The organism is Caulobacter sp. Root1455 (assembly GCF_001426905.1).
In the GTDB taxonomy this organism is placed as follows: domain Bacteria; phylum Pseudomonadota; class Alphaproteobacteria; order Caulobacterales; family Caulobacteraceae; genus Caulobacter.
This window is the reverse complement of record NZ_LMFQ01000024.1, coordinates 723,717-781,387: the sequence shown is the minus strand read 5'-3', so window position 1 is coordinate 781,387 and position 57,671 is coordinate 723,717. Positions and strand designations below refer to the sequence as shown.

Sequence of the window (57,671 nt, the reverse complement as noted above, 5' to 3'; positions counted from 1 at the left end):
CTCGACCAGCACGACGTCGCGGTCGGGCTGGACGCGGGTCTCCACCGTCACCGGCTGGCCGTCATAGACGAAGCGGCTGGTCAGGGCGCCGGTCCACAGGTCCAACGCCTGGCGGGTCTGGGACAGGTCGGCGAAGACGGCCGGCTTGCCCTGGGCGTCGCGCAGGTCCAGGGCGATGCGGCCCAGCGAGAAATGATGCGGGTTCTCGCGCAGCCAGGCGTCGGCCGGATTGGGCTTTTCCAGCCCGCCCTTCATCCAGGCATAGGGCTGGCGGCCGCGTCCGGGCACATCCACCGGCGTCAGGCCGTCGGCCTCGGTGTAGCCCTTGGGGTTGGGGAAGCTGTGCCACGACCACTGGGCCATGGTCAGCAGCGGAGCCAGGGGCGAGTACGGCTTGGGAAAGGTCTGCAGGCCGGTGATGTCGGCGGTGAAGGCCAACTGGCCGTTGCCGACCATCATCGGCGCGTGCGGATCGACGGCGGTCAGGGTCGGGTCGTGGCGCGAGACCAGGGCATGGCGGTCGATCGGCTGGGCCAGGGCCAGGCCGGGAGCGACGGCCAGGGCAAGGCCAATCGCGGCCAACGGGGCGGCCAGGGCGGCGAGGCGGATCATGGCGTCACCGCCTTGACCGTCACCCCGTCGAAGTCGGCGACGCCCTGCTTCGCCCCGCTCTGTTTAGATGGGACCGGGTCGCCGTAGGTGAACAGGGCGGGGCGGGCGCCCTTCCACCAGCTGAAGCGCAGCGGGGCGGGGCCGCCGAGGGCGACGAAGCTCTTGCCGTCATCGAGGCTGTAGCTGTAGCGCGCGGTCTGGTCGGCGACCTCGACCCGTAGGTCCAGGGCCTTGGCCGGCAGGGTCGGCCCGGCGGTCTCCACGGCGGCCGACGAGAAGGTCACGCGCGAGACGCCGCCCTTCCGCGCCACGCCGATCCAGCTGATCCCCTGGCCGAACATCGCCAGGCCCGCGCGCTGCCCGTCGACCAGGCCGCCGGCGTCCAGGCGCGCGGTGATGACGGCGTGCTCGCTCTGCAGCACCTGGGTCAGGGTGTTGCGGGCCGAGACCAGGTTCGGCGCGGGGCCTGCCGTCAGGCGCAGGAAGCCGGGGCGCTGGGTCAGGCTCCAGCGACGGTCGTCGGGATTGTGGTTCCACTCCCACTGCGGTCCGAGCGCCTTCCCGGAGAAGGTGTCGGAGGTCTGGGGCTGGACCGGCGGGAAGCTTCCGCCGACATCGGGCGCCGCGTGCTCGGCCACCGGCTGGCCGGCGGTCTCGTCGGGCCCGGCGCCGGGGATCGGCTCGCCCATCACCGGCCAGTCGTCCTTCCAGGACACCGGCTGCAGGTGGACGATCCGGCCATAGGCGCCGGCGCTGTTGAAATGGACGAACCAGCCCTGGCCGGAGGGGGTCTCGACCCAGCCGCCCTGGTGCGGGCCCTTCCAGGCGGTCTTGCCGGGCGCAAGCACCACGCGGTGTTCGTAGGGGCCCCAGATGTCGCGCGACCGCAGCACCGCCTGCGGGCCGGTCTCGACCCCGCCGATCGGCGCGAAGATGTAGTACCAGCCGTTTCGCTTGTAGAGCTTGGGGCCCTCCAGCACGGGCAGGGTCTTGGCGTCCTCGACGATGACCTTGCCGTCGTCGAGCACCGACTTGCCGTCGGGCGCCATGCGGTGCAGCACCAGCGGTCCGGCCCCGACCTTGCCGTGGATCAGATAGGCCTGGCCGTCGTCGTCCCAGAACGGGCAGGGGTCTTCGAGACCGGCCCGCGCGATCACCGCGACCGGCTTGCTCCACGGCCCCTCGGGCCTGGCGGCCGTCGACATGAAGATCCCCTCGTTGGGCGTGGGGAAGTAGACGTAGAACAGCCCGCCGTGGTGACGGATCGCCGGGGCCCAGACGCCGCCGGCGTAGCGCTGACCGACCGTGCGCTGGTCGCGCGGCATCCGCGCGCCGGTGTCGTCGGTGGGGACCGGGCCGGGCAGGTCGTATTCCGGCGCGAAGGTCAGCCTGGGCAGCACGTGGCCCAGGATCGTCCAGTGGACCAGGTCCTTGGATGTCAGGACCGGCAGGCCCGGCGAGAAATGGAAGCTGGAGGCCACCATGTAATAGTCGGTCCCGACGCGGATCACGTCCGGGTCCGAATAGTCGGCGTGCAGGATCGGGTTGCGATAGGTCGCGGCGGGCGGCGCGGCCAGCACCGACCCGGCCGCCGCCACGGCCAGCGCCAGGGCCGAAAATCCCGTCAGTCCCAGCTGTTTCACGCGCATCGCACAGGCCTTGTCAAAAGCGGTCGAACTCGGAAGGCGTTCGGGCGCGCGCAGGGCGGGGAAGGACCGCCGAACGCGCGCGCCCGGGCCTGGAGGAAGCGTCGAGCGGTGCGGGGTGATCACGCCCGCCGCCGCTCGAACAGAAACACACGCTTCCCCAAGACATCTCTAGAAAATCACGTCTCTAGAACTTCAGCTTGCCGCCCAGGAAGAAGGTGGTTCCCAGCACGTCATAGGTGGCCGCGTAGGTGTTGGCCGACGGCGACGAGCTGCCCAGGACCGGAGGGTCCCGGTCGGCGATGTTGTTGACCCCGCCGTACACCTGGACGTTCTCGACGATGTCGTAGGTGAACGACATGTCGAAGTAGTTCTGGGCCGGAAGCTTCGGGTTGGTCAGGGTGGACAGGGCCGGAACGGTCCCGCCCGCGCGCTTGGGCAGGATGTACTTGTCGGTCGTGACCTCGCCAATAAAGCGGTGACGCAGGTTCAGGGTCAGCGGTCCAGTCCGCCAGATCACCCGGGTCCCGCCCTTCCATTCGGGGATCGGCTGGCCGCAGGTCGGGCCGTAGGCGCCCGCGCAGTAGTTCTTGATGTTCGGGAAGGCCTGGACGGGCGTCGAGGTGAACTCGTCGGTCCAGGTCCACTCCGTGCCGATCTCGAAGCGGCCGTCGTCGCTCAGGTGCGGGATGCCGAAGCCGGCGCTGAACCGGTAGTTGGCCACGAAGTCCACGCCGGCCGTCTTCAGGCCGCCGGTGTTGGCGTTGGTGATCGTCGCGTAATAGGGCGGCGCGATCTCGCCGGTGACCGGGTTGCGCTTGATCGCCTGGCAGAACTCGCTCGAGGCGTTCTGGACGATGTTGTAGCAGAGGTTGAGCGTGTTGTTCAGACCGCCGCCCAAGGCCGAGATCGCGCCGTCCAGGTCGATGTTGAAGTAGTCGACGCTGATGGCCAGGCCGGGAACGGCCCGGGGGGTGATCACCGCGCCGAACGTGTAGGTGTCCGACTTTTCGATGCCGACGTTCGGGTTGCCGCCCTGCAGGTTGCCGATGATGGTGTTGGACTGCACGCCGGGCGTGAAGACCGCGGCGGTTGGGACGCCGGTGGCGACGCAGATCGCGCGGACCGCGGCGGTCTGCTGGGCGACCGGGGCGCGGCTCGAGCACGGATCGGTCGCCGCGTCGAAGCTCTGGGCCAAGCCGCCGTACAGCTCACCGACGTTCGGCGCGCGGATGGCGTGCTGGAACTGGCCGCGGAAGTTGACGTCCGAGGTCACCTGCCAGGCGCCGCCGACCGAATAGGTCCAGACCCCGCCGACGCCCTTCAGATTGTAGTCGGAATAGCGGAAGGCGCCGTTGGCGCTGAGGTTCTTGACGAACGGCAGGTCGGCCAGGATCGGCACGCGGGCCTCGCCGTAGATTTCCTTGACGATGGTGCTGCCGCCGGTCGGCAGGCCGGGATTGAAGCCGACCACGTCGCCCGAGCGCAGGAACTCGTCCGGGGTGTAGCGGGCCGCGTTGTAGCGCCACTCCGTACCGGCCGAGAAGTCGACCGGGCCGGCCGGCAGACTGAAGAGCTCGCCCGACAGCCCAGCCGAGGCGACCTGCTGTTCGGCCTCGGTGATGTTGGTGGCCGCGATCGAGATCGCGGTGACGCCGGCGGGCGAGATGTTCTCGCCGAAGACGTTGAGCACCGGCGCCGCGCCGCCGACCGAGAGCAGGGCGGCCTGGAAGCGGCTGCGCGAGGCGTTGCCTTCCTGGTGGTCGGTCTCCGAGGTTCGGGCATAGGTGTAGTAGGCGTCGTAGCTGAGGTTGCGCAGGAAGTTGTCGGAGACGCTGCCCAGGTCGCCGCGCAGGCCCGCCGCCACGCGCCAGACGTTGCGTTCGGCGTTGTTGCGGCGCAGGCCGATCTCGCGAAGGCGACGCCCGACATTGATCACGGCCAGGCCGTCGCCGGCCACGGTGGTCCGCGTCGCGGTGCCGGTGGTCACCGTCGTGGTCCCGGTCTCCTTCAGGTCCATCTGACGCAGAACTTCCTGCATCGAGGCCGAGAGGTAGGGGTTGTTGGTGTTGAACAGGAACGGGCCGTTGATGTTGGTCGGCGCCAGCTGCATGTCGACGACGTTGTTGCTGAAGTGGCCTTCCAGGTAGCCGGTGACCCGGCTGTTGAAGTCGTAATGGCTGAAGGCGTTCATCATCCAGCGCTTCTGCGGGATGATCAGATAGTTGTCCGGGCCCAGGTTGAAATCGTCCTGCGGGGTGAGGGCGGGACGGACCGTGGTGCCAGCGGTGTTGAAGGTGAAGCCGCGCGAGCCCATCGAACCCAGGCCCGCGGCGATCAGCGCCGCGTCCAGGCCCGGGGTCGAGCCCGCGCCGCCGACGGCCGGCACGCCGGTGAAGCGGCCGTTGGGAATGTCGCCGCTGCCGCCGGCGATCAGGCCCATGCGGCCGCCGGCCGCAGCGCAGGTCGAGCCGCCCGGAACGGCCAGAGGCACGCCGGCCTTGCTCTTGCTGAACGAGGCGGAGGTCACGCAGCCGTCGGACAGGGAGTCATAGGTCCAGTGTCCGCGCATCCCGCGCGAGATGGCGCCGCGATCCAGATAGTTGATCGAGACGACCGCGTTGCCGCGGCCCTCGGCGAAGTTGCCGCCGACCGTCAGGTCCAGATTGTAGGTCGGGGTGGTGGTGTGGCTGTCCCAGTTGGTCTGGCCGTTGATCTCGACCCCTTCGAAGTCGTCGCGCATGATGAAGTTGACGACGCCGGTAATGGCGTCCGAGCCGTAGACCGCCGAGGAGCCGCCGGTCACCACTTCAGTCTGCTTGATCAGCGAGACGGGGATCGTGTTGATGTCGGTGGTCTGGTCGGCGCCGGCGATGGCGAACCGCCGGCCGTTGACCAGCACCAGGTTCCGCTGGGCGCCGAAGCCGCGCAGATTGAGCGTGGCCGTGCCGCCAGGCACGGTGTTGGCCGTCTGACCGTTGTTCTGCGAGCCCACGAATTGCGGATTGGTCCCCAGCAACTGCTCGGCGTTGACCGTGCCGGACAGCTTGAATTCCTCGGCGCTCACGACCGCCACCGGCGTCGGGGCGCTGAAGCCGCGCGAGGCCAGGCGCGAGCCGGTCACCACCACGGTCTCGACCGTTGAAGCCTCGTTGCCGGACGGCGCCGGCGATGTGTTTTGTGCTTGTGCCAGCGCTGGCACAAGCAGCAAAGCCGCGGCCAGGACGGCGGGCGAAGCCGCGCCGAAGTAGTGCTTGGTGTTCATGTCGTTCCCTCCTGAGGCGGCTCTTTGGGCCGCTCGCTTGCGCTTGGTAGAAAGATGTGGGGTTAGAAATTCTGGCTCACCGTCCCGTCGAAGCGACGGTCTTCGAGCCAGCGGCCGCCGAAGCTCCGGAAGCCCGTGACCTGGTCCAGCGCGAAGTTGGACGGGGCCTTGGGCAAACGGAGTCGGAAGAGGTCGATGTCTTGGACGTCCCGCATCCAGAAGGCCGGCCGGGCGTCGGCGGCCTCGGTCACGATCTCGATGTTGCTCATCTCGATGTTGCGGGCGTGGCGGATGAAGAAGCCGGTGGCGGGCAGGTCGCCGAACATGTCCGGATCCGGATAGGCCTTGTCGGCCTCGGGCGGCTGTCGCTTGGCCAGCTCGGCCGAACCGCCGCCCGACTGGTGGAAGTAGACGTCGCTGATCTTGACGTCCTCGACCGGATGGCCGGCCACGCCGGCGATGATCGAGGGCTGCGGGGTCGCGCCGTGGCTGACGATGTTCTGGATCGTGATGCGCCGCAGCTTGCCGACCGCGGCCCCGGCCGGCCCCCGCATGCGGCTGCCCAGGCGCAGGAACAGCGGCGGAAAGCCCAGGCCGCGCATGGTGATGTTGCTGATGGCGATGTCTTCGGTCAGCGCCCCGTCCATCGTCTCCAGCGCGATGCCGTAGCAGTGGTCGAACACGCAGTTGGTGATGGTCACGTTCTTGAAGCCGCCGTTCGACTCCGTGCCCAGCTTGATCCGGCCATAGCCGTGGAACCCCGGCGGCATCGTCTTCCACGTGCCGTCGATCACCGAGCCCATCTCGTAATTGCCGGTGAGCAGGCAGTCGGAGATCGTCAGGTTCTCGGTCGGCCGCGCATAACCCAAGGCAAACGAGCTTTTGGGGCAGATGCCGTCGTCCCACGGCGAGTTGATCGTGCAGTTGGTGACCCGCACGTTGCGGCAGCAGTCGATGTCCAGCCCGTCGCGGTTGGTGTCGACGATCAGACTGTCGATAATCAGATTGTCGACGCCGGTGGCCAGCAGGGCGAACCAGCCGCCTTGCAGGATCTTGAAGTCCCGCAGCAGCACGTTGCGGCAGTTCTTCAGGGCGATGGCCTTGTCGCCGACGCCGGGACCGCTGACGTCCGGCGGATCGTCGGGGAAGCGGTGGCCGCGGGTCAGGCCCTTGCCCCAGATCAGGCCGGCGCCGACGATGGCGATGTCGTGCAGGCCTTCGCCGAAGATCAGGCTGTTGGTCCAATGGCTGTGGCCGTAGTCCTGATAGGCGTTGCCGGCGCCGGGACCGGGATCGTCGTAGCCGTTCGGCGCCACGCCGGTCGGCGCGGCGGCCAGGATCACGGCCCCGGCCTCGAGGTGCAGGATGATGTTGCTCTTCAGGCGCAGGGTGTAGCAGGCGTAGGTCCCGGGCGGGACGTAGACCGTGCCGCCGCCCCGCGACGCGACGTGGTCGATGGCCTTGTTGATGGCGGGGGAGTCGATGGCCGCGCCGTCGCCGACGGCGCCGAAATCGCGGACGTTGAACCAGTGATCGGTCGGGTTGGAGGGCCTGGGCTGGGCGCCGGCGGAACCGGCGGCGGAAAGCGTCGAAACGCCGGCCAAACCCGCGAGCACCAGCCCTCTTCGATCCAGTCTCATCCCGCGCGCGCCCCTTATTGAACCTGTCTGACGCAGGTCCGTTGCGGGCAGGAAACATTCGGCGACCAGGGGTGTCAAATGTTTTTGGTACCGGTAGCATTCAATTTGCCAGCGCTGGCACGACAGATGCTAGCGCTGGCAACGCTGTCATACTCGCGCTATGTCATATGGTGGGAAACGGGAGTGTTCGGGTGGTCCAGGGCGAATTCGGCGCGGCGCTTTCGGTGACGATCGACGATGTGGCCCAGGCGGCGGGCGTTTCGATTCGCACGGTGTCGCGGGTGCTCAACAAGGCGCCCAATGTCGGCGATCAGACGCGCAAGACGGTCCTGGAGACCATCGACAAGCTCGGCTACAGCCCCAGCATCCGCGCGCGGGCCCTGGCCTCGGGGCGCTCGTTCCTGATCGCCGTGGTGCAGGACGATCCCAACGCCCACGTGATCAGCGCCCTGCAGCGCGGCATCGTCGAGACCTGTTCGCGGCACGGCTACGAACTGGTGGTCCACCCGGTGCGGTTCGGCGATCCCGAGATCGCCGCCGACGTGGAGAGCTTCGTGCGGCGCTCGCGGGTGGACGGCCTGATCGTCCTGCCGCCGACCTCCGAGATCGCCGCGATCCCCGCGCGCCTGACCCAGCTGGGCGTGCCGTCGGTGGGCATCGCCTCGGTGTCGCTGCCCGAATATCCCAGCATGCTGGTCAGCGACGAGCGGGGCGCGACCTTCGAACTCGGCCGGCGCCTGGTCGAGCTGGGGCATCGCCGGATCGCCCTGATCGAAGGCCCGCCCCACTTCCGTTCGGCGCAGGAGCGCAGGGCCGGCTTCCTGGCGGCGCTGCCCGAGCCGATGCCGGAACACTATCGCCAGAAGGGCGACTACGGCTTCGAGAGCGGCCTGGCCGCCGCCGAGGCGCTGCTCTCTCTCGACCAGCCGCCGACCGCGATCTTCGCCTGCAACGACATCATGGCCGCGGCCGTGCTCAAGGTGGCCCGCGAGCGCGACGTGCGGGTGCCGGGCCAGCTGTCGGTGGCCGGGTTCGACGACAGCGACATCGCCTCGATGGTCACCCCGGCCCTGACGACGATCCGTCGGCCGCTGACCGACATGGCCAGGCTGGCGACCGAGACCCTGCTGGCCATGATCGACGACCCGAACGGCGCCCAGCCGCACAAGTCGATCACCCTGAGCCTGATCCAGCGCCAGTCGGTGGCCCCGCCAGAGAAAACTTAGAACCGCATCTCCAGCCCCAGACGGAACTCCCGGCCGGTGTGGTGCTGGTAGTTGGCCAGGTCGCTGGTGTCGGAGAACTGGCGATGGGCCGTGTTCAGCAGGTTGCCGCCCGCCGCCGTCACCCACCATCCGCGCGCGACCCTATAGCGGGCCGAGAGGTCCAGGTTGGTGTAGGCGTTGACGCCGTCCACGTCGGCGCCGGTCGGGGCGGGGATGGCGGTCAGGTAGCGGCCGCGATGCGACAGGGTGGCGCGCAGATCCAGGCCGTTGCGGCGATAGGCCGTCGTGATCGTTCCCACGATGCGCGGCGAGCCCAGGCTGTCGTGGGCGATGAACGGTTCCCCCTGCAGGTTCCAGAACCGCATGCGCGCGCGGGTGTAGGTCAGGCCGGCGCGAACGTTCCAGCCGCGCAGGGCCGGCGTGGCCAGGTCGAGCGGAGCCTGAAGCGCCAGCTCCAGCCCGTCCAGATGGCCGCCGCCGCGATCGGTCCGGGTCAGGAACTGCCAGATCGGCAGGTCGGGCGCGCAGCCCGGCAGACGGCCGCACGCCGTCAGCGCCACGCTGTCGGGCAGGCCGAACGGATTGTCGGAAAACACCGTCGGCGCGGTGGTGGTGATCTGGACGCTGGAGCGGATGGTCTTGTGGAAGAGCGCCGCCGAGAAGACCGCTCCCGGCGCGAAGTACCATTCGACGGCGGTGTCCAGGGTGTCGGCGCGCGCGGGGCGCAGGAACGGATCGCCGGCCGAAGCCGCCCGCAGGCCTCCCGTCGAGACGGTGACCCCGGGCCGCAGGCTGCGCAGATCCGGCCGCGTCATCACCCGCGCGGCGGCGAACCGCAGCAACAGGTCGTCGCGCGGTTCGACGGCCAGGTTGAACGAGGGCAGCAGGTCGTCGTACGCCCGCGACGCCGAGATCGGCGCCACGAAGCCCGGCGCGTTCACGTCGGTGGTGAAGCCCTGGGACGCCTGGCGGGTGTGGGCGTAGCGCAGGCCGAGATCGCCGCGCGGCGACCAGGCCGTGGACGCCGAGAAGGCCGCCTGCAGATAGGCTGAGCTGTCGTGTTCCTCGACCGCGTAGTTGAGGCCCAGAAGCGGTTCGGGGCCCAGGTCCAGCGTCTCGCAGGGGTTCGACCAGCAGGCGGCGCGGAAGAGGGCGGAGGCCATGACGACATCGGGCGCGAGCCAGGCGTCGGGCGTGCCGGCCGCGGTGTTGAAGCGTTCCGACCAGGCCTGGTGCAGATAGGCGGACGGCGGGATCGCCGCGAGGGCGGGCGGGATGTCGGCGTTGAGGTTGGCGATCGTGCCGTCCGACCGCGCCATGGCGACCGCGTCGGTGCGATAGGTCTTGTGCTGGAGCCCGCCTCGCAAAGTCAGCCTCTCCGCCGGCGTCCATTCGAGGTCCAGGCCGGCGGTCTTGAAGCTGTTGTCGACCCAATTGGGTTCGGTCCGCAGTTCGGCCAGGGTCCAGTTCGCGGGCTTGGCCAGGTCGGCCGATCCGAAGTCGATCAAAGGCCGCCGGCGGTCGCTGAAATCGTAGGCGAAGCCTTGGACGTCGTACTGATCCAGCTGGACTGTGGTCTGCAGCGGATTGCTGAAATCGGACCGGCTGTAGCCCGCGAGCGCCGTCAGCGTCAGCCGATCCGAAAGGCGCTGACGGACCGACAGCGTGGTCTGGCGGAAGATGGTCTCGAGCCGGTCGAACCGCGACTCCGTGCGGACATCGACATTGTCGAACGCCCCCGCGATCAGCACCGGCAGACCCGGTCGCGGCGTGATGATCGTGGCGTCCCTGACCCGGACGGCGGCCAGGCCGCAGTCGGGATTGAGCGGCGTGCGACAGGCCCCCGCCGTGCGGAAGGTGAAGCTCTCCAGCAGGTCCTCGCGCCGCTCCGAGGACAGTTCGGAATAGAGGACGTCCAGGGCGACGTGGGTGCGGTCGGACGGCCGCCACTGCAGGCTGCCGGTCAGGCCCAGGCGCTTCTGCTCGATGCGGAACGCTTCCAGCCGGGGGATGCGCGGATGCAGGGCGGCGTTCAACGCCGCCAGGTCCGGCGCGCCCGGCGCCGCGCCGCCGAAGCCCGGAAAGACCGTGTCGCCGGCCTGCCACTGCCCGGCGTTGGTGCCGACATCGTCGACCGACCGCTCCGAATAGGCGCCCGAGATCAGCACCCCGAACCGGTCGTCCTGGGTGCGGCGTGACGCGATCGCCGAGAGGCGCGGAACGGCCTCGCGGCTTCCGAAGTTGTAGGCGCCCTCGACCGTCAGCTGGACCCTGGAGCGCGGACCGTCCAGGGGTGACCGGGTCCGCAGATCGACCGTGGCGCCCAGCGAGCCCTCGTCGACATCGGCCGACGGGGTCTTCTGCACCCGGATCTGGTTGAAGAGGTCGGCGGCGAAGACGTTGAAATCGAAGCCCCGGCCGCGGTTGGTCCCGCCGCCGGCGTTCGATCCGCCGAACGTCGCCAGGGTCTCCATGCCGTTGATGCGGACGCGGGTGAACTCGCTGCCGACCCCGCGCACGCTGACCTGCCGGCCTTCGCCGCCGTCGTTGGTGACGGCCACGCCGGGCAGCTGCTGCATGGCGCTGCCCAGGCCCGGATCGGCCAGGTTGCGAAGGTCGTCGCCCAGCAGGATGTCGCTGCTCTCGGCCGACAGGCGCTTCATTCGCAGGGCCTCGCCGCCGGCGTCGCGCGCGATGACCTGGACCGTGCTCAGGGCGGGGGGCTCGCTGTCCTCGGGCGGCAGGAGCCGGGGGCGGGACGGGGCGATCGCGGGGCGCGGCGCGGCGGGCCTGATGCTGATGACCCCGTCGGCGCTGACCGACAGCTCCAGGTCCGAGCCGCGCAGCAGGCGTCGCACGGCCTCGGCCGGCTCCAGGCGGCCGCGCACCGCCGGCGCCGATCGTCCCCGGACCGAGCCGGCCGGCGCGATGATGATCACCCCCGTCTGGCGCGACAGGGCCAGCAGGGCGCTCGCCAGGGGCTGGGCGGGGAGGTCGACGACCTTGGCCGGCGCGGCCTGGACCACCGTCGGCGTCAGGCCCAGGAGCAAGGTCAGCGTCGCCGCGACGGTGACCAGACGAGGACCGCGCGCGCCGAGGCGGGTCTTACCGGGCATGAGGCTCCGGCGCGCGTTTCGGCTCGGCGGCGACGAGGGTCCGGCCGCCGCGACCGTCCGCGATCAGGCGCACCGGCAGCACGCGCGGCAGTTCGGCGACGAAGCGGTCGGCCTGGGCGATGTCGAAGGCGGCGGTGACCTTCAGCCGGGCCGTCGAAGCCGAGTCGATCGTCAACGGACGCCGACCGTAGCGGTTGAGATCGGCGACGACCTCGGCCAGCGGCGCGTCCTCGTAGGCCAGGCGGCCCTGGCGCCAGCCGCCCGCCAGGTCCGGCCGGGACAGCACGCCGACGGTGAGGCCGCGCGCGTCGGCGACCGCGGTCTGGCCAGCGCGCAGCGTGACCGCGCGGTGCTCCTGACGATCCGAAACCTGGACGACGCCCTGTTCGACCTCGACCCGCACCTCCTGATCGGCGCCGTGATGGACGTTGAAGCGCGTCCCGACGACCCGGACCATGGCGTCTCCGGCCTGGACCGTGAACGGACGGCCGCTCTGGTGAGCGACGACGAAGAAGGCTTCGCCATGCTCCAGCGCCAGCGTGCGCGGCCGCCAGCGCGAGGCGGCCTGGAGACGCGACGCCGGGGCCAGGGTGACCTGGCTGCCGTCGCTCAGGGCGATCTGGCGGGTTTCGCCCGGCCGGGTCTCGTAGGCCGGGGCGGGGAGGGCGAAGACGGCGATGGCCAGGCAGGCCGCCAGCAGGCCGCCGGCGGCCAGGGCCGGGACCCGCCACCGAAGGCCTTGGGGCGCGATGGAACGCGCGGCGGGCTGGGCGGCCAGAGAGGCGCCCAGGCCGCCCAGCATCAGGATCACGCCCTCGGCCTGTTCATAGGCGCGACGGTGCAGCGGGTCGGCGTCCAGCCAGGCGCCCAGCAGTCGCGACCGCTCGGGCGGGAAGTCCTCGCCCACGACCGCCAGGGCCCAGGCGCGGGCGGTCTGGCCGATCGGCGAGTCAGGATCCACGGCTTCGTTCACGCGAGAGTCCTCGATAATCGGCGGTTCCATGGATCAGGGCGCGCTGGCAGACGGCCAGCGCCTCCTCGACGGTCTTGCGGACGAGCGATGGCGAGACGCCGAAGCGCTCGGCGATCGCCACGAAGCTCTGGCCGTCCATCCGGTTGGCCAGCAGGTACCGACGATGCCGCTCGGGCAGGCCCTGCACGACCTTTTCGAGCAGGCCCATCTGCTGCTTGGCGATCAGGGTGCGCTCCAGGTCGGGCGTCTCCTCGGCGTCGATCGCCAGCAGGGGCGCCGAGGCGTCGAGGGTCCGGCTGACGCGGGCCAGGCTGCGGCGTTCGTCCAGCATCAGGTTGATCGCCACGCGGAACACGAAGGCCCGGGGGCTTTCGATCCGTTCGGCGCCTTCCAGCTCGCCCAGCTTGAAGAAGGCCTGCTGAGCCACGTCCTCCGGATCGGGCGGGCCCGCGCCGAACCGCGCGCGCAGGAAGGCGCACAGGTCGCGCCACTCGCGGGCATAGGTCGCCGAATAGGACGGGCGATCGCGCCACCGACCTCTCGCGGCGTCCTTTGGCCCGACTTCCCCTGGCCTGACGCTGTTTGGCCCGACGATTCGAAGCTTTGGCGTCTTCGCCTCGAACACCGGTGCTCCCCAGTCACGTCGGCCATTTTCTTGAGGCGACGACGATGGGAGGGAACGGGCCCGCGATCAACCGAAACAGAAAAAAATGCGGGGGAGGCGAACTTTTTTGTGCGGATCAACACGGCGAAAACGTCGTTTTCCGTGGTTCTGAAAAGAGGCAAAATATTCACCGTTTTTAGAATGATACCGCTAACTTTTCCTCTTTTCTCCAGGTTCTTGCCATGTCTATCCTAATGACACCGGTGACAAAAGGCCGGGCCAATTAAGGCGGCTTACGAACCGCCGGGACGAACTTGGGGAGGAAGAGTCCATGACTAAGTCCACGCATCCGCACACCTGCGCCCTGCTGCGCAATTCGTCGCGCCTGGCGCTGACGGCCGCGCTGACGGCCGGGTTCTCGATCGGCCTCGCGGCGACCGCGGCCCAGGCCCAAACCGCTCAGACCGCCGCCGCCGAGACCGTGATCGACGAGGTCGTCGTCACGGGCTACCGCGCCTCGCTGCGCAGCGCGATGGAGACCAAGAAGACCTCGGACGTCATGCTCGACGCCATCAACGCCGAGGACATCGCCGATTTCCCGGACTCGAACCTAGCCGAATCCCTGCAGCGCCTGCCCGGCATCTCGATCGACCGCGACAACGGCGAAGGGCGCACGATCAGCGTCCGCGGCCTGAGCGGCGACTTCAGCCGGGTGCGGATCAACAACATGGAAGCGCTGTCCACCGGCGCCAACAACGACGCCGGCGCCAGCCCCAACCGCTCGCGCGCGTTCGACTTCAACGCCTTCGCCTCGGAGCTGTTCAGCTCGGTGCGGGTGCGCAAGTCGTCGTCGGCCGAAGCCGACGAGGGCTCGCTGGGCGCCACCGTTGACCTGATCACCGGCAAGCCCTTCGACTACAAGAACGGCGCCTTCGCCGCCTCGGCCGAGGACTCGTATTACGAGAACGGCAAGACCCACAGCCCGCGCTTCACCGTGCTGGCTTCGGACCGCTGGTTCGACGGCAAGGTCGGTCTGCTGGTCTCGGGCGCCTACGCCAAGCGCAAGTCGGTTGACGACAACTATGCCCGGGGCGGCGGTTCGGCCGACTACACCTATCGCGGCTCGACCTGGACCGGCAACGAACTGCCCGGCCGCGCCGGCTTCGCCGCGCCGACCGGCACGGTGTTCAGCGCCCTGATTCCGACCACCCTGACGGGCGCGGCGCTCGACGCCTACAAGGCCAATGCGGCCAATTACTACGACCCGCTGGCCAACCCGGCCGCCTATGCCGAAATGACCGGTTCGGACCCGGCCGCCTACGCCAAGCTCTATCCGAACTGCGCGGCCACGGCGGGCCAACCGGTCTCCGCCCTGACCCCGACGACGTCGGGCTGCAACGACTCGCTGATCCGCTTCCCGGCCCTGCCGACGCTGAATGAAAAGGACGTCGACACCGAGCGCCTGGGCCTGACCGCCGCGTTCCAGGTGCAGATCAGCGAACGCACCCGCCTGACGGTCGACGCGCTGTATTCGCGCTTCGAAAGCACGACGACCAACTACGGTCTCTCGCCGGTCGGCCTGAACCGCAACAACACCAACGCCAGCTATTCCTACGGGGCCAACGTGCCCACGGCCACCGCCCGCGCCGGCACGGCCATGACGGCCGCCCAGCGCCGCGCGCTCTATCCGGGCGCCTGCACCTTCGCCGCCGAAACCGAGCTGAACCCCGGCCAGGATTGCGGCCAGTCGCTGTACGGCACGACGCCGCTCCCCGGCTACAGCTTCAGCTACAGCCCCTACAATCTCGATCCGTACGAGTACTACACCAACCCGACTTCGCCGGGTTACGCCGGGCCAGCCGCGTCGCTGCCGTTCCGCGGCGACCTGATCGGCCGTCCGTCGGTCAAGCTGCTCGACGCCGAGGTCGTGGGCCAGAACGCCGAGTACCTGAAGCTGGGCAACGTCGACTGGCGCTCGGCCGCCGACCGCGGCGCCTACACCACTGACTTCCGCCAGGTGTCGTTCGACCTGACGCACGAGTTCAGCGACCGCTTCCGCGGCCAATTCAGCGCCGGCATGTCGGAGTCGACGAACGAAAACCAGGGCACCCTGGTCGAGTTCAACTACATGGACGCGCCGGAACCGTTCATCTTCGACGAGCGCGGCGCCAACGGCATGCCCCGGTTCGACGCCGGCTTCAACGCCGCCGATCCCAACAAGTGGGGGATCATCAAAGGCTTTTCGGGCATGCGCAATTACAAGCGCACGACGGAGAACACCTACAAGGGCCTGAAGGCGGACTTCACCTACGAGTTGGACGACAACTGGTCGGTCCAGTTCGGCGGCACCGGCCGCAAGTTCGAGTTCACCACCAACCAGTTCGAACGCAACAGCGACCTCCTGAACCCGACCGAGAAGGAGGCCGGCGTCAGCATCGCGTCCCTGGGCCGGGTCGTGAACTTCGGCGACGGCCTGGAAGTGCCGCAAGGCACGACCACCAGCTTCTTCGCGCCCAGCCTGGAAGCCTTCGACAGCGTCTTCGACTTCGACTGCAACTGCATCAACAAGTACGGCGACTTCCGCATCACCCGGAAGCGCAACCGCTCGGCCTCGTTCGGCGTGACCGAGGACAACTACGCCTACTACGCGCAGTTCAACTTCAACTACGATGTCCTGGACGGCCGCCGCCTGTCGGGCAATGTCGGCGTCCGCCAGGCCCACACCGAGGTGAACGCCCAGGGCGAGACGACCGCTGGCCGGCCGATCTACGGCGCCAACAGCTATGACGACACGCTGCCCGCGGGCAACGTGACGTTCGAGGCCTTCCACAACTTCTACATCCGCGCCGCGGCGGCCAAGGTCATGGCCCGCCCGCTGCTGGGCAACCTGTCGCCGGCGGTGACCGGCATCAGCGTCCCGAGCGACGGCTCGAGCACCGGGGGCACCCTGACTGTGGGCAATCCCAAGCTGTCGCCGTTCCGCGGCAAGGCCTACGACGTGGCGGCCGAATGGTACTTCACACCGGGCGGCCTGATCAGCCTGGGCTATTTCCGCAAGGACATCTCGTCGTACCCGCAGACGATCTTCTACGAAGCCCCGCTGTCGGAATTCCTCGACCCCGAGGCGATCGAAGCGCTGAAGCTGGGTTTCCCCGGCACGACCGGCGGCGACGTTTTCCGCCGCGCCTATATCGACGCCAACAATCCCTTCCTCGCTCGTCAGGTCCGCGACGCGCCGGGCGGCGTCCTGCAGGGTTGGGAATTCAACTACCAGCAGGACCTGACCTTCCTGCCCTGGTACTTCAAGAACCTGGGCGTCCAGTTCAACGCCACCAAGCTGGACACCGAGCTGACCTACATCCTGGATCCGGGCAACGTGAACGCCACGACCGGGGCGGTCCTGAAGGCTCCGGTCTACGGCAAGGCGCCGTGGCTGGGCGCTTCGCCCGAGGGCCTGAATTTCACGCTCTACTACGAGACCGAGAAGTTCAACGCCCGCGTCTCGGTGGCCCACCGCGCCGAGTACTACACCAAGTACCCCGTCGGGGCCGGCAACTGCGACCCGGGCCTGCAGGCGAGCGGCGCGGCTTGCGACTCTCCGCTGATCAACGAGTTCGACGGGGCCAAGGCCACCACCAACGTCGACTTCTCGGCGCGCTACCAACCGATCGAGAAGGTCAGCATCACCTTCGAGGCGCTGAACATCACCAACGAGATGTCCTCGCGGTTCACGTTCGCCGATCCGGTCGTCCTCTCGTACGGCGGATCGGGTCCGAACTACCGGATCGGCATTCGTTACAAGTACTGACCCCGTTTCGGCCCGCGGTCGACCGGCGCCCGCGCCGGGCCGATCGCGGCCGACCCGTGGATCGTCGCCGCGCGGCGCGAGTCGATCGTCCACGGTTTCTAAGCCGCCTCCCGCGGTGACTTAGGCGGACAGCCGGCCTTCCCGGCTGTCCGCCGCCTTTCTTTCGGGCCGCCCGGCGCGAGGGCGGCCGAACCCGTCGTTGCCCAGAGTGATGTCCATGCGCTTTTCGGCCCTGCTTCTCGCCTCCTGCCTTGTGGTCGGCCCGTTTGTCGCCGCCTCGGGCGCCCAGGCCCAGACGCCCGTTCCCAACCCGCCGCCGCACTTCAACGCGATCAAGATCGTGCTGGTCGGCGACTCGACCACGGCGGTGCAGGGCGGCTGGGGTCCCAGTTTCTGCGCTAAGCACGTGACCTCGTTCGCCGCCTGCATCAATCTGGCCCGAGGCGGCCGCAGCAGCGGCAACTATCGGACGGAAGGGTCGTGGGCCTTGGCGCTGAACGAGATCAAGTCGGGCGGCTTCAACGACACCTATGTGCTGGTTCAGTTCGGCCACAACGACCAGCCCGGCAAGCCCGGCCGGTCGACCGACCTGGCCGTCGAATTCCCGGCCAATCTGAAGGCCTATGTCGACGAGATCCGGGCGGCCGGCGGCAAGCCGGTGCTGGTGACCCCGCTGACCCGCCGCCAGTTCAAGGACGGCAAGTTGGTCGACGACCTGGGGCCCTGGGCCGAGGCGACCCGCAAGGTCGCCGCCGAGACCGGCGCGCCGCTGGTCGACCTGCACGCCGACAGCTCCGCGGCCGTCCAGGCCATGGGCGCGGCCGAGGCCGCGCGCTTCGCGCAGACCCCGCCGCCCGCCCACGTGCTGGAGGCGGCCAGGACGGGCACGACGATCGCGGCCGGCACGCCCGCGCCCGGAGCGAGCGGCGCGCCGACCGCCGCCGCCGCGCCGAACGTCCAGAATAACGCCGCCGTCGAACCGATGGGCCAGGCCAAGCTGTCGTTCGACTACACCCACCTGGGCGAGACCGGCGCGGACTATTTCGCGACCATCGTCACCGCCGACCTGGCCAAGGCCGTTCCGGCCCTGCGCCGGTTTCTGATCCCCTAGTTTGCCTTCCGAGGACCTCGCCATGCGGCTGACCCGTAGAACCACGTTGGCCCTCGCGGCCGGCGCCGCCAGCGGCGGCTTCGCGCAAGCCCGGGGAGCGGCTCCGACCTCGCCGTTGCGCCTCTGGTACCGCCAGCCGGCCCAGGAATGGGTGGAGGCCCTGCCGGTGGGATCGGGCCGCATGGGCGCGATGGTGTTCGGCGGCGTGGCGGCCGAGCGCCTGCAGTTGAACGAAGACACCCTGTGGGCGGGCGGGCCCTACGATCCGGCCAATCCCGAGGCGTTGAAGGCCCTGCCGGAGATCCGGGCGCTGATCGACGCCGGCGACTACGCCAAGGCGACCGAGATCGCCGACGCCCGCTTCATGGCCACGCCCAAGCGCCAGATGGCCTACCAGACGATCGGCGACCTGAAGCTGACGTTCCCGGGCCTCGACGGCCAGCCGACGGACTATGTCCGCGAGCTCGACCTGGACGGCGCGATCGCCACGACCCGCTTCAAGGTCGGCGGAACGGGCTACACGCGGCAGGTCATCGGCAGCTATCCCGACCGGGTCATCGCCGTGCGGCTGAGCGCCGACAGGGGCAGGGCGATCACGGTGGACCTGGCCTTCGACAGTCCGCTGAAATCCAAGCCGGTCTCCAGCATCGAGGGCCGCGACACCCTGGTCCTGGCCGGCGCCAACGACACCCAGCAAGGCATCGCCGCCCAACTGAGGTTCGAGTGCCGCGTGCGGGTGCTCAACAAGGGCGGGACCCTGACCGCCAGGGAGGGCGTGCTGTCGGTCGCCGGGGCAGACGAGGTCGTGCTGCTGATCGCCGCCGCCACCAGCTATCGCCGCTTCGACGACGTGGGCGGTGATCCGACGGCGACCAACCGCGCGGTGCTGGCCCAGGCCTCGACCAAGCGGTGGCAAGCCCTGCTGGCGACCCACCAAGCCGATCACCGGGCCATGTTTCGGCGGGTCAGCGTCGATTTCGGGACCACCACGGCGGCGCTGAAGCCGACCGACGAGCGCATCAAGGTCTCACAGACCACCGACGACCCGGCCCTGGCGGCGCTGTACTATCAGTACGGCCGCTACCTGCTGATCGCCTGCTCGCGTCCCGGCGGCCAGGCCGCCAACCTGCAGGGGATCTGGAACGACCAGACCTCGCCGCCCTGGGGCGGCAAGTACACGATCAACATCAACACCGAGATGAACTACTGGCCGGCCGAACCGACGGGCCTGGCCGAGTGCGTCAAGCCGCTGATCGAGATGGTCCGCGACCTGTCGGTCACCGGCGCGCGCACGGCCAAGGTGATGTACAACGCCCGCGGCTGGGTCACACACCACAACACCGACCTGTGGCGGGCCAGCGGGCCGATCGACGGCGCCAAGTTCGGGGTGTGGCCGACGGGCGGGGCCTGGCTCTGCAAGCACCTGTGGGATCACTACGACTACAACCGCGACCGCGCCTACCTGGCCGACGTCTATCCGCTGATGCGCGGCGCGGCCCTGTTCTTCCTTGACGCCCTGGTGGTCGATCCCAAGTCGGGCAAGCTGGTGACCAATCCGTCGATCTCGCCGGAGAACAGCCACGGCCACGGCTCGTCCCTGGTGGCCGGTCCGACCATGGACCAGGCGATCATCCGCGACCTGTTCACCGCCTGCATCAAGGCCGCCGCCATCCTGGGAACCGACGCCGACTTCTCCGCCGAGCTGGCGACCGCGCGCGACAAGCTGGCCCCCTACAAGATCGGCAAGGACGGCCAGCTGCAGGAGTGGCAGGAGGACTGGGACGCCGACGCCACCGACATCCATCACCGCCACGTCTCGCACCTGTACGGCGTGTTCCCCAGCGACCAGATCGCCGTCGACACCACGCCCAAACTGGCCGACGCGGCCAAGGTCTCGCTGAACACCCGGGGCGACATCTCGACCGGCTGGGCCATCGCCTGGCGGCTGAACCTGTGGTCGCGGCTGGGCGACGGCGACCGGGCCCACAAGATCCTGTCGCTGCTGCTGGGTCCCGAGCGGACCTATCCCAACATGTTCGACGCCCACCCGCCGTTCCAGATCGACGGCAATTTCGGCGGGACCTCGGGCATGACCGAGATGATCCTGCAGAGCCGCAACGACCAGATCCTGCTGTTGCCGGCCCTGCCATCGGCCTGGCCGACCGGACGCCTGACCGGCCTGAGGGCCAGGGGCGCGGTCGGTGTCGACGTGACCTGGACGCGCGGCAAGCTGGAGGCGGCGGTGTTCACCGCCGCCGCCGATGGTCGCCACCATGTGCGCTATGGCGGATCAGTGATCGATCTCGACATCAAGAAGGGCCAGCGCGTTCGCCTGACGGTGCGCGACGGCCAACTTCGGAGAGCCTGAGCGTGATCAGACTGATCGCTGTCGTTTGCGGGCTCGTGGCCCTGACGGTCGGTGGGAACGCCTGGGCGACCACCCTGCGGGTCGGCAAGGGCGGGGCCTATGCCAGCGTCCAGGCCGCCGTGAACGCCCTGCCGGCCGACGGCGGGACCCTGGAGCTGGCGCCCGGCGAGTATCGCGAGAAGCTTGAGATCGCCAAGCCCAACGTCCGCCTGATCGGCAAGGGCAAGGGGCCGCGGGACGTGGTGCTGGTCTGGAGCGACGGGGCGATCACCGCCGGCGGCACGTTCAAGTCGGCCTCGGTCAACGTGTCGGGCGACGGCTTCCGGGCCCGCAACCTGACCATCCAGAACGACTATCATCTGAAGGACGCTCGCCCGTCCCAGGCCGTGGCCCTGGCCATCACCGCCGACCGCGCCGTGCTGGAGAAGGTGCGCCTGCTGGGCGCCCAGGACACCCTCTACGCCGCCAGCAAGAAGACCGCGCCCAGCCGGCAGTACTTCCGCGACTGCTATGTCGAGGGCCATGTCGACTTCATCTTCGGCGACGCCAAGGCCTTTTTCGACCGCTGTCATATCCACGGCATCGCCCATGAGACCGTGATGATCACGGCCCAGAGCAAGTCCAAGCCGGAACAGGACAGCGCCTACGTCTTCGACCGCTGCCGGATCACCGCCGATCCGAAGGTGGGCGAGCTCTGGTTCGGCCGCGCCTGGCGCGCCTATGCGACCGTGATCTTCCTGCGCACCCGCGTCGACGCGGCCCTGCATCCGGAAGGCTGGCGCGAATGGACGCCGGGCAAGACCGACACCCTGGGCACGGCGACCTATGCCGAGTTCGCCTCGACGGGGCAGGGGGCCAGCCCCAAGACCCGCGAGCCGCGCAGCCATCAGCTGACCGCCGAGGACGCCAAGGTCTGGTCGCGCGACGTGTTCCTGGCCGGCGCCGACGGATGGCGTCCGTGAGCCTGGATCGTCGCGACTTCCTCGCCTTGGCCGGGGTGAGCGCCGCCGCCGGCCTGGCCCCCACGGGCGCGCGGGCGTCGGGCCTGGACCTGGCCATCGGCGAGGACGGCTGGCGCCTGTGGCTCGACACGGCCGCCGCCTGGGCCGAGGACGCCATCCACCTGCCGGGCCGGTTCGACCTGGCGACGCTGCCGGTCAATCCGCCGACCGGCGGCTGGGGCGCCCTGGCCTCGCCCGACGCGGTGACGGTGACCCTGCCGACCACGGTCGAGCAGCACTTCTGGGGCAAACTTGGCACGCGGCCCTACGGCGCCGACGAATACCGCTACGCCGAGGACGACGACGTGCCGCGCTACGGCGCCTACAAGGGCGTGTCGTGGTGGACCAAGACGATCGCCATCCCCGCGTCGGCCAAGGGCCGGCGGGTGATGCTGAACATCCGGGGCGCGCGGCTGCGGGCCGAGGTGTTCCTCAACGAACGACTGGTCGGCTATTCGATCATGTCGGAGCTGCCGATCAACTGCGACCTGACCGCCGCCATGCGTCCGGGCCAGGCCAATCGCCTGGCGATCCGGATCACCAATCCCGGCGGCCGGTTCGACTGGCGCGACAGCACCACCATGACGTGGGGCAAGGCCAAGCTGTTCGCCTCGCACGGCTTCGGCGGGCTGGATCGCGGCCTGACGCTCAGCGTTCACCCGCTGGCGGCCCGGATCGACGACGCCTGGGTGTTGAACACGCCCGATCCGCGCCGGGCGACCGGCTTCATGGAGATCGCGCTGGAGCGGCCCGTGAGCGCGAGGGGGCTCGAGCGCCTGAAGGCCAAGGCCTCGGCGACGCTGATCGACGACAAGACGGGCCGGCCGGTCGCCGCCGACATCCGGCTGGAGGCGCTGGAGCGCCTGGACGACCATCGTCTGCGCGTCCGGTTCGCGATCCACGCGCCCGGCGCCCAGCTCTGGGACCTCGCCACCCCGAACCTCCATCATCTGCGGCTGCGCTGGGCGCAGACGCGCGACGCCGTCGACACCCGCGAGGTGCGCTTCGGCTTCCGCTGGTTCGCGCCCGAGGGGCTGGGAACCGACGCCCTGCTGCGCCTGAACGGCCGGCGGGTGCGGCTCTATTCGGCGATCTCCTGGGGCTATTGGGGCTTCAACGGCCTGTGGCCGACGCCGGAGCTGGCGCGGCGCGAGGTGACCTCCGCCAAGACCCTGGGCCTCAACACGCTTCACTTCCACCGCAACGTCGGCAAGCCCGAGGTGTTCGCGGCCATGGACGAGATGGGCCTGCTGCGGGTGATGGAGCCCGGCGGCGGTCGCCACGCGATCGGCAAGGACCTCAAGCCGGGCGAAAGCCTGTCGCCCGCCGACGCCTTCAGCCGCGACTTCCTGGTCGAGAAGTGCAAGGCCATGGCCCGGGCCTTCCGCTCGCACCCGTCGCTGGTCCAGTACACCCTGCAGAACGAGATCGGCGCCAACCTGGCCAATCCCGACGTCCAGACCGTGCTGAAGGCGATCCACGAGCTGGATCCCAGCCGCGCGGTGATCCTCAACGACGGCTTCGTGGCGCGCGGCGCGGCCCAGGCCATGTACCTGCCCTATGACGACCGCTACTGGCGCTCGGACAAGGACGCGTGGGGCGGCTGGTGGGTCAATCACCAGGGCGCCGGCGACCAGTGGTACGACAGGTTCTACCAGGGCAAGGACGACTACATCCATCGCCAGACCGGCAAGCCGTTCATCGTCGAGTTCGGCGAGATGCAGGGCTGCGCGGTCGCCGACAACCACGCGGCGATGCTGGTCGAGATCCTCGCCAAGGGCGGCAAGAGCTACGACTTGGAGGACCACAAGGCGGTGGTCGCCCCGACCAACGGCTATCTGGAACGCTGGGGGTTCAACAAGGCCTTCCCGACCAGCGAGAGCCTGTTCCTGTCGGTCGGCCGCAAGGCCTATGAGGCCTGGCGCGAGTATCTGGAGAACATCCGGATCGGCGACACCGTCGACGTCGCCGCCATCTCCGGCTGGGAGAGCACGGCCATCGAGAACCATTCGGGCATCGTCGACGTCCTGCGCGGCTTCAAGGCCGATCCGGCCCTGATGAGCCAGAGCCTGAGGCCGGTGCTGGCGATCGCCAAGCCCCGGGCCCTGGCCTATGCGGCGGGGGAGCGCGCGGAGCTCGATCTCTATCTGCTGAACGACACCGGCAGGGCCGTGTCGGGGGAGATGGCGCTGAGCCTGGTCGGACCGGATGGAAGCGTTGAAGTCCTGGGCCGCTGGCCGGTCCGGACGGGGCAGACGCCCGACGTCTTCAGCTACTTGGTGGCCGAAGGCGTGCGGACCCCGCCGCTGCGGCGCGAAGGGCTGAACGTGGTCCGCATCGCCCTGGGCGAGATCGTCTCCGACCGCGAGATCTGGGTGACCGGCCCGGCGCCGAAGCCCGCCAAGGCGGCCCGCATCGGCGTCTCGGGGATCGCCCGCAGTCTGCGCGACCAGCTGGCGGCCGTTCCGGGCGTCGTCCTCGAGGACTTCAAGCCGGGCGTCCGCTACGACGGAATCATCGCCTCGGGCCTGAAGAGCGACGAGATCGTCCGCCGACAGGTCGGCGAGCAGACGGGCCTGGAGGCCCAGCCCAAGAAGGGCGACAAGCCCGTCGTGGTCCTGGGCGACCTGCCGCCCGAGGTCCTGGCGGCGGTCAAGGCGGGCGTCCCGTTGCTGGCCATGGTGCAGGAAGACGGCCTGGCCGAGGGCGTGGCCAGGCAGCTTTCGGGCCTGGGGCTGTTCGACTATGCCGGTCAGGTCGGGGGGCTGCGGGCTCCCTGGATGGGCAACTGGAACTATGTCCGCGCCCATTCCACCTTCGCCGGCCTGCCGGTCGACAGGGGCATGAGCGTGCTGCATCAGGTCGAAGGGCAGCCGTCCAACGGGCTGGTCGTCGACGGAGCCGGGGTGGAGGTGATCGCCGCCTACAGCCGCGACCACGATCGCCGGAACGGCGCGGCCAGCTTCATCGCGCGCAGGGACGGCATGCGGGTGCTGGTCCACCGTCTGCCCGACATGGCCGGTCCGCTGCAGCGCCGCTGGCTGGCCAACGCCGTCGACTGGCTGGCGCACGGATCTTGAGGGAGGTCGAGATGACGAAGCTGATCGGGCGGCGCGCGATCATGCTGGGCGGCGCCCTGGCGCTTCCGGCGTTCGGCGCGGTCGCGGCGACGGCGCCGAAGCCCCGCATGTTCGAGCGCCTGGGCTGGGCGGGCGGCACGCCCGGCGGCGACGGCGGGAAGGTCATCCGGGTCACCACCCTGGCTGGCGACGGCCCGGGCTCGTTCCGCCAAGCGGTGACGACCAAAGGCCCGCGCACCGTGGTCTTCGACGTGGCCGGCGTCGTCGATCTGGGCCGCAAGAGCATCAAGATTGTCGAGCCGTTCCTGACGATCGCCGGCGAGACCGCGCCGTCGCCGGGCGTGACCCTGATCAAGGGCGGCCTGGAGATCTCGACCCACGACGTCATCGTCCGCCACCTGCGGGTGCGGGCGGGCCGCGACGGGGCCCCGTCGCGCAGCGGGTGGGAGGTCGACGGCGTCACCTGCTGGAAGGCCCGCGACGTCATCGTCGACCACTGCTCGATCAGTTGGGCCACCGACGAGAACCTCTCGGCTTCGGGCCCGCGCTTCGAGGGCGGCGAGGAGCCGAAGGGCTGGCAGGAGGGGACCTCGCACCGGATCACCTTCAGCAACAACATCGTCGCCGAGGGTTTGTCCAACGCCAGCCACGTCAAGGGCGAGCACTCCAAGGGCAGCCTGATCCACGACAACGCCACCCAGGTGCTGATCGTCGGCAACCTCTACGCCCACAACCGCGAGCGCAACCAGCTGTTCAAGGGCGCGGTCGAGGCGGTGTCGGCCAACAACCTGATCTACGACCCGGGCACGCGCGCCATGCACTACGCGCTCAACGCGTCGGAGTGGACGGGCCACGCCTGGCGGACCGGGCGGCTGGCGCTGGTCGGCAACGTGGTCAAGGGCGGGGCGTCCACCGACCTGCGCCTGCCGTTCCTGATCGTCGAAGGGCAGGGGGACCTGGACCTCTACGCGCACGACAACCTGGCGAACTACGCCGACGGCCGCCCGATGCCGCCCAGCCGCGTCATACCCACCGAGCCTCTGCCGAAGATCAGGCTGCTCGACAAGCCGCCGGCATGGCCCGAGGGCTTCCAGGCGATCGACGCCTGGCGGGTCGAGACCAAGGTCCTGCTGAACGCCGGCGCGCGGCCCTGGGACCGCGACGCCGTCGACCGCCGCATCGTCCAGGACGTGCGTCACGGAACCGGCCGGGTGATCGACGACGAAAAGGACGTCGGCGGTTATCCGAGCGAGTTCGGCTTCCAGGCCAGGATCGTCAGCAGGCCGTCGATCGAATAGGGCTTGCGCACCAGCGGGAAGCCCTGGGCGCCCTGCTCGACGATGACGTGGCTGTAGCCGCTGGTCAGCACGATCTGCAGCTTGGGCCACCGATGCCGGATCAGCTGGGCCAGCTCCAGCCCGCTGATGCCCGGCATGACCACGTCGGAGAACACCAGATCGAAGGCTTCGGGATCGCTCTCCAGCTGCTTGATCGCGGCCTGCCCGTCGCCGACCCAGGTGACGGTCTGGCCCAGCTCCTTGAGGAGACCGGCGGCGAACTTGCCGACGCCTTCGTTGTCCTCCACCAGCAGGACGCGGCGTCGGGGCACCGTCGACAGGTCGACCAGCGCGGCGGCCGGAGCGCCGGCGGTCAGGGCCTGACCGTTGGCGCTGGGCAGGTAGAGGGTGAAGGTCGTGCCGACGTGTTCCTGGCTCGCGACGTCGATCTCGCCCCGCGACTGCTTGGCGAAGCCGTAGACCTGGCTGAGGCCGAGGCCCGTGCCCTTGTCGACCGGCTTGGTGGTGAAGAACGGCTCGAAGATCTTCTTCAGCGTCTCGGGCGGCATCCCCGTGCCGTTGTCGGCGATGTCGACGGCGATGAAGTTTCCCCGGGCGGCGGCGTGGCCCCGGACCGCCGGCACGCCGTCGACGGTCCGCGCGGCGATCCTGATCGTGCCGCCGCGCGGCATGGCGTCCCGGGCGTTGATGACCATGTTGAGGACCGCGGTGTCGAACTGGCTGGGATCGGCCTCGACGACGTGTTCGGCCTCGGGAAAGTCCGTCTCGATGATCACCGACGAGCCGATCGTGCTGCCGATGATCCGGTGAAGACCTCTCAGGCGCGCGCAGACGTCGAAGATTTCCGGCTGCAGGGGCTGGCGGCGCGCGAAGGCCAGGAGTTGCCCGGTCAAGGTGGCGGCGCGTTCGGCGGTCTCGGCGATCGCCTCGATGTAACGCGTGCGCTTTTCCTCGGGCACGTTGGGCCGGCGCAGAAAATCCGCCGAGGCGCGGATGACGGTCAGCAGGTTGTTGAAGTCGTGCGCGACGCCGCCGGTCAGCCGTCCGATCGCTTCCATCTTCTGGGCCTGGACCAGGGCCTCGCGCGAGCGCTCCAGTTCCTCCTCGGCCTGGCGCTTTTCGGTGATGTCGCGGGTCACCTTGGCGAAACCCAGCAACCGGCCGGTCTCGTCGCGGATCGGATCGATCAGGACGCTGGCCCAGAACCGCTCGCCGTTCTTGCGCATGCGCTGGGCCTCGCCGGAGAACTTGCCCTCGCGCAGCGCCGTGGCCAGGGCCGCGGCCGGCGCGCCGGCCTCGCGGTCCTCCGGCGTGTAGAACAGCGAAAAGTGGCGGCCGATGATCTCGTTGGCGCTGTAGCCCTTGATCGCCTGCGCCCCCACGTTCCAGTTGGTGACGTTGCCGTCCGGGTCGAGCATGTAGATCGCATAGTCGCGGACGCCCTGGACCAGGAGCCGGAAGCGCTGCTCGCTTTCGTACAAGGCCTGGTCGGCGATCCGCCGGTCGGAGACGTCGCGGGTGATCTTGGCGTAGCCGACCAGCTCGCCCCCGTCGATCACCGGGTCGATCACCACGTGGGTCCAGAAGCGCGTGCCGTCCTTGCGCACCCTCCAGCCCTCGCACTCGAACCGGCCCTCCTCGGCGGCGGTCCGCAGCGCGCGCTCGGGCAGGCCGGCCTGGCGGTCCTCCTCGGTATAGAAGGTCGAGAAGTGCCGGCCGATGATCTCGTCGGCCGTGTAGCCCTTGAACAGCTGGGCGCCGGTGTTCCACGTCGCCACGCGCCCGCCGGCGTCCAGCAGGTAGATGGCGTAGTCCTTGACCGCCTCGATGAGCAACCGGAAGCGCTCGGCCTGGGCAAGGTCCGTCAAACGACGAGTGGGCATTAAGTCCGACATGTCCTGGAGCGCTGCGCTGAGGGTGGAACCCCGAGTTGTTCGATGAGGTTCCGCGAGGCGGCGATATCGCCGGGCGGCCACCATCGCGCGCCTGTCGAACGGGCGCAACAACGGCCGCCCATACGTCAAAATCGACAGACGGACCCACGGCGGTCTCGGTGGATGGCCTGTCCTGGGCTCAGGTGTCTACCGGATGTCGCGCGAACTAGGCCGGGCGTACCACCATCGCGACCCTGCGTTTTTTGCGAGGGCGCCGCCGCATCGCGGGCCCGGCGCGCGGGTGATGGAGAACGCGCGACATGGATATCCGCAAAGCGGTGGCAGCTATGCTCGGGGCGGTCCTGATGGCCGTCCCCGGCCTCGGATTTGCCCAGGAAGCCCAGGTCTACAAGGGCATGATCGTTTCGCATGCCGACAACAGTCTCGTCGTCAAGATGGGCGCGGAGCAGCAGACTCTCACCCTGACGCCGGACACCAAGATCACGGTCACCGCCGGCGCGGGGGTCCTGCAGCGCGAAAGCGGTTCGACCGAGGATCTTATCCGCGGCCTGGCCATCGAGTTCAGGGGCCTGCCGTCTACCGATGGCCTGGTCGCCCAATCCATCACCTTCAAGAAGTCCGACCTGAAGACCGCCCGTCAAATCCAGGCCGGCCTGTCCGAGACGGAGGCGGGCGTCGCCTCCAACAAGCAGGCCATCGCCGAACAGGAAGAACGGCTGAACAATGTCGGCAACCTGGTGGCGGCGGGCCGCGCCAAGGTGTTCTTCGCGGTGGGCAGCGCCACGATCTCCAGTCAGGGCCATCAGGACCTGATGGACATCGCCGCCAAGGCCAAGGCGATCAAGGGCGGCTTCCGCCTGGCCGTGGTCGGCCGGGCCGATCCAACCGGCGACGCGGCCGCCAACAAGCGCCTGAGCGCGCGCCGCGCGCTCGCGGTGAAGAACTATCTGATCGAGAACTGCGGCGTGATGCCGGGCTATATCGTCCCGGCGACCGCCCTGGGCGAATCCACGGTCGCCCAGGATCCCGATCCGCCCCAGAACGCGGCCGAGGCCCGTCGCGTCACCGTGACGATCATGGTCAGCAAGGCCAACACCTCGGTTTCGCACTGACCCGATGACCGCGATCCGAGCCGTCGCCGGCTTCAGACCCTGGGCCTGGACGGTGACGGCGAGGACGCGTCAGTCCGTTTCGGAGCGTTTGGACGCCTCGACCAGACCCTGAGCCGCCCCCCGCAGCAGTCCCTTGGCTTCGGATTGGGACAGGATCGGCCCGCTGACGAAGGCCCCGTTGATCAGGACCGCCAGCTGCCCGGCCAGTTCCTCGGACCGGGCGACGCCCATCCTCTGGGCGATGCCGAGCAGCCGACGCCTCAGTTCCAGCTTGTGGGCGGTGGCGACCCGCCGGGCCGGATGCTCGGCCTGGGGAAACTCGGCGGCGACGTTCAGTTGCGGGCAGCCCCGATAGTTGGGCCGCCCGACCCGTTCGCCGATCCAGTCCATATGAGCTTGAAGTTCGCCCGACGGATCGTCGCGATGCTTGTCGGCGACTTCGTCCCAGGTGCGCCAGAAGTCCGCGTCCTCGCGCGTCAGGAAGGCCGCGACCAGGTCGTCCTTGGTCCGGAAGTGACGATAGAGGCTGGTCTTGGCGACACCGGCCGCCGCGACCACCAGGTCCACGCCGACCGCGCGGACGCCCTCCCGGTAGAACAGGCCCGAGGCCGTATCGAGAATGCGCTCGCGCACCGCGTCGCCGGCGCCGGGCTTCTCAGGGGACGTCGAGCGTCCGGACTCATGCTGCATCACACACCTCCAGCCGCTCTTAGCACGGAGGCGGTTGACACGCTACAGACCTGTTTGTAGCTATGCGAACAGACAGGTCTGTAGCGAGGTTGCGCCATGACGAATTTCGAGAATTCCACGCGACGCGTGGCCGTGTTCGGGGCCTCGGGCCACACCGGGCGGTTCGTGGTCGAAGAGCTTCTGCGCCGGGGCCTGGCGCCCGTGGCGGTGGGGCGGCGGGCCGAGGCGCTGGAGGCCGCCTTTTCCGATGGCGGCGTCGCGATCCGCACGGCGAGCGTCGAAGATCCCGAGACCCTCGACCGGGCGTTCGAGGGCGCGGCCGCGGTGATCAACTGCGCGGGGCCGTTCCTCGACACCGCCGAGGCGGTGGCGGCCGCGGCGCTGCGGGCGGGCGCCCACTATGTCGACGTCTCGGCCGAGCAGCCCAGCGCCCAGGCGGTGTTCGACCGGTTCGACGGGCCAGCCCGCGCGGCCGGCCTGGTCGTCCTGCCGGCGATGGGCTTCTACGGCGGGCTCGCCGACCTTCTGGTGACGGCGGCCATGGGCGGCTGGGCGGAGGCCGACGACATCCAGATCGGCATCGGCATCGATCGCTGGTGGCCGACGAAGGGCACGCGCGTCACTGGAGCCCGCAACACCGCGCCGCGCCAGGTGATCGTCGGGGGACGACTGGCGCCGCTGCCCAATCCGGCGCCGCGAACGACCTGGATCTTCCCCGAACCGCTAGGCTCGCAGGCGATGGTCGAGGTGCCGTTCTCCGAGGTCGTCGTCATCGCCCGGCACCTGAAGACCGCGCGGCTGGACACCTTCCTCGGCGAGACGGCGCTGGCCGACGTCCGGGACGCGGCGACCCCGCCGCCGACCGCCATCGACGAGCGCGGGCTGTCGGCCCAGAGGTTCGTCGTCGAGGCGATCGTGCGGCGCGGCGACCAGACGCGGCGCGCGACCGCGTCCGGCCGCGACATCTACGGGTTCACCGCGCCGCTGGTCTGCGAGGCCGTCGAGCGCCTGCTGGCGGGCGGCGGCGCGAGCGGGGCGCTCGCGCCGGGCGAAGCCTTCGACGCCGCCGATTTCCTCGGGGCGCTGCCTTTCGACGGTCTCGCGATCGCCTGAGGATCAATGGGCGACGGGATCAGAGGGGCGACAGGGGCAGGGCTCCGGCGGGCCGGTGTAGGGCAGCGAGGAGTGGTGCAGGATGATGCGCACCACGCCGTTGTCGTCCTTCTTGAAGGTCCAGGTCTTGTCGACAGTGGTGGGCTTTTTGTCCCTGTCCCAGAACGTGACCTTGCCCATGGTGTTGGCCACGGCGCCGTTGATCTGCAGGCCGACGTCGTCGACCACCACCATGCGCCAGTGCTTGAGCGCGAAGCCGGTGTCGGGATAGTTGGAGTCATGGCCGATGAAATAGGCCAGGGCGCCCTCCTTGGTCAGGCGGAAGGTCTGGGGCTCTTGGGTCAAGGTCGGTTTGAACAGCACCGGTCCGAGATTGTAGCCGTAGAGCCTGTTGATCATCGAGATGGCGAGCGGCCTGGCCTTGTCGATGTCGCCCTCGTCATAGGCCTCGGAGATCTTCACGAGCTCGTCGCCCCAGGCCTTCTCGGCGGCCTTGACCTCTTCCCTGGTGATCTGCTGGCCGCTGGGCGGATCGGCGGCGTAGGCCGCTGTTCCCAGGACGGTGGTCAAGGCGAAGACGGAAACGGCAAAAGCGCGGCGAGTCGAAGGGATCATCTTGTCTTACCTTTGTTGTGGCGCGGCGGTCCGGTTCGGGCCGCTCGCGGTGTCGGGAACGCGGACTCTGAACTGCACCTCGTCTCTCAGGCGCTCGCCTTGGGAGCGTCCTTGAAGAATTCCAGGACCTGGGTCTGGTAGCCGCAGCTCTCCAGCGCCTGGGCCCCGCCGCCGAGGAAGCCCTTGAGGTCGGCGGCGGTCATCCGCTCGGCCCGGGCGTCCAGCTTGCCGGCCAGGCGCTGGCCGCCGATGCGGGTCACCGCGGCGTCGATGTCGGCCGACGAGGCGCCCGGCAGGGCGGCGGCGACCTGATCGCGCACCGCGCCGTTCAGCGCCGTCCGGGCCTGGTCGTCGAGCACTTGGCGATAGGCCTCGCGGATCCGGCCGCGCGCCTGGGCGTAGGAAAGGTCGAGATAGTTCTGCGACACCATCCACACCGCGAACTGCCGCGCGTCGTGGGGCTGGGTCGAGCCGTCCAGGCAGGCGATCAGCTTGCGCAGCGGCTCGGTCTCCTCGACGACCGTGCCGTCGCTGGGCGGCGAGAAGGACAGCGCGGTGGTCGGCGTGGGCTGCAGGGCGAACTGATCCAGGCAATAGGTCTCCAGGGCGACGCTGGCCTGCGACTGCCCCTTGGCGAGGCGGACGGTGACCGTGCGGGCCACGGCCAGGCGCTGGTCGCCGGCGGCGGCGCTGTAAATCGGCGCGCCGGCCGGAACGACCACCGTCAGGGCTCCGTCGGCGCCCGCTCGCGTGATCGTCAGGGTGGAATGGGCGGCGTCGGCGGCGGCGAACGACACCGTCACCTGGCCGCGCGCGATGGCCCGGTCCACGGGCAGGGGGGTGTTGGCGGCGCTACGAAACCAGACGACGGCGCCGACCACCGCCAGGACCAGCAGAATCCAGCCCACCGGGCTCTTGCGCGCCGCCATGCCGGTCATCCCTTCCTGGCCGCCGGCCAAGGGGCGGGGTCGAGCGCGTAGATCAGGCCCCGCGTGCGATCCAGCACATAGACCCGGTCGCCGCGCGCCCGCAGTTCGCCGCCGCTGTCGTTGACGACGGTCGCCGCCGCCCCGCCGCCGATCGCGAAGACCTGGTTCGCCGTCGAGACCAGCACCTGGCCGCCGGCGGTCGCCGCCACCGAGACGATCGGGCCCAGCCCCGCCCCGGGCGGGATCCGGAACACCGTCACCGCCCCGCGGCCGTCCAGCCGAACGACGCGATCGGCGCCGGCCACATAGACCGCCTGGGCGGTGTCCGTGACGCCGAGGATGGGGGTCGGCGAGGCCAGCAGGACCTCGAAATTGCCGGTGTCCCAGAAGCGGTACAGCCGCTGCTCGCCGCCCCCGCCGCCGAACAGATAGACCGCGCCGGGATGGATCGACCGGGCCAGGCGGGCGTCGTCATAGGGCAGGGGCACGGCGGGCTGGGCCTCGCCCGCCTCGGTCAGCCGCCCGAAATAGCCGCCGGCGACGGTCAGCAGGTTGTCCTGGGTGTCCAGGGCGAAACTGTCGGCCGTCGGTCCCTTGGCGGGCAGGGCGTCGACTCCGCCGTCCGGCCGCAGGGCGACCAGGCCGTGCTCGACCCGCAGGATCAGGGTTCCCGAGGCGGTGGCGTCGAAGTCGCGGCCCAGGCGGCCCAGGCGCTCGACCGCCAGCGGGCCGGCATAGTGGCGCACCGAGACGATCCTGGCCGCCGCCACGCTCATGGCCTTGCGCTCGGCCGCGGCGGTGAACACGACCTGGGCCGCGAACACCGCCGCCGCCGCCAGAACGACGACGCCGATCACGGTCCACGGTCCGCGGGCGTTCCTGGACCTAGTCATTGAGGGTCCTGCCCTTCTGGCCGTCCCACGAATTGCCCTGGCCCGGCGGCCAGTCGCAGCCGGCCTTGACCCCGGCCCCGGCGCAGCCCCAGTCGTGCTTCCACCGCGACTCGGAGGGGGACGGCGGTTCGGGCGGCGGGGGCGGCGGCGTGGCCTCGGGTTCGGCTTGGCGCGCGGGTTCGCGGGACGGCGGGGTCCAGCGATCCTCGGCCTGGATCACCCGCCGCACGGGGTCGCGGGCCACGGCCTGCTCCAGATAGCGGGGATCGACATAGAGATTGACCGCCAGGGGCGCGGCCGGGACGGGCGGCGGCAGGGCGTGGGCCGGAACCGGGATGGCCTGGGCGACGATCGGGGCCGCGGCGACCGGCGCCAGGACGGCGCGGGCGGCCTGCAGGCGTTCGGCGTCATTGCGCACCACCGGTCGCGGCGGAGCGGCGTTCAAGGCCTTCTTGTAGAGGGTCTCGCGGACCGTCGCTTCGGCCGTGTCGAGCGCCGCGTCCAGTCCCTGCTCGACGGCGGAGTCGACGGCGTCGCGCTTGAGCTTTTCGGCCGCCGCCTTGCGGGTCGCCATCTTGCTCCAGCCCAGGAACCGCAGCGCGCCCCCGCGTGGCGCCGGACCGCCGGGCGTCGCGCGGACCAGACGGTCGACCGGCAGGACCCGCTTGAGCAGCCTGTCCAGCCCCAGGCGGTCGAGCACATGACCCACGGCCAGGCTCAGCACCAGACCCAGGCCCGGGCGGCCGAAGGCGTATTCGGGATTGCGGCCGACCGCGTAGGCGACGTAGCCCAGGCCCTCCTTGCCCGAGCCCATGTCGGCGCGCAGGGCGTCGAGGGTCTGGATGGCCTGGATGGCCTCGGGATCGGTTCGCAGGTCGCGGCCCTCGGCCTTCAGGTCCTCCAATCGCTGACCGGCCTCGCCGACCACCACCAACTGGGCGCCCAGGGTGCGGTCTTCCGCCTCGACCCCGGCCTCGCCGACATCGACCATGAAGTCCCAGGTCTTGTAGACGACGACCGGCCCCGGCCCCCACCGCGCCGCGGCCCCGATCAGGGCGGCGGATTCGGCGATGCTCTTGCCCAGGGCGAAGGCCGGCGAGTCCTCGCGGGTCTGGCCCGCGGTCGGGGCGAACGCCAGGGTCAGGATCAGACCGACCGAAAGAAGGCGTGTCGCGCGCAAGGCCTCAGTCTCCGTCACGGCGGATGGCCCGGGCCTTTTCGACGGCGGGCAGGGCGGCGATCAGGTCCTGGCGGCTCAGGTACTCGTCGATGATCGCCTCGGCGGCGGTCTCGTCGAGCGGCTGTTCGGCGACCGTCTCGCCGCTGACGCCGGGGACGCTCTCGCCAGAGCCAATGTTGCCCGACGTCGTGGGCGTTCCGGTCGGCGCGCCCAGCCCTGGGGCCGTTCCCGCGGGCTGCCGCGACAGCGGGCCATTGAGGTCGCCGGTGGAGCGCGGCGGCAAGCCGGGATTGAATCCGCCGACGGGCGGGCGAACGGGAACAGGACGGGCGATCTGAGCTTCGGCGACGGCAAAGGACAGCAGGCCGGCCGCGGCCGCCGCGACGACGAGGCTCGGCATTCCAGGCGTCATGCTCAGTCCCCCCAAGCGTGACCCTAAAGAGCGCCCGAATCCGCTGTCGCGCAAGATGCGGACGAGCAAGTCTATGGGTACGACTTATGGTTGATTATATCCCATCGCTCGAACGGCTTGTCGCTTCAGCGCCGGACCGTGGCCGGGACGGCGGCGAGCATGGCCTCGCGCCCGGTCGCGGCGATCGCCCCACCCGGCGGCGATTCTACAGGCGTCGCGCCGACGGCGCACGCCGCCCGCCGTTCAAAACAAGTTTCAAGGTCGTCGGAGAAGAAATGGTGGATGCTACAGGGATTGAACCTGTGACCCCCTCGGTGTGAACGAGGTGCTCTCCCGCTGAGCTAAGCATCCGCCGTGTCGGTGAGATCCGAAGACCTCGCCGCGAGAGGGACGGGCCTATAGCCCGGTCGTTCCGGGACCGCAAGAGGTCAAAAGCGCGATGCAGGCGGAAGGGACGTCGGAGAAGGCGTCTATCAACAGATCTCCGCCCAGGGTCTCGACCGGAGCCTCGGTGTAGCCGAACGTGACGAGCAGGGTCGGCACCTTGGCGGCCTTGGCGGCCAGGGCGTCGTTGATGCTGTCGCCGACCATCACGGCGCGGGCCGGATCGCCGCCGGCCGCCGCGATCGTCGCCAGCACGTGGCGGGGGTCGGGCTTGGCGGCGGGGGCGCTGTCGGCGCCGACCACGGCGTCGAAGTGCCGGGTCAGGTCCAGGGCGTCGAGCAGGGCGACCGACAGGTGGGTCAGCTTGTTGGTGCAGACCGCCAGCTTGGCGCCGGCCGCGCGCAGGGCGATCAGGGTGTCGACCACGTCGGGGAAGGGCGCGCTCTCGTGGGCGATGCGGCCCAGATAAAGGGCGATGAAGCGCTCGACCAGGAGCGGGGCCTGGTCGGCGTCCAGCGGCGCGCCGGCGGCGGCGAAGCCGCGCTCCAGCAGGGCCTTGGCGCCGCGCCCGACCATCTTGCGCACGTCGTCGAACGGCAGGGGCGGCAGGCCTTCCTCGGCCAGGATGATGTTCAGCGAGGCCACCAGGTCCGGAGCGGTGTCGACCAGGGTGCCGTCGAGATCGAAGGCGATCGTGGCGCCGTTCAGGATTTCGTTCGGGATGGGGGCCGCGAGAATGTCGTTCTGGGCATGCATGACTCTGGCCTTTCGGCTAAACGCGCGGCTAATGCAACTTTGGTCCGTGCTTCGGGAGTCGCTTCGCCCATGTCCAACGCCGCTTCGTCGCCCCTGCCGGGTTCTGGGTCTGGTCCGGCGCGTCCCCGCGCGGCCGTCATCCTGGCCGCCGGCCAGGGCACGCGGATGAAGTCGCCGACGCCCAAGGTGCTGCACCGGATCGGCGGCCGGACCCTGCTGGATCACGCGATCGACGCCGCCCAGTCCCTGAACTGCGAGCGCATCGTCGTCGTGGTCGGCGCCCACAGCCCGCGGGTCGGCGACCATGCCCGCAAGCGCCTGGGCGAGGGGGCGACCGTGCTGCAGGATCCGCCCCAGGGCACCGGCCACGCCGTGCTGGCCGCCCGCGAGGCTCTGGCCGACTTCGACGGCGACGTGGTGGTGACCTTCGCCGACTGCCCGCTGTTGAGCGCCCCGGTGATCGAGCCGCTGTTCGACCTGCGGGCCAAGGGCGCGGACGTGGCGGTGCTGGGCTTCGAGGCCGCCAACCCCGGCGCCTACGGCCGGCTGATCCTGGCCCCCGGCCATGTGCTGCTGCGGATCGTCGAGGCCAAGGACGCCGACGACACCGTCAAGCAGGTCAAGCACTGCAATTCCGGCGTCCTGGCCGCCGACCGCGCCCTGCTGTTCGACCTGCTGGCCAATGTCGGCAACGACAACGCCAACCAGGAATACTACCTGACCGACGTGGTCGGCCTGGCCCATGACCGGGCGCTGTCGACGCGCGCCGCCTTCGCCCCCGAGGCGGCGGTGCAGGGCGTCAATTCCCAGGGCGAACTGGCCGCCGCCGAGGCGGTGTGGCAGGCGGCCCGCCGTTCCGCCTTGCTGGTCGAGGGCGTGACCATGCCGGCCCCGGACACCGTGCACCTGAGCTGGGACACCAAGCTGGCGCCCGGCGTCACGGTCGAGCAGTTCGTGGTGTTCGGACCCGGCGTCAGCGTCGCGTCCGGCGCGGTGATCAAGGCGTTCAGCCACCTGGAAGGCGCGACCGTCGGCGAAGGCGCCCTGATCGGTCCCTACGCCCGCCTGCGGCCCGGCGCGGACATCGGTCCGGACGCCCACATCGGCAACTTCGTCGAGGTCAAGAAGGTCAAGGTCGGGGCCGGGGCCAAGGCCAACCACCTGTCGTATCTGGGCGACGGCTCGATTGGCCCAAAAGCCAATATCGGAGCCGGCACGATCTTCTGTAACTACGACGGCTTCGACAAGTTCGAGACCCATGTGGGCGCGAACGCCTTCATCGGCTCCAACACCGCCCTGGTGGCCCCGGTGCGGGTCGGGGAGGGGGCGATGACGGGCTCCGGCTCGGTGATCACCAAGGACGTCGAGGACGGCGCCCTGGCCCTGAGCCGCGCGCCGCAAGGCGACAAGTCGGGCTGGGCGACCAAGTTCCGGACCATGAAGACGGCCCAGAAAGCCGGGAAGGACAAGTGATGAGCGCCGACGATCAGAAGCGGATTGCGGGTGAAGCGGCGGCGCAGCTGGTCGAGGCCGGCATGGTGGTGGGCCTGGGCACCGGCTCGACGGCGGCCTGGTTCGTCAAGGCCCTGGCCGCGCGCAAGCTGGACATCCGCGGCGTGCCGACCTCCGAGGCCACCGCCAACCTGGCCCGCGAGCTGGGCATCCCGCTGGCGGCGCTGGACGACGTCAAGTCCATCGACCTGACCGTCGACGGCGCCGACGAGGTCGGCCCGGGCCTGGACCTGATCAAGGGCGGCGGCGCGGCCCTGCTGCGCGAGAAGTTGGTCTGGGAGGCCTCCAAGCGCTGCGTGGTGATCGCCGACGCCGCCAAGAAGGTCGACGCCCTGGGCAGGTTCCCGCTGCCGATCGAGGTGGTGCGCTTCGGCCACGTCCACACCGGCCACCGGCTGGCCGACATCGCCGCCGAGTTCGACCTGTTGCCGCCGCGCCTGCGCATGGCCGACCGGGGAATCGTGATCACCGACGGCGGCAACGTGATCTACGATCTGCCGTCCAGCGTGATCGCCGAACCGGCCGCCTTGGCCGCGGCCCTGAAGGCCGTGACCGGCGTGGTCGACCACGGCCTGTTCCTCGACCTGGCCGACGAGGCTCTGCTGGGGACCGATCAAGGGGTGGTCAAGCTGGTCCCCTAGACCCATATCCGCCGTCTTCCGGGCTCATGGCCAAGCCGAGCCCGACCCGACTACGTGATTCCGGAGCGCCCGTATGGCTGAGTACGACTTCGATCTCTTCGTCATCGGCGCCGGTTCGGGCGGCGTGCGCGCCGCGCGCCTGGCCGCGATGAGCGGCGCCAAGGTCGCCGTGGCCGAGGAATACCGCGTGGGCGGCACCTGCGTGATCCGCGGCTGCGTGCCCAAGAAGTTCATGGTCTACGCCAGCGAGGTGACCAGCCAGCTGAAGACCGCCAAGGGCTACGGCTGGACGATCGGCGAGGCTCAGTTCGACTGGAAGGGCTTCCTGCACGACAAGGACGTCGAGATCGCCCGCCTGTCGGGGATCTACGTCACCAACCTGCAGAAGGCCGGCGCCCACCTGCTGCACGGCCGCGCCCAGATCGTCGACAAGCACACCGTCGAGGTGCTGCCCAAGGAGGGATCGAAGGACGCCGGGCGCTACACCGCGCGCAAGATCTTGATCGCCACCGGCGGCCGGCCCTGGAAACCGGACTTCCCGGGCGCCGAGCTGGGCATCACCTCGGACCAGGCCTTCCACCTGCCGACCCTGCCCAAGCGGGTGATGGTGGTCGGCGGCGGCTACATCGCCGTGGAGTTCGCCAGCATCTTCAACGGCCTGGGCGTGCAGACGACGCTGCTCTATCGCGGCGCCAACATCCTGCGCGGCTTCGACGACGACGTGCGCATGCACCTGGCCGAGGAGCTGGAGAAGCGCGGCATCAAGGTGGTGCTGGGCTGCGCGCACAAAAGCATCGAGAAGACCGACGACGGCCTGCTCAGCACGCTCTCCAACGACCTGACGTTCGAGACCGACGCGGTGATGTTCGCCACCGGGCGGGACCCCTATGTCGAGGGGCTGGGCCTGGACAAGGTCGGCGTGAAGCTCAACGACCGCGGCGCGATCGTGGTCGACGAGCAGTCCAAGACGACCGCCGACAACATCTGGGCGGTCGGCGACGTCACCGACCGGATCAATCTGACGCCGGTGGCGATCCGCGAGGGCGCGGCCTTCGCCCAGACCGAGTTCTATGACAATCCGACCAGCTTCGACCACGACATGGTCGCCTCGGCGGTGTTCTCGCAGCCGCCGGTCGGCACGGTGGGCATGACCGAGGCGGAAGCGCGCCATGAGTTCGGCAAGGTCGACATCTATCGCGCCGTGTTCCGACCGATGAAGAGCGTCTTCTACGGCGGCCAGGATCGCTGCCTGATGAAGCTGGTGGTCAAGCAGGACGACCAGAAGGTGGTCGGCGTGCACGTGGTCGGCCCGGACTCGCCGGAAATCATCCAGATGGCCGCCATCGCGGTGAAGTTGGGCGTGACCAAACCGCAGTGGGACTCCACCTGCGCGGTCCACCCGACCCTGGCGGAGGAGCTTGTGACCATGCGCGAGAAGTACGTGCCGTCCGAAATGGGAACCGTATGACCGTGACGTCCTCGTTCGAGCCCGACGCCCCAAGCGGCGCGTCAGGAGACGCCGCCGCCGCGCGACCCACGCCCTGGCTCAGCGGAGTCGCGATCTTCGTCGTGGTGATGACGCCGCTGCTGGCCTATCTGGCGCCGTTGGGCTTCGCGCCGCTGCTGGCCCTGACCGGTCTTTTGGCCCTGCCGGGGCTGAGGTTGACCCGTTCGGCCGCTCCGCCGCTCTTGATCCTGCTGGTCCTGGCCCTGTGGGCGGCGGTCAGCACGACCTGGAGCCCGGCGGTGATCGACCTGGCGAAGCTCAAGGGTTACGGCGACATCGAGAGCCTGACCGCCTTGAAGCTGTTCCTGCAACTGGCGACCTACGGCGCCGCCGTGGTGGCCCTGCGTGGGCTGTCGGACGCCGGAGCGCGGCGCGCGGCGACGGTGCTGGCCTACGGCACGGTGGCGCTGGCCGTGGTCGCTGCGCTGGACTCGCTGAGCGGCGCGGCGATCTACCAGAAACTCCATGAGGTGACCGGCGAGGCCATCCGGCCGGACCTGGCGATGGTCAAGGTCTCGCTGTCGACCTACGTCATGGCGCTTCTGTTCTGGCCGGCGGCGTTGATCCTGTCGCGACTGTCGCGTGGCGGTCTGATCTGGTTGCTGGCGGCGGGACTGATCGTCACCTCGGTGATCTGCAGTTCGGACGCCTGTCTCGTCGCCCTGGCGGCGGGCGGGCTGGCCTGGCTGCTGGTGTACGCTTTTCGCCAGACGGGGGCCAAGGTGCTGGTCGGACTGGTGGCCGCGCCGTTCGTGCTGGCCCCCCTGGCCATGCTGGTCGGGGTCGAGACCGGTTTCATCGCCTGGCTGCACAAGCTGGCGCCGGCTTCGTGGGACTCGCGGTTGAACATCTGGACCTTCACCGCCGACCATGTTCAGAACCATCCTTTCCGGGGATGGGGGCTGGACGCCAGCCGCGCCTTCGGCCCGGCTATCCCGCTCCACACCCACAACGCCCAGCTTCAGCTTTGGCTGGAGCTGGGCGCGATCGGCGCGGCCCTGGGGGGGGTGTTCTTCTGCTGGCTGGCCTATGGGATCGCGCGGCTCAGCGAACGGTCGCGGACCGAGGCGGCCATGGCCGCCGCCGCCCTTGTCAGCTATCTGGTGATCGGCGGCGTGAGCTTCGGGGTATGGCAGGAATGGTGGCTGGCCCTGGGCGCCTTGACGCTGATCGCCTGCGGCCTGGCCCGCGCGGTCGCCGAGCCGGAATGGAGCGACTTGGACGAACTTACCCCGTTGGGCTAAATTTCCCCCTTTCGTCGCAATGATTTTGCCTTTCCATGGCGGTCAGGATAAAAGCCGCTCCCTTTTGAGAAGTTCGAGACCGTCATGACCAGCCGTTGGACCCCGTCGTCGTGGAGAGCCATGCCTGCGAAACACGTCCCGACCGATTACCCGGATGCGGGTGCGGTCGACCGTGTGGAACAGACTCTTCGTCAGATGCCGCCGCTGGTTTTTGCCGGTGAGGCGCGCCGTCTGAAGACCCTCCTGGGCGACGTGGCGGAGGGCCGCGCCTTCCTGCTGCAGGGCGGCGACTGCGCCGAGAGCTTCAAGGAATTCCACGCGGACAACATCCGCGACACCTTCCGTCTGATCCTGCAGATGGCGGTGGTGCTGACCTTCGCGGGCGGCAAGCCGGTGGTGAAGGTGGGCCGCATCGCCGGTCAGTTCGCCAAGCCGCGTTCGGAACCGATCGAGACGATCGGCGACGTGACCCTGCCGTCCTATCGGGGCGACAACATCAACGGCATGGAGTTCACGGCCGAGGACCGCATCCCCGATCCGGATCGTCTGCTGCGCGCCTACGGCCAGTCGGCCGCGACGCTGAACCTGCTGCGCGCCTTCGCCAGCGGCGGTTATGCCGACCTCTACAACATCCACCGCTGGACGCTGGGCTTCGTGGGCGACAGCCCGCAGGGCGCGCGATACCGCGAGCTGTCGGAAAAGATCAGCGAAGCCCTGACCTTCATGTCGGCGGTCGGCGTCACGCCGGAAACCCAGCCGGACCTGCGTCGGGTCGAATTCTTCACCAGCCACGAGGCCCTGCTGCTGGGCTTCGAGGAAGCCATGACCCGCGTCGATTCCACCTCGGGCGACTGGTACGACACCAGCGCCCACCTGCTGTGGATCGGCGAGCGCACCCGCCAGCTGGACGGCGCCCACGTCGAGTTCATGCGCGGCGTGAAGAACCCGATCGGCCTGAAGTGCGGTCCGACCATGGAAGGCGACGACCTGCTGCGGCTGATCGACGTGCTCAACCCGCAGAACGAGCCGGGCCGCCTGACCCTGTACGGCCGCTTCGGCTCCGACAAGATCGCCGACCGCCTGCCGCGCCTGATGAGGGCGACCAAGGCCGCCGGCCGCTCGGTGGTCTGGGCGACGGACCCGATGCACGGCAACACGCTGAAGGCCTCGACCGGCTACAAGACCCGGCCGTTCGACCGGATCCTCTCGGAGGTGAAGTCCTTCGTCGAGATCGCCAACGCCGAGGGCGTCCACCCGGGCGGCGTGCACCTGGAGATGACCGGTCAGAACGTCACCGAGTGCCTGGGCGGTGCGCGGGCGGTGTCGGAAGGCGATCTCGCCGACCGCTACCACACCCATTGCGACCCGCGTCTGAACGGCGAGCAGGCCCTGGAGCTGGCGTTCCTGGTGGCCGAGAAGCTGAAGTCGGCGCGCGACGATCAGCGTCGCCTGGCCACCGGATAACGCCGGTCTTCGAAGTCCTGGCTAAGGTTTCAAACGGGGTATAGCCTCCTTCCCTTGGAAGGAGGCTGCGCCATGGACAGTCCTGCGCTTTCCCGGCGGCGACTGGCCGCCATGTTGGCCCTGGGGCTCGGGACCGCCTTGCCCGCCGCCGCCCTGGCGCGCGATCTGCCCGATCCGCAGCGGGGTCCGCTGGTCGAAACGACCAAGACCTCGGTCGACCGCCGACTGACGGTCCAGGTCCTGATCAACGACGCGGGACCCTATCCCTTCCTGGTCGACACCGGCGCCAACGCCTCGGTGATCTCCAAGGAACTGGCCGCCAGCCTGGATCTGCCGCGGCGAGAGCCGGTCACCTTCCACAGCATCGCCGGCGCCGAGCTGGTCGAGACCGTGGGCGTGGACAGGATCTCGGTGGGGCGGCGCACGCGTCGCGGCATGCGGATGTCGGTCCTGCCCGAGCGCTATATTCGCGGCGCCGGCGTGCTGGGCCTCGACTGGCTGGGAACCCAGGGCCTGGTGCTCGACTTCGCCCGCAGGCAGATGCGGCTGGGCTCGGTCGTCAATCGAAGCGATTCGCTCAGCGTGACCGTCCCGGTCGTCGCCCAACGCAGCGGCCTGCACCTGATCGACGCCTCGGTGGTCGGCGCCTCGGTGATGGCCTTTCTCGACACCGGCTCGACCACCACGGTCGGCAACCTGGCCCTGATGAACCAGACGCAGCGGCGTCACGCGGCCAGTCGTGATTGGGCCGACATTCAGCTGCTCAGCGTGACCGGTCAGGTTCTGCAGGGACGCCTGGCCGCGCTCAAGTCCTTGGAGCTGGGCAACCTGAAACTGGGCAACGTGCCGGTGGTCTTCGGGCCGGTTCATACCTTCGAGTATTGGGGCCTAGTGGATAAGCCGGCGATTTTGATCGGCGTGGACGTCCTGGACGTCTTCGAATCCGTGGCGCTGGATTACACCCGCGGCCAGGTGCATTTCCGCTTGCCCTCATCCTCGTCAAACCGACAGGCCGCCTTGGACGCCGCCACGTCTTGACCGGCCGCTCGCCGCTCTCCAATGGTTGTTTGAACGGAGTGCGTCGATGAGTTTGCCGGCTAGGTTGAAACGCGAGTTGAAGTTCCTGAAGGGACTCTCGCGCACGCTCAAGCGCGTGAAATCCATCGCGCCGGACAGCAATAATCTGATCTGCGACGATCTGGAGGCGGCGGTCGACAAGTGGCGCGACAGCCAGGCGATCGTCTTCGAAGGCAAGTCGGTCACCTATGCCGAGCTGGACGCGATCGCCAACCGCTATGCCCACTGGGCCAAGGGGCAGGGCATTACCCGCGGCCAGACCGTGTCGCTGTTCATGCCCAACCGCCTGGAATATCTGGCGATCTGGTACGGCCTGTCGAAGGTCGGCGTGGCCACAGCCCTGATCAACAACCAGCTGACCGGCCCGGCCCTGGCCCATTGCCTGAATATCTCCCAGGCCCTGCACTGCATCGTCGATCCCGAGACCTCGCCCTGCTTCGATCAGGTCAAGGGCTTGCTGAACCGCCATGTCCAGCAGTGGGTCCTGGGCCCGGCCCAAGGCGACCAGCGCGATCTGGCCAACGCGCTGAAGAGCTGCAGCCAACTGCGGCCCGACCGCCTGACCGCCCGCGCCGGCCTGACCGCCAAGGACACCGCGCTCTACATCTTCACCAGCGGCACGACCGGCATGCCCAAGGCCGCGCGCATCACCCACATGCGCGCCCAGCTGTACATGCGCGGCTTCGCCGGCTCGACCGACGCCCGCGCCAGCGACCGCATCTATGTGACCTTGCCGCTCTATCACGCCACCGGCGGCCTCTGCGCCATGGGCGCGGCCCTGATGAACGGCGGGGCGGTGGTGCTGCGCAAGAAGTTCTCGGTCACCGCCTTCTGGGACGACGTGGTCGCCAACGACTGCACGATGTTCGTCTATATCGGCGAGCTGTGCCGCTATCTGGCCAACCATCCCGAGACGCCCAGCGAGCACGCCCACAAGATCCGGCTGATCTTCGGCAACGGCCTGCGCCCGGACGTCTGGGACGTGATGCTGGACCGCTTCAGGGTCGGCGGCGTGCTGGAGTTCTACGGCGCGACCGAGGGCAACGTCTCGCTGTTCAACTTCGACGGCCGGCGCGGGGCCATCGGCCGGGTGCCGGGCTATTTGCGCAAGCGTTTCAACATCCGCATCGTCAAGTTCGACGTCGAGACCGAGACCCCGGTGCGCGGCCCCAACGGCTGCTGCGTCGAGGCCGCGCCGGGCGAGGTGGGCGAGTGCATCGGCCATATCGCCAGCGACGCCCGCTCGAACTTCACCGGCTACGCCGACAAGACCGCCACCGAGAAGAAGATCCTGCACGACGTCTTCGAGAAGGGCGATTCCTGGTTCCGCACCGGCGACCTGATGCGGAGCGACAGCGACGGCTACCTCTTTTTCGTCGACCGCATCGGCGACACCTTCCGCTGGAAGGGCGAGAACGTCGCCACCAGCGAGGTGTCCGAGCGCCTCTCGGCGGTGCCGGGCGTCAAGGAGGTCAATGTCTACGGCGTGACGATCGGCGAGCTGGACGGCAAGGCGGGCATGGCCTCGCTGGTGGTCGAGCCCGAGTTCGAGATCGCCGCCCTGGCCGAATATGTCGACCGCGAGCTGCCGGTCTACGCCCGCCCGATCTTCGTGCGCCTGCAGCCCGAGATCGAGACCACCGGCACCTTCAAGTACCGCAAGATCGACCTGGTCCAAGAAGGCTTCGACCCGGCCAGGATCAAGGACCCGCTATATTTCCGCGATCCGAACAAGGGCTATGTGAAGCTGACCAAGGCCGTCCACGCCAAGATCCTGGCGGGCGGCTACAAGCTGTAGGACCCGCCGCGGGCGCCCGGAGAACGCATGGTCGGATCGATGACGCGCAGAGCCGGCCTGGTGGCCCTGACGGGATCGATGCTTTCGGCCTGCTCGCCGTTGTCGCTGTTCGCGACCTTCACACCCAAGGACGCCGCCCTCACCCGCGAGCGGGGCGCGGCCTATGGCGCGCTGGAGCGGCAGGCCCTGGACGTGTACGCGCCGAGACGCGAGACGGCCCCCGCGCCGGTGGCGGTGTTCTTCTACGGCGGCTCCTGGGATTCCGGGCGGCGGCAGGACTACGGCTGGGTCGGCCGGGCCCTGGCCGCCCAGGGGTTCCTGACGGTGGTGCCTGACTACCGGCTCTATCCGGCGGTGCGCTATCCCGGCTTCGTCGAGGACGGGGCGCTGGCGGTGCGCTGGGCCGTGGATCACGCCTCGGCGCTGGGCGGCGATCCGGGGCGGGTCGTGCTGATCGGCCACTCGGCCGGCGCCTACAACGCCGCCATGCTGGCGCTGGACGACCTCTATCTGAAAACCGCCGGCGTCGATCCCGCGGTGGTGCGCGCCTTCGCCGGCCTGTCGGGGCCCTACGACTTCCTGCCGCTGGACGGACCGGTCACCCGCCGGACCTTCGGCGAATTCCCCGACCTGGCGGCCACCCAGCCGGGCGCCTACGCCCGCGCCGACAGTCCGCCCGCCTTCCTGGCCACCGGCGACGGCGACACCACCGTCAAGCCGCGCAACACCAGGGCCCTGGCCGCGGCCCTGCGCGCCAAGGGCGTCACGGTCGAGGAGCGTCACTATGCCGGCCTGAACCACGCCGACACGGTGCTGGCCCTGTCGCGGCCGTTGCGCGGCAAGGCGCCGGTGCTGAGCGAGATGACGGCGTTCCTGAGGGCGCGAACGGCCTAGGAGCACGTCCCCCCGTTCAGCTTGCGCTGATAGGCCTCGGCCAGGCTCATATAGGGCGGCAGGAAGGTGTGCAGCACCACCGGCTTGCCGTCGGTCGTCACGCCCGCCACCCCGGCCCGCAGCTCGAAGTGCAAGTGGATGGTGGTCGGCGTGCCGCCGAAGTCGTTGGACACCTTGCCCAGCTTCTGGCCGTCCACGACGGTGTCGCCCTCATGCACCGCCAGGGCCGCCATCTGCATGTGCAGGTAGCGATAGGTGCGGTGCGGGGCGGCCGAGGCGGTCAGGGTGACGGTGTAGGTCCCGACGTCGGTGATCACGCCGCTCTCGGCGGCCACCGCCCAGTGCAGGTTCTTCTTGCAGGTGCCCGGACGGATGTCCTGGCCCTGGTGGCCCGTGCCGCCGCCGGCGCACAGCGGATTGTCCCGCGAGCGCGCCTCGCAGAAGGTGTCGTGCCAGGGCAGGCTGTAGTTGACGCTGTCGCACTGGCTGGTGCCGGCCGGCCCCATGCCGCCGCCGTGGCCATAGACCTGGGAGTTGGCGTAGGCGTCGTCCTGCAGCGGCCAGCACATGGCCGGCGACCACACCGTGCGGTCCAGATAGCCGTGGCCCTGGCCGGCCGGGATGTCGCCCGGCGCGCCGTGGTTGAACGTCGCGGGCGAGGGGGCGGGAGGCGTCGGCGGCTGGGCCGGCGGGCCGGGCGCGGGCGGGACCGGCTCGCTGGCCGGCTGTTCGGCGCCGCCGTCGGACGGTTCGTCCTCGGGCGTCGGCGGACCGGGCGCGGGCGAGGCGGGCGTCTTGACCTCGCCGCCGGGCGCGGCCGGCTTGGTCGTGTCGTCGCAGGCGCCCAGGGCCAGGGCCAGGACCAGCGGGGAGAGGATCAGCAGCTTGCGCATCGGCTCAGCCCCCCAGGCCGGCGGCGGCGCGGGCGGCGGCGCCCATCACCACGGTGGTGGTCTTGGCGGCCAGGCCGCGCGCATAGTTGTCGTCGACGCAGCGCGGATCGGTCGGCGCGTCGCAGCGCACCTCGACCGTGTAGAGCACGCCGTAGCGGACGAAGCTGATCAGCTGGCCGTCGACCGTGCGTTGCGAGGTCGCGCCTTCGGGCCCCATCGGGGTGATCTTCAGCGGCGTTCCGGCGGGCAGGGGGACCACGGCGGTCGTGCCGCTGAGCGAAATCCCCGCGCCCGGCGCGTCGGCGGTGATCGTGTAATAGTCGCCGAACGAATAGATCCGCGCCCCGGCCATCAGCTTGGCGTCGGTGGGAAGCAGGATCGGCACCTTGGTCTTGTCGACCGCGGCGCGGTTGAGGTTGGGAGCCAGGCCCTCGCCGCCGCCGCTGGCCCGGACCCCGCCGATGGCGGCCGGCCAGTCGACCCCGCGGCCGGCGGCGGCGGCGCGCTGGGCCTTGGCTTCGGCGGCGCGCCTGTCGGCCTCGGCCTGGGCGGCCGCGGCGGCTTGACGGTCGGAGGCCGCCTTCGCCTCGGCGGCCTTGCGGTCGGCCTCGGCCTGGGCGGCTTGGGCGCCGGTGTTGGCCGCCGCCTCGGCGGCGCGCTTGTCGGCCTCGGCCTTGGCGGCGTCGGCCCGCGCCTGGGCCGCCTTGGCCTTGGCCGCCGCGTCGGCGGCCTGCTGCATCAGCTTGAGGATGTCGGTCGTGCGGTTCGTCGCGGGGGCGGCGGCCGGCGCCGCGGTGGTGGGGGCGCGGGTCTGCGACGACGCCGCGCCCAACGCTCCCGCGGCCAGGATTCCACCCAGCACCAAGCCTGTCAGCAGTCGCATGAAAGCCCCCTCGCATCACGCCGTTATCTGGACCATAGGGCGCCCAAGCGTCGCTGTTAACTATTGTTCGACGCGGGGCGCTTTGCCGCCCATGGTCGCGGAGCGATTGAACGGACGGCGCTTCGTGGCTATATGGCCGTGACTGATCACGGGTCACGTGTGTGACGACCCGGTAAATCCCAATATGTTTCAAGTGGATAGGGTTTCGCCACCATGTTGTTGACGATGATGAAGGCCAAGCTTCACCGGGCCACCGTCACCCAGGCCGACCTCGACTACGAAGGGTCGATCGCCATCGATCGCGACCTGCTGGACGCCTCGGGCATCCTGCCCAACGAGCAGGTCGACGTGCTGAACATCACCACCGGCGCCCGCTTCACTACCTACGCCATCGAGGCGCCGCGCGGCTCCAAGGTGATCGGCGTCAACGGCGCGGCCGCCCGGCTGGTGCAGAAGAACGACACGGTGATCGTCGTCACCTACTGCCAGATGCCGGCCGAGGAGGCCCGAAATTACGCCCCGACCGTCGTGCTGCTGGAAGACGGCAACCGCATCAAGAAGGCCGCCTGAGCATGCGTCGTTCCGCCGTTCTGTTGATCACGGCGGGCCTCGTCCTCGCCGCCCCCCTGACCGCATGCTCGCCGAAGCTGCCCAAGGACGTCGACGAGCAGCAGCTGTCCGAAGCCGTCGGCCGCGCCATCGGCGGGCCCAACACCTGCGTGCTTCTGGCCGACAAGGCCGGGAAGGTGGTCTGGACCGGCGGCGGCTACATCACCTGCGCCCGCAACCTGCCCACCTGCGGCGGGACCACCACCACGGCCCAGACCGTGCTCGAGGGCGCGGTCGGCAAGCCGGCCCGCTTCGTCAGCTGTCCGTCGGGCCCCGGCGTCAACACCGTCGGCTGGGCCATGGGCCCGGTGCCGGTCGGCGCGGGCAAGCCGGACCACGGCCTGTCCTACGTCGCGGTGATGGAGGGCGAACGCGCCCTGCCGGGCCGCGAGGTGGGCGAACGGGTCGAAGAGGCGTTCGCCAAGGCGGGGCTGTAAAGTCCTTCTCCCCTTGTGGGAGAAGGTGTCGGCGCAGCCGACGGATGAGGGGTCTCTCAAAAGCAAAAGCCGCGTCCGGTCTTTCGACTGGTCGCGGCTGTGTCGTTCTTCAACCCCTCACCGGACCGCCTACGGCGGCCACCCTCTCCCGCAAGGGGAGAGGGATCGCGATGAACTACTTCGCCAGTTCGTACGTCGCCGAGACGTCGATCCGCACCTTCAGCTCGCCGGCCGAGACCGGGCTGCTGTCGGCCATCTCGCGCTTGGCCATGGCGTACATCGGCATCGGGGGCGGCGAGGGGGTGTAGCCGCCGCCTTCGCCCAGGCTGACCAGGCGGACGATCTTGTAGCCGGTGGCCCGGGCGTAGAGGTCGGCCTTGGCCTGCAGAGCCTTGACCGCGTCCAGCCGCGCCGCGTCCTCGGCTGCCTTGGGATCCTGCAGGCCGAAGCTGATCCCGCCCACATTGGTGGCCCCGGCCCCGACCGTGGCGTCGACCGTCTGGCCCAGCTTGGTCAGGTCGCGCACCTGGATCGTCACCTGGTTGCTGGCCTGGTAGCCGTTCAGCTTGGGCGGCTCGTTCTGCACATAGACGTACTGCGGATTGACGTTGAGGCTGGAAGTCTGGATGTCGCGATCGGCGATCCCGGCCTTCTTCAGCGCCGCGACCACCTTGTTCATCTGGGCGGCGTTGGCGCTCAGGGCTCCGGCGGCGGTCGGGGCGTCGGTCTGGACGCCCAGGGTGATGGTCGCCAGGTCGGGCGTCACCTTGCTCTCGCCGGAGGCCGACAGGTTCAGCGTCGTGGCGCGGAAGGCCGCGTCGGCGCTGTCGGCGTGCGCGGGCAGGGCGGTCGCGCCGGTCAGCAGGGCGGCGGCCAGGGCGATCGAGGCCGCCAAAGCAGGCGAGGGGCGGGTCGTCAGGGCGGTCATAGTCGTCGTTCTCCATGCGGCTGGGGGCAGGCGCCGCGACCTTGATCGTCCCGTCCGCCAGTCTCGACAAGCGTAACCGGCGGCGGACGGTTCCAGTCCTGACAGCCTCAACCTGAACCGGACCTTTAAGCCGCGTGCAGCCCATGCTAATCGACCCGTCCTCCCGAAAGGGGCGCGCGCGTCGCTCCCTCGTCTTTGGGGGCCTGTAGCTCAATGGTTAGAGCCGACCGCTCATAACGGTCTGGTTGGGGGTTCGAGTCCCTCCAGGCCTACCAATTTCGGTGTTCGAAGGCGCTCACGCCGGACCGGTCATTTGCCGCGGGGCAATTTGATTCCCAGCAGGACCAGTCGGTCGCCGGTAATCCCGAACCAGTGCGGCACGCCCGCGGGAATCAGGATGACGTCGCCCGGGCCGAGCGTCCGTGTCGCGCCGCCCTCGATCTGGCTTCCCTCGAGCAAATTGGCGTTGCTGACCTTTGAATCGGTCATGGTCCCGCCCGAAACCAGCGTGCCGGAGCCTTCCAACACGATGGCGTATTCCGCTTCGGCGGGGTGAACAGCGGGGCGGCCCGGCTTCTTCCATATTTCGATCGCCGCCACGGTGGCGCCGTCGCGAACCAAGGGGCGCCACATGAACCCTTGATCGGGTTTCATCGCGGCGAGCATCTCGCGTAGCTGAGCTTGGACATCCGCGCCGCTCGCGAAACCGGACGGGCCGGCGTCTTGAGCGCGGCCCGCCTGCGCCGAAGCGGCGGCGACGCCGGACGAGACGGCAAGCAGCAATGACGTCGCGCAGATCGTGAAGGCCTTAGCCATTGTCTTCACCGCAGCTCTCCCCAGGTCGTGAACCGATAGACGCGAATGACCGCTTCCACGCCGTTGCGCACCTTACGGCTCCCCCTCCAGGAAGCTGTCGCGGAGCGCCTGAGGGGACCATTGCCGCCGATTCAAAGCTAGCCCTCACCTGACCGTTTCGTGGCCTGTCCGTCCCCATCGCGGGCGGAGGATGGACGGGTCGCGCCCACCATCACGAACAGGCCCCCCTCCGGCCCCAGGGTCTTCATCCAGCCCAGCTGGCTGAGCCAGGCCTCGAACCCCCAGTTGTCGGCCGCCGGTTCGAACAGATCGTCGGGTTCGTCGCCGATCAGGGTGCTGGGATAGGCCCGGACGTAGTCCACCGCGTTCTCGGCGAACCACTTCAGCACCTCGCCATGAGTGTGGCGGTGCTCCTCGGGGTGCTGGTACTGGTCGCGCAGCCAGGCGGCGTGGCGGTCGGGTTCGGCGACGCGGGCGGCCAGCACGGGGTCGAACGGAATCCAGCGGAAGCCGGTCAGGCGGGCGATGGTCCGTCGAAGCCGCAAGGGCAGGCGGGCGACGGCGTTGTAGAGGCCCAGCACGATCACGCCGCCGTCGGGCCGGGCCAGCCGCGCGAGCCGGGCGAAGGCGGCTCGGGGATCGGGCGTGTGGTGCAGCACGCCCAGGGAGACGACCACGTCGAACGTCCCGTCGGCCAGGCCCGGCGCGTTGAGGTCGGTCTCGACGAACAGAACGTTGCTTGAGCCGAACCGCCGGGCGGCGGCGGCGCCCAGGTCCAGCGAGGCCCGGGTCAGGTCGGCGCCCACCACCAGCCGGTCGGCGCGGGCCAGGTACAGGCTCATCTGGCCGGTGCCGCAGCCGACCTCGACGATCCGCGCATCGCCGGGGATGGCCCGGTCCAGCAGGCGGGCGAACGGGCTGCGCTCGGCCCGGGCCCGCAGGCCGTCCAGGCTGTCGCGCGGCGGATAGCCGGGGAAGGGGGCGTGGCCGTAGAAGTCGCGGACGGCCTCGGTGCGGGCGTCGCCCGGCAATCGCAGATCGACGACGCCGTCCGCCTCGCCGTAGCGCGCGCCGCAGCCCCGGCAGGTCCAGTCGGCCGCCAGCGCGCCCCCGCAGGCCGGGCAGGCGAGCAGGGCGCGAAAGGCGGCTTCCTCCACGCTCAGAAGATCGCGTAGACGAACGGCGCCAGGGCCTCGACGGTGACGGCCAGGATCAGCACCGCCCCGGTCAGGCACAGGAAGACGGCCAGCGGCGCCAGCCAGCGGCGGCCCGAGCGGTCGCGCCAGAGCCCCTTGACCAGGTCGGCGGTCGAGCCGGCCATGCTGCCCAGCACGATCATCTGGCGGTGAATGCGTCCACGACGGCGGATCATGCCAGTTCCTCCTTCAATGTGGCCTGGGCCAGGGCGCGCTTGACGATGCGGGAGCGGCCGGCGACCAGGACGTCGATCCCCGAGCGCCGGAAGGTCGAATAGCCCTCGACCACCCGGTTGACGATCGGCTCGCCGGCCAGGTTGAACGAGGTGTTGAGCAGCACCGGCATGCCCGAACGGCGGCCGTAGGCCTCGAGCAGGTCGTGCAGGCGCGGGGCCATGCTGCGCTCCAGGGTCTGCACCCGGGCCGTGCCGTCCACGTGGGTGATCGCCGCCAGCCGCTCGCGCCATTGCGGCCGCACCGGGAAGACGCCAGACATGAACCGCGCCAGCCGCGCCCCGCCGGGCGGCAGCTCGAAATAACGGTCGGCGGCCTCGATCGGCACGATGGGGGCGAAGGGGCGGAACTCCTCGCGGTACTTGATGTCGCGGTTGAGCCGGTCGCGCATGGCCACGTCGTGCGGCGCGGTCAGGATGCTGCGGTGGCCGAGGGCCCGGGGGCCGAACTCGGTCGCCCCCTCCATCCAGCCGACCACGCGGCCGGCGGCCAGGTCGTCGGCGGTCTGTTCGACCAGGGCCGCGTCGTCCAGCGTCGTGGACGGCAGGCCGTCCTCGCCGGCCAGGCGGGCCAGTTGGTCGTCGTCGATGGACGGCCCCCAGAACGGATGGTCGGGCACGTCGCGGTCGGGGGTGCCGAAGTGGATGCGGTCGGCGTAGAGCGCCGCGCCCAGGGCCGAGCCGGCGTCGCCGGGGGCCGGGGGCACGAACAATCGCTCGAAGCCGCTCTCGGCCAGGATGCGGGCGTTGGCCACGCCGTTCAGCGCCACCCCGCCGCCCAGGCACAGGTCGGGCAGGCCGGTCTCGGCGCGCAGCCGGCGGGTCATGTCGACCAGGATCTCCTCCAGCACCGCCTGGACGCTGGCGGCGACGTCGGCGAACCGGCGGCCCTCGGCGCTGGCCAGGTCGATCGGCTCGTGGGCCTGGCGCGGCGGGCCGAACAGCTCGGCGAAGCGCTTGGAGTACGAGCGCGCGACCGTGGTGTGGAAGTCGAAATAGTCCAGCTCCAGGGCGAAGGCGCCGTCGGGTGTGCGACGAATGAGCTTGCGGACCTGGTCGATCATCGTCGGCCGGCCATAGGCGGCCAGGCCCATGACCTTGTACTCGCCCTCGTTGACCGCGAAGCCGAGATAGGCGGTGAAGGTCGAGTACAGCATGCCCAGCGAATGGGGAAAGCGCACCTCGCGGTCGAGGACGATGCTGGTCGGGCCGCCGGCCGTCCGCTGGCCACGGCCGACGGTCAGGGTGGCCCATTCGCCGACCCCGTCGGTGGTCATGATCGCCGCGTGGCGGGTGGGGGCGGTCAGGAAGGCCGCGGCGGCGTGCGACTGATGGTGCTCGGTGAACAGGATCTTGTCGCGGCGCACCCCCAGCTGGGCGGTGATCAGGCCGCGCACCCAGGCCTTCTCGCCCAGGCTGTTCTTCATGGCGTGGGCGAAGGCGCCCCGGCCGCGCGGGAAGGCGCGCAGGGCGCTGACCAGGATGCGGTCGAACTTCAGCATCGGCCGCTCGTAGAAGACCACGGCGTCCAGGTCCTCGGGACTCAGGCCGGCGTGATCCAGGCACCACTCGATCGCCTCGAGGGGGAAGGCGGCGTCGTTCTTGCGCCGCGACAGGCGCTCCTGCTGCACCGCCCCGACCGGCAGGCCGTCGATGACCAGCGCCGCGGCGGAGTCGTGATAGTGCGCCGAGATGCCGAGGATCTTCATCAGTACTGCCGCTTCTGCGCGCCCCGCGCGTTGCGCTCGGGCGCGATCGGCGCCCAGCCCCGCGGCTCCCTGGCCTGGGCGCGGCGGGCCAGCAGGGCGAAGGGCGGCAGCAGGACGAAGTACTGCAAGGTCAGCACCACCGAGCCGATCACCGAGGCCAAGGCTCCGGCGAAACGCAGATACAGCGACCACAGGCGGCGCAGGCGGGCCATCCAGAGCAGTCGCCCATGGTCCTTCGGCGCCACGCGCAGCAGTTGGGCGTGGGTGTAGTTCATGTGGAACGCCTCATCGTGCACGACCTTCTCGAAGACCTCGCGGGTCGGGGGATCGCCGTCGAGCACGGCGATGTAGTTCGTGAAATCGCGGGCGGCGGCCTTCTCCGACAGGTGCAGGAAGGCCAGCAGGGCGCCGTCGCGCTCCTGCTCGACCCGCAGGTCGTCCAGGCCGCGCTCGCCCGGCGCCAGCCAGTCGGCGCGGCCGTCGTCGCCGGGGCCGACTGGCAGGCTGGCCATCAGCGCCAGGCCGCGCTTGCGGAACAGGTCGGCGTGGCGCTGCTCGTCCAGGGCGTGGACCAGGAACAGTCGGCGCAGGAGGGGATCGCGGGTCTGTTCGGCGGCCCGGACCAGGTCGCGGCCCCCGTCCGCCTCGACCTCGGCGAAGCGCAACAGGTTGTTGGCGCGCCGCCGGGCGTCGCGCCAGACCCATCGGTGGACCGATGACAGCGGGGATTGCATGGGGCAGGGTCCCTTCTCGGGGGCATCCAATATCATCCGTGACGGAGGATCAACACTTGGCTGAGAAGGCTGGATCCCTGGTCACACCGCCTTCCCGGGCCCGTGGTCTGGCGGCGGAGCTGGTCGTGGTCGTGCTTGGCTTGACCCTGCTCGCCTGGGCCGCCGCGGCCGACGTCCATTGGCTGGACCGCCATGTTCTGCCGGACTTCTACATTCCGCGCGAGCGGCAGGTGCTGATCCTGACGGTCCTGCGCGGGCTGGTCGCGGCCCTGGGCCTGGCGCTGATCCTGGGCGTGCGGCCCAGGGCCGGTAGGCTGCTGGCGCGCACGACGCTCAGGCGACTGGTCTACGACGCGGCCCCGATCAGCCTGGCGGTGGTGCTGTCGATGGTCGCCAGCGAGTTTCTTCTGTCGCGCCTGCCCTGGCTGGCGACCCAGGAGGTGCCCGCGCCGCGCGAGCCGCTGCGGCGGCGCGATCCTCGGCTGGGCTGGGTGTTCATCCCCTCGCGCCAGGGCGTCGGGCGGCTGGGCGGCCGCGACATCGCCTACGCCTTCGACGCTTCGGGCCATCGGGTGCGCCGCCTGGGCGACCGAGTGGACCCCGAACGGCCGACCATCCTGTTCACCGGCGAGTCCGTGATGGTCGGCCACGGCCTGACCTGGGAGGAGTCGCTTCCGGCCCAGGTCGAGGCCCTGACCGGGGTGCGGAGCGCCAATCTCGCCGTCGAGGGCTACGCCACCGACCAGTCCTATCTGCGCCTGCGCGACGAGTGGCCCCGCTACCGGCGGCCGGTGGCGGTGGTCGCCCTGTTCATGCCGGCCCTTCTGCGACGGACCCTTGACGTCGACCGTCCGCACCTCGACGCCGACCTGACCTGGCGCCCGCCGGTCAAGTCCCTGAAGCTGGCCGAGGTGGCGCGGCGGGCGATCCCCTATCGCTCCGAGCGCGACATCGACCGGGGCGTGGCCACCAGCCGGGCCGCCCTGGCCGACACCGTCGCCCTGGCCCGCGCGCGCGGCGCCACGCCGCTGATCCTGGTGCCGCAGCTGCGTCCGGAAACCCCCGTGGAAGCCGCCTTGCGGCGTCGCGTCCTCGACGAGGCCGGGCTGCCCTACGTGGTGGTGCGCGTCGACCCCGGATGGCTGGTCCCCCGCAACCGCCATCCGGACGCCCGGGCCTCGCGGGCAATGGCCCAGGCGGTGGCCGGCTATCTGGCGGCGCAGGGCGCGGCGAAAGACTCAGGGAACGGCGTCGGCCCGAACTAGGGGAAATCCGGATGGACCCTGGCGCGCGGCGTCGCGCACTCTCAGGGCCGACCCCAACCTCGCCGGGATGCGTGAGACATGTCCAACAAGCCGGCCAAGGAAACCCCCAAACGCCCCGCGCGGATCGAGCTGCCGCCCGTGCCGCCCCTGCCTCAGGTGAGCGCCAGTCCCGACATCGCCTCGGTGGAATACTCCACCCATCGCACCAAGCTCTCGACCCTGCGCACCGGGCTGTCGGAACACCGGACCGACCTGTCGGAATACCGCACCGACCTGTCGACCTTTCGGACCGACCTTTCGACCCACCGCACCGAGATGTCGATGCGCCGCACGGGCATGTCGTTCCAGCGCACGCGGATGAGCGACGACCGCACGCTGATGTCGGTGATCCGCACCTCGCTGTCGCTGATCGGCTTCGGCTTCACGATCTACCAGGTGTTCTCCAAGCTTCGCGACGCGGGGGCGATCACAAATCCCGAGGCGCCGCGCAATTTCGGCATCGCCCTGGTGTTGCTGGGCATCGCCATGCTGATCGTCGGCATGGTCCACCACGTGCAGTTCATGATCGAGCTGGGCCGCACCCGGCGGGACATGAAGCGCCAGGGCTTGATCCACGGTGAGAGCCGGTTCCCGGTCTCGATCACCTTCATGGTCTCGCTTGGCCTGCTGCTGCTGGGCTTCGCGGCGATCGCCAACATGGTCTTCAAGGTGGCGGTGTTCGGGTAGGAATTTTTAGGACCTCCCCCTGTGGGGGAGGCGGCGCGAAGGCGCCGGTGGGGGGAGCAGACCCACCTCGGCCAACTCCCCCTCCGTCGGCTGCGCCGACACCTCCCCCACAGGGGGAGGGTTTTCCGCCTACTTCGCCACGATCTCCGGCAAGGTCGTGATCGGCTCCAGCACGATGTCGCGGAAGAAGGTCTCGGCGCCCTCCGACTGCAGCTGGATCGCGCCGTGGGTCAGGGGCGCGCCGTCGGCCTTGAGGTCGCGGACCTCCATGACCGGCACGCCGTTGACCACATGGATGGCACGGTCGCCCAGCACGTAGAGGTCCAGGGTGTTCCATTCGCCGGCCGGCTTCTCGGCGTCGCTGTAGGCCTCGACGTTCCAGTTCGCCGTGCCGCCCTTGACGGTCTGGACGCGGCCGCCGGGCGCGAACCGCAGCTTGGGCGCGATCAGGGCGGGGTCGTCGACGGCCGTGGTGGCGGCGCTGATCCCCTCGCCCACCGGCACGACCATGCCGATCGAGCCGGTCATGATCTCGAACTCCACCGCCTGGCTCCAGGTGCCCCAGACCGCGCCGGGCGGGCCGTGCGAGTGGTAGAGCAGGCCGTTGTTGGGCGCCTGGTCCGCGCGCGGCGGCCAGCGGCCGCCGCCCCACTTGTACTGGAGCCGCAGGTGGTAGTCGTGGAAGGCGCCCCGGTGGACCAGGCTGCCCCAGGTCTTGCCGTTGACGTAGATCGCCGGCTGGCCGTCCTCGATCACCGCTTTGAAGATGCCGGCGGCCAGGGGCGTGGCGCCGAGCGGGGCGACGGCGGGCCGCCTGTAGGTCAGGGCCGGGTCGGCATAGCCCAGCCAGGCGTCCCAGTCCCGCAGGTCCCGGCCGTTGAACAGCGAGACCGCCGGGCCGGCGGGCTTGGGGACCTCGGTCAGGACCAGAGGCGGGGCCGGGGCGGCGAGGGCGGGCGCGGCGGCGAGCGCCAGGGTGAGGGCCAGAATCTTGAACATGCGTCCTCCCGCACCCGTTCGGGCGTTGTCCCACCGTAGCTGACAGCGTTGTCGGTTCAAGCCCGCAGCGAAGGGCTTGGCGCGGGTCAAACAGTCGTTAGACTTCGCCGCGCAACGAGAGGAAGCGCCATGCCCAAGGTCGCCGCGAACGGCATCGAGATCGAGTACGAGGCTCATGGCCCGGAAGGCGGCGAGCCGCTGCTGCTGATCATGGGCCTAGGCCAGCAGCTGACCCGCTGGCCGGTCTCGCTGATCGAGCGGCTGGTCGGCGAGGGCTTCCGGGTCGTGCGCTTCGACAATCGCGACATCGGCCTGTCGACCGGGTTCGACGCCGCCCCGACACCCGACCTGCCGACGGTGTTCGGCGCCCTGGCCGAGG

At 69.8% G+C, this 57,671-nt stretch carries 46 protein-coding genes and 2 tRNA genes (2 of these 48 cut by a window edge); 23 read left to right on the top strand and 25 right to left on the bottom strand.

Annotated elements, in window-relative coordinates:
- The 4 genes from ASD21_RS21255 to ASD21_RS21240 all read right to left on the bottom strand — a co-directional run.
- Positions 1–612: the 5' portion of a hypothetical protein gene (locus tag ASD21_RS21255; RefSeq protein WP_056446136.1), read on the bottom strand. 1,644 nt of this gene lie to the left of the window's left edge; only the first 612 of its 2,256 coding nucleotides appear in the window; the start codon lies at positions 610–612; the stop codon falls past the left edge of the window.
- Positions 609–2,261, bottom strand: coding sequence for a glycoside hydrolase family 43 protein (locus ASD21_RS21250; RefSeq protein WP_056446133.1), 1,653 nt, complete (start codon positions 2,259–2,261; stop codon positions 609–611). The genes ASD21_RS21255 and ASD21_RS21250 overlap by 4 nt, the downstream gene beginning before the upstream one ends.
- A 184-nt stretch (positions 2,262–2,445) precedes the next feature.
- Positions 2,446–5,523, bottom strand: a complete 3,078-nt coding sequence (locus ASD21_RS21245; RefSeq protein WP_056446130.1) for a TonB-dependent receptor domain-containing protein — start codon at positions 5,521–5,523, stop codon at positions 2,446–2,448.
- Between the two features lie 62 nt (positions 5,524–5,585).
- Complete coding sequence (locus ASD21_RS21240; protein ID WP_235524933.1) at positions 5,586–7,139, bottom strand: rhamnogalacturonidase; 1,554 nt, start codon at positions 7,137–7,139, stop codon at positions 5,586–5,588.
- Positions 7,140–7,354: 215 nt separating this feature from the next.
- On the opposite strand from ASD21_RS21240, the gene ASD21_RS21235 reads away from it, so the two are divergent.
- Positions 7,355–8,389 carry a LacI family DNA-binding transcriptional regulator gene (locus ASD21_RS21235; protein WP_082554873.1) on the top strand — a complete coding sequence of 345 codons (1,035 nt, stop codon included), beginning with the start codon at positions 7,355–7,357 and terminating at the stop codon, positions 8,387–8,389.
- Here the strand turns inward: ASD21_RS21235 and ASD21_RS21230 are convergent.
- From ASD21_RS21230 to ASD21_RS21220, 3 genes are read right to left on the bottom strand one after another with little or no spacing between them, the layout of a single operon-like run.
- Complete coding sequence (locus tag ASD21_RS21230; protein ID WP_056446122.1) at positions 8,386–11,505, bottom strand: TonB-dependent receptor; 3,120 nt, start codon at positions 11,503–11,505, stop codon at positions 8,386–8,388. The two genes, ASD21_RS21235 and ASD21_RS21230, sit on opposite strands and share 4 nt — an antisense overlap.
- Complete coding sequence (locus tag ASD21_RS21225) at positions 11,495–12,478, bottom strand: FecR family protein (RefSeq protein ID WP_056446119.1); 984 nt, start codon at positions 12,476–12,478, stop codon at positions 11,495–11,497. Before ASD21_RS21225 ends, ASD21_RS21230 begins: the two co-directional genes overlap by 11 nt.
- Positions 12,456–13,103, bottom strand: coding sequence for an RNA polymerase sigma factor (locus ASD21_RS21220; protein ID WP_056446116.1), 648 nt, complete (start codon positions 13,101–13,103; stop codon positions 12,456–12,458). The genes ASD21_RS21225 and ASD21_RS21220 overlap by 23 nt, the downstream gene beginning before the upstream one ends.
- Positions 13,104–13,413: 310 nt before the next feature.
- Here ASD21_RS21220 and ASD21_RS21215 point away from each other — a divergent pair, with 310 nt between their 5' ends.
- The 6 genes from ASD21_RS21215 to ASD21_RS21190 all read left to right on the top strand — a co-directional run bounded on the left by ASD21_RS21215 (position 13,414) and on the right by ASD21_RS21190 (position 25,748).
- Positions 13,414–16,890, top strand: a complete 3,477-nt coding sequence (locus tag ASD21_RS21215) for a TonB-dependent receptor domain-containing protein (protein WP_056446114.1) — start codon at positions 13,414–13,416, stop codon at positions 16,888–16,890.
- 217 nt (positions 16,891–17,107) lie between these two features.
- A complete protein-coding gene (locus ASD21_RS21210) occupies positions 17,108–18,001 on the top strand; it encodes a rhamnogalacturonan acetylesterase (protein WP_082554872.1) in 894 nt (297 codons plus the stop codon).
- Positions 18,002–18,023: 22 nt separating this feature from the next.
- On the top strand, positions 18,024–20,369 hold the full coding sequence (locus ASD21_RS21205; RefSeq protein ID WP_082554871.1) for a glycoside hydrolase family 95 protein: 2,346 nt from the start codon (positions 18,024–18,026) through the stop codon (positions 20,367–20,369).
- 2 nt (positions 20,370–20,371) lie between these two features.
- Positions 20,372–21,331, top strand: a complete 960-nt coding sequence (locus ASD21_RS21200; protein WP_235524932.1) for a pectinesterase family protein — start codon at positions 20,372–20,374, stop codon at positions 21,329–21,331.
- Positions 21,328–24,450, top strand: coding sequence for a sugar-binding domain-containing protein (locus ASD21_RS21195; protein ID WP_162250260.1), 3,123 nt, complete (start codon positions 21,328–21,330; stop codon positions 24,448–24,450). The genes ASD21_RS21200 and ASD21_RS21195 overlap by 4 nt, the downstream gene beginning before the upstream one ends.
- An 11-nt stretch (positions 24,451–24,461) precedes the next feature.
- Entirely contained in the window at positions 24,462–25,748 is a 1,287-nt protein-coding gene (locus ASD21_RS21190; protein WP_056446097.1) for a pectate lyase family protein, read from the top strand.
- On the opposite strand, the gene ASD21_RS21185 is transcribed toward ASD21_RS21190, so the two are convergent.
- Positions 25,691–27,631: a hybrid sensor histidine kinase/response regulator gene (locus ASD21_RS21185; protein WP_200941460.1), complete on the bottom strand. Its 1,941-nt coding sequence runs from the start codon at positions 27,629–27,631 to the stop codon at positions 25,691–25,693. The genes ASD21_RS21190 and ASD21_RS21185 overlap by 58 nt on opposite strands.
- Positions 27,632–27,942: 311 nt before the next feature.
- Between ASD21_RS21185 and ASD21_RS21180 the strand changes: the two genes are divergently transcribed.
- Positions 27,943–28,755, top strand: a complete 813-nt coding sequence (locus ASD21_RS21180; RefSeq protein WP_082554870.1) for an OmpA family protein — start codon at positions 27,943–27,945, stop codon at positions 28,753–28,755.
- A gap of 69 nt (positions 28,756–28,824) precedes the next feature.
- On the opposite strand, the gene ASD21_RS21175 is transcribed toward ASD21_RS21180, so the two are convergent.
- Positions 28,825–29,445, bottom strand: coding sequence for a TetR/AcrR family transcriptional regulator (locus tag ASD21_RS21175; protein ID WP_056446086.1), 621 nt, complete (start codon positions 29,443–29,445; stop codon positions 28,825–28,827).
- A gap of 96 nt (positions 29,446–29,541) precedes the next feature.
- Here ASD21_RS21175 and ASD21_RS21170 point away from each other — a divergent pair, with 96 nt between their 5' ends.
- Complete coding sequence (locus ASD21_RS21170) at positions 29,542–30,558, top strand: saccharopine dehydrogenase NADP-binding domain-containing protein (RefSeq protein ID WP_056446084.1); 1,017 nt, start codon at positions 29,542–29,544, stop codon at positions 30,556–30,558.
- A 3-nt stretch (positions 30,559–30,561) separates the two neighbouring features.
- On the opposite strand, the gene ASD21_RS21165 is transcribed toward ASD21_RS21170, so the two are convergent.
- The 7 genes from ASD21_RS21165 to gph all read right to left on the bottom strand — a co-directional run bounded on the left by ASD21_RS21165 (position 30,562) and on the right by gph (position 35,727).
- Positions 30,562–31,128, bottom strand: coding sequence for a hypothetical protein (locus tag ASD21_RS21165; RefSeq protein WP_235524931.1), 567 nt, complete (start codon positions 31,126–31,128; stop codon positions 30,562–30,564).
- A gap of 131 nt (positions 31,129–31,259) precedes the next feature.
- The gene (locus ASD21_RS21160; protein ID WP_156398443.1) at positions 31,260–32,102 is read right to left on the bottom strand and encodes a hypothetical protein; all 843 of its coding nucleotides are present in this window, start codon (positions 32,100–32,102) and stop codon (positions 31,260–31,262) included.
- A gap of 5 nt (positions 32,103–32,107) precedes the next feature.
- Positions 32,108–32,995, bottom strand: a complete 888-nt coding sequence (locus tag ASD21_RS21155) for a hypothetical protein (RefSeq protein ID WP_156390824.1) — start codon at positions 32,993–32,995, stop codon at positions 32,108–32,110.
- A complete protein-coding gene (locus ASD21_RS24145) occupies positions 32,988–34,175 on the bottom strand; it encodes a hypothetical protein (RefSeq protein WP_056446072.1) in 1,188 nt (395 codons plus the stop codon). Before ASD21_RS24145 ends, ASD21_RS21155 begins: the two co-directional genes overlap by 8 nt.
- A gap of 4 nt (positions 34,176–34,179) precedes the next feature.
- Positions 34,180–34,575, bottom strand: coding sequence for a hypothetical protein (locus ASD21_RS21145; RefSeq protein WP_056446069.1), 396 nt, complete (start codon positions 34,573–34,575; stop codon positions 34,180–34,182).
- A 288-nt stretch (positions 34,576–34,863) separates the two neighbouring features.
- Positions 34,864–34,938, bottom strand: a tRNA-Val gene (locus tag ASD21_RS21140).
- Between the two features lie 45 nt (positions 34,939–34,983).
- Positions 34,984–35,727 (bottom strand): phosphoglycolate phosphatase, encoded by a 744-nt coding sequence (gph, locus tag ASD21_RS21135; protein ID WP_056446067.1) that lies wholly within the window; start codon positions 35,725–35,727, stop codon positions 34,984–34,986.
- 69 nt (positions 35,728–35,796) lie between these two features.
- On the opposite strand from gph, the gene glmU reads away from it, so the two are divergent.
- The 8 genes from glmU to ASD21_RS21095 all read left to right on the top strand — a co-directional run bounded on the left by glmU (position 35,797) and on the right by ASD21_RS21095 (position 45,864).
- Complete coding sequence (glmU, locus tag ASD21_RS21130; RefSeq protein WP_056446064.1) at positions 35,797–37,200, top strand: bifunctional UDP-N-acetylglucosamine diphosphorylase/glucosamine-1-phosphate N-acetyltransferase GlmU; 1,404 nt, start codon at positions 35,797–35,799, stop codon at positions 37,198–37,200.
- Positions 37,200–37,880, top strand: a complete 681-nt coding sequence (rpiA, locus tag ASD21_RS21125; protein ID WP_056446062.1) for a ribose-5-phosphate isomerase RpiA — start codon at positions 37,200–37,202, stop codon at positions 37,878–37,880. Before glmU ends, rpiA begins: the two co-directional genes overlap by 1 nt.
- A 73-nt stretch (positions 37,881–37,953) precedes the next feature.
- Complete coding sequence (gene gor / locus ASD21_RS21120) at positions 37,954–39,348, top strand: glutathione-disulfide reductase (RefSeq protein WP_056446059.1); 1,395 nt, start codon at positions 37,954–37,956, stop codon at positions 39,346–39,348.
- A complete protein-coding gene (locus ASD21_RS21115; protein WP_082554867.1) occupies positions 39,345–40,631 on the top strand; it encodes an O-antigen ligase family protein in 1,287 nt (428 codons plus the stop codon). Before gor ends, ASD21_RS21115 begins: the two co-directional genes overlap by 4 nt.
- 84 nt (positions 40,632–40,715) lie before the next feature.
- Positions 40,716–42,095, top strand: coding sequence for a class II 3-deoxy-7-phosphoheptulonate synthase (locus ASD21_RS21110; protein ID WP_056446057.1), 1,380 nt, complete (start codon positions 40,716–40,718; stop codon positions 42,093–42,095).
- A 72-nt stretch (positions 42,096–42,167) separates the two neighbouring features.
- Positions 42,168–43,133, top strand: coding sequence for a retroviral-like aspartic protease family protein (locus tag ASD21_RS21105; protein WP_056446054.1), 966 nt, complete (start codon positions 42,168–42,170; stop codon positions 43,131–43,133).
- 46 nt (positions 43,134–43,179) lie between these two features.
- Positions 43,180–44,970 (top strand): long-chain-acyl-CoA synthetase, encoded by a 1,791-nt coding sequence (locus tag ASD21_RS21100; RefSeq protein ID WP_056446050.1) that lies wholly within the window; start codon positions 43,180–43,182, stop codon positions 44,968–44,970.
- Positions 44,971–45,009: 39 nt separating this feature from the next.
- The gene (locus ASD21_RS21095) at positions 45,010–45,864 is read left to right on the top strand and encodes an alpha/beta hydrolase (RefSeq protein WP_235524930.1); all 855 of its coding nucleotides are present in this window, start codon (positions 45,010–45,012) and stop codon (positions 45,862–45,864) included.
- On the opposite strand, the gene ASD21_RS21090 is transcribed toward ASD21_RS21095, so the two are convergent.
- Positions 45,861–46,757 carry a M23 family metallopeptidase gene (locus ASD21_RS21090; protein ID WP_056446044.1) on the bottom strand — a complete coding sequence of 299 codons (897 nt, stop codon included), beginning with the start codon at positions 46,755–46,757 and terminating at the stop codon, positions 45,861–45,863. The two genes, ASD21_RS21095 and ASD21_RS21090, sit on opposite strands and share 4 nt — an antisense overlap.
- A 4-nt stretch (positions 46,758–46,761) precedes the next feature.
- Complete coding sequence (locus tag ASD21_RS24920) at positions 46,762–47,640, bottom strand: hypothetical protein (protein ID WP_235524929.1); 879 nt, start codon at positions 47,638–47,640, stop codon at positions 46,762–46,764.
- A gap of 213 nt (positions 47,641–47,853) precedes the next feature.
- On the opposite strand from ASD21_RS24920, the gene panD reads away from it, so the two are divergent.
- On the top strand, positions 47,854–48,210 hold the full coding sequence (panD, locus tag ASD21_RS21080; RefSeq protein WP_029915369.1) for an aspartate 1-decarboxylase: 357 nt from the start codon (positions 47,854–47,856) through the stop codon (positions 48,208–48,210).
- 2 nt (positions 48,211–48,212) lie between these two features.
- A complete protein-coding gene (locus tag ASD21_RS21075; RefSeq protein ID WP_056446041.1) occupies positions 48,213–48,686 on the top strand; it encodes a hypothetical protein in 474 nt (157 codons plus the stop codon).
- A 175-nt stretch (positions 48,687–48,861) separates the two neighbouring features.
- Here the strand turns inward: ASD21_RS21075 and ASD21_RS21070 are convergent, their stop codons facing one another.
- Positions 48,862–49,614, bottom strand: a complete 753-nt coding sequence (locus ASD21_RS21070) for an SIMPL domain-containing protein (protein WP_056446039.1) — start codon at positions 49,612–49,614, stop codon at positions 48,862–48,864.
- A gap of 199 nt (positions 49,615–49,813) precedes the next feature.
- Between ASD21_RS21070 and ASD21_RS21065 the strand changes: the two genes are divergently transcribed.
- Positions 49,814–49,889: transfer RNA gene (locus tag ASD21_RS21065), tRNA-Ile, on the top strand.
- Positions 49,890–49,923: 34 nt separating this feature from the next.
- On the opposite strand, the gene ASD21_RS21060 is transcribed toward ASD21_RS21065, so the two are convergent.
- The 5 genes from ASD21_RS21060 to ASD21_RS21040 form a co-directional block, all read right to left on the bottom strand.
- On the bottom strand, positions 49,924–50,430 hold the full coding sequence (locus ASD21_RS21060) for a cupin domain-containing protein (RefSeq protein WP_082554866.1): 507 nt from the start codon (positions 50,428–50,430) through the stop codon (positions 49,924–49,926).
- Positions 50,431–50,567: 137 nt separating this feature from the next.
- Entirely contained in the window at positions 50,568–51,587 is a 1,020-nt protein-coding gene (locus ASD21_RS21055; protein ID WP_082554865.1) for a class I SAM-dependent methyltransferase, read from the bottom strand.
- Positions 51,588–51,589: 2 nt separating this feature from the next.
- Complete coding sequence (locus ASD21_RS21050; protein ID WP_056446036.1) at positions 51,590–51,802, bottom strand: DUF5989 family protein; 213 nt, start codon at positions 51,800–51,802, stop codon at positions 51,590–51,592.
- Entirely contained in the window at positions 51,799–53,568 is a 1,770-nt protein-coding gene (locus tag ASD21_RS21045; RefSeq protein ID WP_056446033.1) for a carbamoyltransferase family protein, read from the bottom strand. Before ASD21_RS21045 ends, ASD21_RS21050 begins: the two co-directional genes overlap by 4 nt.
- Positions 53,568–54,302, bottom strand: a complete 735-nt coding sequence (locus tag ASD21_RS21040) for a ferritin-like domain-containing protein (RefSeq protein ID WP_056446030.1) — start codon at positions 54,300–54,302, stop codon at positions 53,568–53,570. Before ASD21_RS21040 ends, ASD21_RS21045 begins: the two co-directional genes overlap by 1 nt.
- Before the next feature lie 56 nt (positions 54,303–54,358).
- On the opposite strand from ASD21_RS21040, the gene ASD21_RS21035 reads away from it, so the two are divergent.
- Both ASD21_RS21035 and ASD21_RS21030 read left to right on the top strand, forming a co-directional pair.
- Positions 54,359–55,567 carry a hypothetical protein gene (locus ASD21_RS21035; protein WP_156398442.1) on the top strand — a complete coding sequence of 403 codons (1,209 nt, stop codon included), beginning with the start codon at positions 54,359–54,361 and terminating at the stop codon, positions 55,565–55,567.
- Positions 55,568–55,645: 78 nt separating this feature from the next.
- Positions 55,646–56,293, top strand: a complete 648-nt coding sequence (locus tag ASD21_RS21030; protein WP_056446024.1) for a YidH family protein — start codon at positions 55,646–55,648, stop codon at positions 56,291–56,293.
- Positions 56,294–56,422: 129 nt separating this feature from the next.
- On the opposite strand, the gene ASD21_RS21025 is transcribed toward ASD21_RS21030, so the two are convergent.
- Complete coding sequence (locus ASD21_RS21025) at positions 56,423–57,292, bottom strand: 3-keto-disaccharide hydrolase (RefSeq protein WP_056446022.1); 870 nt, start codon at positions 57,290–57,292, stop codon at positions 56,423–56,425.
- Positions 57,293–57,421: 129 nt separating this feature from the next.
- Between ASD21_RS21025 and ASD21_RS21020 the strand changes: the two genes are divergently transcribed.
- Positions 57,422–57,671, top strand: partial view of an alpha/beta fold hydrolase gene (locus ASD21_RS21020; protein ID WP_056446020.1) — the 5' end (the start) only. The gene runs 647 nt beyond the window's last position; the window shows 250 of its 897 coding nt (coding positions 1–250); its start codon is at positions 57,422–57,424; the stop codon falls past the right edge of the window.

What these genes read in the sequence shown, in the direction of transcription:
- ASD21_RS21250 (WP_056446133.1), bottom strand. Translation starts at nt 2,261, where the DNA reads ATGCGCGTGAAACAGCTGGGACTGACGGGATTTTCGGCCCTGGCGCTG.
- ASD21_RS21245 (WP_056446130.1), bottom strand. Translation starts at nt 5,523, where the DNA reads ATGAACACCAAGCACTACTTCGGCGCGGCTTCGCCCGCCGTCCTGGCC.
- ASD21_RS21230 (WP_056446122.1), bottom strand. Translation starts at nt 11,505, where the DNA reads ATGCCCGGTAAGACCCGCCTCGGCGCGCGCGGTCCTCGTCTGGTCACC.
- ASD21_RS21215 (WP_056446114.1), top strand. Translation starts at nt 13,414, where the DNA reads ATGACTAAGTCCACGCATCCGCACACCTGCGCCCTGCTGCGCAATTCG.
- ASD21_RS21210 (WP_082554872.1), top strand. Translation starts at nt 17,108, where the DNA reads ATGCGCTTTTCGGCCCTGCTTCTCGCCTCCTGCCTTGTGGTCGGCCCG.
- ASD21_RS21205 (WP_082554871.1), top strand. Translation starts at nt 18,024, where the DNA reads ATGCGGCTGACCCGTAGAACCACGTTGGCCCTCGCGGCCGGCGCCGCC.
- ASD21_RS21190 (WP_056446097.1), top strand. Translation starts at nt 24,462, where the DNA reads ATGACGAAGCTGATCGGGCGGCGCGCGATCATGCTGGGCGGCGCCCTG.
- ASD21_RS21185 (WP_200941460.1), bottom strand. Translation starts at nt 27,631, where the DNA reads ATGCCCACTCGTCGTTTGACGGACCTTGCCCAGGCCGAGCGCTTCCGG.
- ASD21_RS21180 (WP_082554870.1), top strand. Translation starts at nt 27,943, where the DNA reads ATGGATATCCGCAAAGCGGTGGCAGCTATGCTCGGGGCGGTCCTGATG.
- ASD21_RS21175 (WP_056446086.1), bottom strand. Translation starts at nt 29,445, where the DNA reads ATGCAGCATGAGTCCGGACGCTCGACGTCCCCTGAGAAGCCCGGCGCC.
- ASD21_RS21170 (WP_056446084.1), top strand. Translation starts at nt 29,542, where the DNA reads ATGACGAATTTCGAGAATTCCACGCGACGCGTGGCCGTGTTCGGGGCC.
- ASD21_RS21160 (WP_156398443.1), bottom strand. Translation starts at nt 32,102, where the DNA reads ATGGCGGCGCGCAAGAGCCCGGTGGGCTGGATTCTGCTGGTCCTGGCG.
- ASD21_RS21155 (WP_156390824.1), bottom strand. Translation starts at nt 32,995, where the DNA reads ATGACTAGGTCCAGGAACGCCCGCGGACCGTGGACCGTGATCGGCGTC.
- ASD21_RS21145 (WP_056446069.1), bottom strand. Translation starts at nt 34,575, where the DNA reads ATGCCGAGCCTCGTCGTCGCGGCGGCCGCGGCCGGCCTGCTGTCCTTT.
- gph (WP_056446067.1), bottom strand. Translation starts at nt 35,727, where the DNA reads ATGCATGCCCAGAACGACATTCTCGCGGCCCCCATCCCGAACGAAATC.
- glmU (WP_056446064.1), top strand. Translation starts at nt 35,797, where the DNA reads ATGTCCAACGCCGCTTCGTCGCCCCTGCCGGGTTCTGGGTCTGGTCCG.
- rpiA (WP_056446062.1), top strand. Translation starts at nt 37,200, where the DNA reads ATGAGCGCCGACGATCAGAAGCGGATTGCGGGTGAAGCGGCGGCGCAG.
- gor (WP_056446059.1), top strand. Translation starts at nt 37,954, where the DNA reads ATGGCTGAGTACGACTTCGATCTCTTCGTCATCGGCGCCGGTTCGGGC.
- ASD21_RS21115 (WP_082554867.1), top strand. Translation starts at nt 39,345, where the DNA reads ATGACCGTGACGTCCTCGTTCGAGCCCGACGCCCCAAGCGGCGCGTCA.
- ASD21_RS21110 (WP_056446057.1), top strand. Translation starts at nt 40,716, where the DNA reads ATGACCAGCCGTTGGACCCCGTCGTCGTGGAGAGCCATGCCTGCGAAA.
- ASD21_RS21105 (WP_056446054.1), top strand. Translation starts at nt 42,168, where the DNA reads ATGGACAGTCCTGCGCTTTCCCGGCGGCGACTGGCCGCCATGTTGGCC.
- ASD21_RS21100 (WP_056446050.1), top strand. Translation starts at nt 43,180, where the DNA reads ATGAGTTTGCCGGCTAGGTTGAAACGCGAGTTGAAGTTCCTGAAGGGA.
- ASD21_RS21095 (WP_235524930.1), top strand. Translation starts at nt 45,010, where the DNA reads ATGACGCGCAGAGCCGGCCTGGTGGCCCTGACGGGATCGATGCTTTCG.
- ASD21_RS21090 (WP_056446044.1), bottom strand. Translation starts at nt 46,757, where the DNA reads ATGCGCAAGCTGCTGATCCTCTCCCCGCTGGTCCTGGCCCTGGCCCTG.
- ASD21_RS24920 (WP_235524929.1), bottom strand. Translation starts at nt 47,640, where the DNA reads ATGCGACTGCTGACAGGCTTGGTGCTGGGTGGAATCCTGGCCGCGGGA.
- panD (WP_029915369.1), top strand. Translation starts at nt 47,854, where the DNA reads ATGTTGTTGACGATGATGAAGGCCAAGCTTCACCGGGCCACCGTCACC.
- ASD21_RS21075 (WP_056446041.1), top strand. Translation starts at nt 48,213, where the DNA reads ATGCGTCGTTCCGCCGTTCTGTTGATCACGGCGGGCCTCGTCCTCGCC.
- ASD21_RS21070 (WP_056446039.1), bottom strand. Translation starts at nt 49,614, where the DNA reads ATGACCGCCCTGACGACCCGCCCCTCGCCTGCTTTGGCGGCCTCGATC.
- ASD21_RS21060 (WP_082554866.1), bottom strand. Translation starts at nt 50,430, where the DNA reads ATGGCTAAGGCCTTCACGATCTGCGCGACGTCATTGCTGCTTGCCGTC.
- ASD21_RS21050 (WP_056446036.1), bottom strand. Translation starts at nt 51,802, where the DNA reads ATGATCCGCCGTCGTGGACGCATTCACCGCCAGATGATCGTGCTGGGC.
- ASD21_RS21045 (WP_056446033.1), bottom strand. Translation starts at nt 53,568, where the DNA reads ATGAAGATCCTCGGCATCTCGGCGCACTATCACGACTCCGCCGCGGCG.
- ASD21_RS21040 (WP_056446030.1), bottom strand. Translation starts at nt 54,302, where the DNA reads ATGCAATCCCCGCTGTCATCGGTCCACCGATGGGTCTGGCGCGACGCC.
- ASD21_RS21030 (WP_056446024.1), top strand. Translation starts at nt 55,646, where the DNA reads ATGTCCAACAAGCCGGCCAAGGAAACCCCCAAACGCCCCGCGCGGATC.
- ASD21_RS21025 (WP_056446022.1), bottom strand. Translation starts at nt 57,292, where the DNA reads ATGTTCAAGATTCTGGCCCTCACCCTGGCGCTCGCCGCCGCGCCCGCC.